The 53,835-nt window shown below is 63.1% G+C and carries 62 protein-coding genes and 1 tRNA gene (1 of these 63 only partly in view); 27 read left to right on the top strand and 36 right to left on the bottom strand.

Features of this window, described 5'->3' with window-relative positions; translation table 11 throughout:
- The 4 genes from IGW04_RS02520 to IGW04_RS02505 form a co-directional block, all read left to right on the top strand.
- On the top strand, positions 1-104 hold the 3' end of the coding sequence (locus IGW04_RS02520) for a PTS sugar transporter subunit IIA (protein ID WP_194711458.1). 370 nt of this gene lie to the left of the window's left edge; 104 of the gene's 474 nt are visible here — the last part of the coding sequence; its start codon lies beyond the left edge, outside the window; the stop codon is at positions 102-104.
- A 49-nt stretch (positions 105-153) separates the two neighbouring features.
- A complete protein-coding gene (gene hprK, locus IGW04_RS02515) occupies positions 154-1,095 on the top strand; it encodes an HPr(Ser) kinase/phosphatase (RefSeq protein ID WP_194711457.1) in 942 nt (313 codons plus the stop codon).
- 61 nt (positions 1,096-1,156) lie between these two features.
- A complete protein-coding gene (gene rapZ, locus IGW04_RS02510) occupies positions 1,157-2,029 on the top strand; it encodes an RNase adapter RapZ (RefSeq protein ID WP_194711456.1) in 873 nt (290 codons plus the stop codon).
- A gap of 26 nt (positions 2,030-2,055) precedes the next feature.
- Complete coding sequence (locus IGW04_RS02505) at positions 2,056-2,694, top strand: LON peptidase substrate-binding domain-containing protein (RefSeq protein WP_194711455.1); 639 nt, start codon at positions 2,056-2,058, stop codon at positions 2,692-2,694.
- 88 nt (positions 2,695-2,782) lie between these two features.
- On the opposite strand, the gene IGW04_RS02500 is transcribed toward IGW04_RS02505, so the two are convergent.
- The 4 genes from IGW04_RS02500 to mutM all read right to left on the bottom strand — a co-directional run bounded on the left by IGW04_RS02500 (position 2,783) and on the right by mutM (position 7,413).
- Positions 2,783-3,391 carry a hypothetical protein gene (locus IGW04_RS02500; protein ID WP_194711454.1) on the bottom strand — a complete coding sequence of 203 codons (609 nt, stop codon included), beginning with the start codon at positions 3,389-3,391 and terminating at the stop codon, positions 2,783-2,785.
- A gap of 117 nt (positions 3,392-3,508) precedes the next feature.
- Positions 3,509-4,606, bottom strand: a complete 1,098-nt coding sequence (mutY, locus tag IGW04_RS02495; protein ID WP_194711453.1) for an A/G-specific adenine glycosylase — start codon at positions 4,604-4,606, stop codon at positions 3,509-3,511.
- The gene (locus tag IGW04_RS02490; protein WP_194711452.1) at positions 4,603-6,543 is read right to left on the bottom strand and encodes a dynamin family protein; all 1,941 of its coding nucleotides are present in this window, start codon (positions 6,541-6,543) and stop codon (positions 4,603-4,605) included. The genes mutY and IGW04_RS02490 overlap by 4 nt, the downstream gene beginning before the upstream one ends.
- Before the next feature lie 48 nt (positions 6,544-6,591).
- Entirely contained in the window at positions 6,592-7,413 is an 822-nt protein-coding gene (mutM, locus tag IGW04_RS02485) for a bifunctional DNA-formamidopyrimidine glycosylase/DNA-(apurinic or apyrimidinic site) lyase (protein ID WP_194711451.1), read from the bottom strand.
- A gap of 204 nt (positions 7,414-7,617) precedes the next feature.
- Here mutM and IGW04_RS02480 point away from each other — a divergent pair, with 204 nt between their 5' ends.
- The 7 genes from IGW04_RS02480 to pth all read left to right on the top strand — a co-directional run bounded on the left by IGW04_RS02480 (position 7,618) and on the right by pth (position 13,646).
- Positions 7,618-9,438 (top strand): tetratricopeptide repeat protein, encoded by a 1,821-nt coding sequence (locus IGW04_RS02480; protein ID WP_228526792.1) that lies wholly within the window; start codon positions 7,618-7,620, stop codon positions 9,436-9,438.
- Positions 9,439-9,503: 65 nt separating this feature from the next.
- On the top strand, positions 9,504-10,112 hold the full coding sequence (lolB, locus tag IGW04_RS02475; RefSeq protein ID WP_194711450.1) for a lipoprotein insertase outer membrane protein LolB: 609 nt from the start codon (positions 9,504-9,506) through the stop codon (positions 10,110-10,112).
- A gap of 8 nt (positions 10,113-10,120) precedes the next feature.
- Positions 10,121-10,981 carry a 4-(cytidine 5'-diphospho)-2-C-methyl-D-erythritol kinase gene (gene ispE, locus IGW04_RS02470; RefSeq protein WP_194711449.1) on the top strand — a complete coding sequence of 287 codons (861 nt, stop codon included), beginning with the start codon at positions 10,121-10,123 and terminating at the stop codon, positions 10,979-10,981.
- Between the two features lie 71 nt (positions 10,982-11,052).
- A tRNA-Gln gene (locus IGW04_RS02465) sits at positions 11,053-11,129 on the top strand.
- A gap of 98 nt (positions 11,130-11,227) precedes the next feature.
- Complete coding sequence (locus IGW04_RS02460) at positions 11,228-12,178, top strand: ribose-phosphate pyrophosphokinase (protein WP_194711448.1); 951 nt, start codon at positions 11,228-11,230, stop codon at positions 12,176-12,178.
- Between the two features lie 117 nt (positions 12,179-12,295).
- Positions 12,296-12,907, top strand: coding sequence for a 50S ribosomal protein L25/general stress protein Ctc (locus tag IGW04_RS02455; protein WP_194711447.1), 612 nt, complete (start codon positions 12,296-12,298; stop codon positions 12,905-12,907).
- Positions 12,908-13,061: 154 nt separating this feature from the next.
- Positions 13,062-13,646: an aminoacyl-tRNA hydrolase gene (pth, locus tag IGW04_RS02450; RefSeq protein ID WP_194711446.1), complete on the top strand. Its 585-nt coding sequence runs from the start codon at positions 13,062-13,064 to the stop codon at positions 13,644-13,646.
- Between the two features lie 54 nt (positions 13,647-13,700).
- On the opposite strand, the gene IGW04_RS26090 is transcribed toward pth, so the two are convergent.
- Positions 13,701-15,407: a methyl-accepting chemotaxis protein gene (locus tag IGW04_RS26090; protein ID WP_194711445.1), complete on the bottom strand. Its 1,707-nt coding sequence runs from the start codon at positions 15,405-15,407 to the stop codon at positions 13,701-13,703.
- Between the two features lie 285 nt (positions 15,408-15,692).
- On the opposite strand from IGW04_RS26090, the gene ychF reads away from it, so the two are divergent.
- Together ychF and IGW04_RS02435 are read left to right on the top strand one after the other, a co-directional pair.
- Positions 15,693-16,784, top strand: a complete 1,092-nt coding sequence (ychF, locus tag IGW04_RS02440; protein WP_194711444.1) for a redox-regulated ATPase YchF — start codon at positions 15,693-15,695, stop codon at positions 16,782-16,784.
- 492 nt (positions 16,785-17,276) lie between these two features.
- Positions 17,277-18,770, top strand: coding sequence for a right-handed parallel beta-helix repeat-containing protein (locus IGW04_RS02435; protein WP_194711443.1), 1,494 nt, complete (start codon positions 17,277-17,279; stop codon positions 18,768-18,770).
- 27 nt (positions 18,771-18,797) lie between these two features.
- On the opposite strand, the gene IGW04_RS02430 is transcribed toward IGW04_RS02435, so the two are convergent.
- Positions 18,798-18,977, bottom strand: coding sequence for a hypothetical protein (locus IGW04_RS02430; RefSeq protein WP_194711442.1), 180 nt, complete (start codon positions 18,975-18,977; stop codon positions 18,798-18,800).
- Between the two features lie 137 nt (positions 18,978-19,114).
- On the opposite strand from IGW04_RS02430, the gene IGW04_RS02425 reads away from it, so the two are divergent.
- The gene (locus IGW04_RS02425; RefSeq protein ID WP_194711441.1) at positions 19,115-19,573 is read left to right on the top strand and encodes a hypothetical protein; all 459 of its coding nucleotides are present in this window, start codon (positions 19,115-19,117) and stop codon (positions 19,571-19,573) included.
- On the opposite strand, the gene IGW04_RS02420 is transcribed toward IGW04_RS02425, so the two are convergent.
- From IGW04_RS02420 to IGW04_RS02395, 6 genes are all read right to left on the bottom strand, one after another.
- Positions 19,574-20,521: a LysR family transcriptional regulator gene (locus IGW04_RS02420; protein WP_194711440.1), complete on the bottom strand. Its 948-nt coding sequence runs from the start codon at positions 20,519-20,521 to the stop codon at positions 19,574-19,576.
- Between the two features lie 24 nt (positions 20,522-20,545).
- Complete coding sequence (locus IGW04_RS02415; protein WP_194711439.1) at positions 20,546-21,280, bottom strand: sensor histidine kinase; 735 nt, start codon at positions 21,278-21,280, stop codon at positions 20,546-20,548.
- Positions 21,277-21,657, bottom strand: a complete 381-nt coding sequence (locus tag IGW04_RS02410) for a response regulator (protein WP_194711438.1) — start codon at positions 21,655-21,657, stop codon at positions 21,277-21,279. Before IGW04_RS02410 ends, IGW04_RS02415 begins: the two co-directional genes overlap by 4 nt.
- An 88-nt stretch (positions 21,658-21,745) precedes the next feature.
- Positions 21,746-23,083 (bottom strand): PAS domain-containing sensor histidine kinase, encoded by a 1,338-nt coding sequence (locus tag IGW04_RS02405; protein WP_194711437.1) that lies wholly within the window; start codon positions 23,081-23,083, stop codon positions 21,746-21,748.
- Between the two features lie 83 nt (positions 23,084-23,166).
- Entirely contained in the window at positions 23,167-23,706 is a 540-nt protein-coding gene (locus tag IGW04_RS02400; RefSeq protein ID WP_228526791.1) for a response regulator, read from the bottom strand.
- A gap of 128 nt (positions 23,707-23,834) precedes the next feature.
- Positions 23,835-24,047 carry a hypothetical protein gene (locus tag IGW04_RS02395; protein WP_194711436.1) on the bottom strand — a complete coding sequence of 71 codons (213 nt, stop codon included), beginning with the start codon at positions 24,045-24,047 and terminating at the stop codon, positions 23,835-23,837.
- Between the two features lie 137 nt (positions 24,048-24,184).
- Here IGW04_RS02395 and IGW04_RS02390 point away from each other — a divergent pair, with 137 nt between their 5' ends.
- The 3 genes from IGW04_RS02390 to IGW04_RS02380 all read left to right on the top strand — a co-directional run bounded on the left by IGW04_RS02390 (position 24,185) and on the right by IGW04_RS02380 (position 26,205).
- Entirely contained in the window at positions 24,185-24,436 is a 252-nt protein-coding gene (locus tag IGW04_RS02390) for a hypothetical protein (protein ID WP_194711435.1), read from the top strand.
- Positions 24,437-24,483: 47 nt separating this feature from the next.
- Entirely contained in the window at positions 24,484-25,119 is a 636-nt protein-coding gene (locus tag IGW04_RS02385) for a response regulator (RefSeq protein WP_194711434.1), read from the top strand.
- Positions 25,120-25,353: 234 nt separating this feature from the next.
- Positions 25,354-26,205, top strand: a complete 852-nt coding sequence (locus IGW04_RS02380; RefSeq protein WP_228526789.1) for a Crp/Fnr family transcriptional regulator — start codon at positions 25,354-25,356, stop codon at positions 26,203-26,205.
- A 61-nt stretch (positions 26,206-26,266) separates the two neighbouring features.
- Here the strand turns inward: IGW04_RS02380 and IGW04_RS02375 are convergent, their stop codons facing one another.
- Positions 26,267-26,965, bottom strand: coding sequence for an oxidoreductase (locus IGW04_RS02375; RefSeq protein WP_194711433.1), 699 nt, complete (start codon positions 26,963-26,965; stop codon positions 26,267-26,269).
- 140 nt (positions 26,966-27,105) lie between these two features.
- Here IGW04_RS02375 and IGW04_RS02370 point away from each other — a divergent pair, with 140 nt between their 5' ends.
- Together IGW04_RS02370 and IGW04_RS02365 are read left to right on the top strand one after the other, a co-directional pair.
- Complete coding sequence (locus IGW04_RS02370) at positions 27,106-27,318, top strand: hypothetical protein (RefSeq protein WP_194711432.1); 213 nt, start codon at positions 27,106-27,108, stop codon at positions 27,316-27,318.
- A gap of 131 nt (positions 27,319-27,449) precedes the next feature.
- The gene (locus tag IGW04_RS02365) at positions 27,450-28,301 is read left to right on the top strand and encodes an MOSC domain-containing protein (protein WP_194711431.1); all 852 of its coding nucleotides are present in this window, start codon (positions 27,450-27,452) and stop codon (positions 28,299-28,301) included.
- Positions 28,302-28,363: 62 nt separating this feature from the next.
- Here the strand turns inward: IGW04_RS02365 and IGW04_RS02360 are convergent, their stop codons facing one another.
- The 5 genes from IGW04_RS02360 to IGW04_RS02340 are packed head-to-tail and all read right to left on the bottom strand — an operon-like array spanning position 28,364 to position 32,546.
- The gene (locus IGW04_RS02360) at positions 28,364-28,633 is read right to left on the bottom strand and encodes a YfhL family 4Fe-4S dicluster ferredoxin (RefSeq protein WP_194711430.1); all 270 of its coding nucleotides are present in this window, start codon (positions 28,631-28,633) and stop codon (positions 28,364-28,366) included.
- A 24-nt stretch (positions 28,634-28,657) separates the two neighbouring features.
- A complete protein-coding gene (coaD, locus tag IGW04_RS02355) occupies positions 28,658-29,146 on the bottom strand; it encodes a pantetheine-phosphate adenylyltransferase (protein WP_194711429.1) in 489 nt (162 codons plus the stop codon).
- A gap of 35 nt (positions 29,147-29,181) precedes the next feature.
- Entirely contained in the window at positions 29,182-29,820 is a 639-nt protein-coding gene (gene rsmD, locus IGW04_RS02350; RefSeq protein ID WP_194711428.1) for a 16S rRNA (guanine(966)-N(2))-methyltransferase RsmD, read from the bottom strand.
- The gene (locus IGW04_RS02345; protein WP_228526787.1) at positions 29,817-31,166 is read right to left on the bottom strand and encodes a M16 family metallopeptidase; all 1,350 of its coding nucleotides are present in this window, start codon (positions 31,164-31,166) and stop codon (positions 29,817-29,819) included. Before IGW04_RS02345 ends, rsmD begins: the two co-directional genes overlap by 4 nt.
- A 12-nt stretch (positions 31,167-31,178) precedes the next feature.
- Positions 31,179-32,546 (bottom strand): M16 family metallopeptidase, encoded by a 1,368-nt coding sequence (locus IGW04_RS02340; protein WP_194711427.1) that lies wholly within the window; start codon positions 32,544-32,546, stop codon positions 31,179-31,181.
- A 140-nt stretch (positions 32,547-32,686) separates the two neighbouring features.
- Here IGW04_RS02340 and ftsY point away from each other — a divergent pair, with 140 nt between their 5' ends.
- The 4 genes from ftsY (at position 32,687) to rpoH (ending at position 36,693) form a co-directional block, all read left to right on the top strand.
- Positions 32,687-33,781 (top strand): signal recognition particle-docking protein FtsY, encoded by a 1,095-nt coding sequence (gene ftsY, locus IGW04_RS02335; protein WP_194711742.1) that lies wholly within the window; start codon positions 32,687-32,689, stop codon positions 33,779-33,781.
- A 31-nt stretch (positions 33,782-33,812) separates the two neighbouring features.
- Positions 33,813-34,499 (top strand): cell division ATP-binding protein FtsE, encoded by a 687-nt coding sequence (locus IGW04_RS02330; RefSeq protein ID WP_194711741.1) that lies wholly within the window; start codon positions 33,813-33,815, stop codon positions 34,497-34,499.
- Complete coding sequence (locus IGW04_RS02325) at positions 34,496-35,422, top strand: cell division protein FtsX (protein ID WP_194711426.1); 927 nt, start codon at positions 34,496-34,498, stop codon at positions 35,420-35,422. The genes IGW04_RS02330 and IGW04_RS02325 overlap by 4 nt, the downstream gene beginning before the upstream one ends.
- Positions 35,423-35,793: 371 nt before the next feature.
- Positions 35,794-36,693 carry an RNA polymerase sigma factor RpoH gene (gene rpoH / locus IGW04_RS02320; RefSeq protein ID WP_194711425.1) on the top strand — a complete coding sequence of 300 codons (900 nt, stop codon included), beginning with the start codon at positions 35,794-35,796 and terminating at the stop codon, positions 36,691-36,693.
- 76 nt (positions 36,694-36,769) lie between these two features.
- On the opposite strand, the gene IGW04_RS02315 is transcribed toward rpoH, so the two are convergent.
- From IGW04_RS02315 to IGW04_RS02295, 5 genes are read right to left on the bottom strand one after another with little or no spacing between them, the layout of a single operon-like run.
- Entirely contained in the window at positions 36,770-37,390 is a 621-nt protein-coding gene (locus IGW04_RS02315; protein ID WP_194711424.1) for an SCO family protein, read from the bottom strand.
- Position 37,391: 1 nt separating this feature from the next.
- Positions 37,392-38,276: a heme o synthase gene (gene cyoE, locus IGW04_RS02310; protein ID WP_194711423.1), complete on the bottom strand. Its 885-nt coding sequence runs from the start codon at positions 38,274-38,276 to the stop codon at positions 37,392-37,394.
- A gap of 46 nt (positions 38,277-38,322) precedes the next feature.
- Complete coding sequence (locus IGW04_RS02305) at positions 38,323-39,432, bottom strand: COX15/CtaA family protein (protein ID WP_194711422.1); 1,110 nt, start codon at positions 39,430-39,432, stop codon at positions 38,323-38,325.
- A 4-nt stretch (positions 39,433-39,436) separates the two neighbouring features.
- Positions 39,437-40,027 (bottom strand): SCO family protein, encoded by a 591-nt coding sequence (locus IGW04_RS02300; RefSeq protein ID WP_194711421.1) that lies wholly within the window; start codon positions 40,025-40,027, stop codon positions 39,437-39,439.
- Positions 40,014-40,736, bottom strand: a complete 723-nt coding sequence (locus IGW04_RS02295; protein WP_194711420.1) for an SURF1 family protein — start codon at positions 40,734-40,736, stop codon at positions 40,014-40,016. Before IGW04_RS02295 ends, IGW04_RS02300 begins: the two co-directional genes overlap by 14 nt.
- 69 nt (positions 40,737-40,805) lie before the next feature.
- Between IGW04_RS02295 and IGW04_RS02290 the strand changes: the two genes are divergently transcribed.
- Positions 40,806-41,012, top strand: a complete 207-nt coding sequence (locus IGW04_RS02290) for a twin transmembrane helix small protein (RefSeq protein ID WP_194711419.1) — start codon at positions 40,806-40,808, stop codon at positions 41,010-41,012.
- Between the two features lie 94 nt (positions 41,013-41,106).
- Here the strand turns inward: IGW04_RS02290 and IGW04_RS02285 are convergent, their stop codons facing one another.
- The 8 genes from IGW04_RS02285 to IGW04_RS02255 all read right to left on the bottom strand — a co-directional run bounded on the left by IGW04_RS02285 (position 41,107) and on the right by IGW04_RS02255 (position 47,362).
- Entirely contained in the window at positions 41,107-41,973 is an 867-nt protein-coding gene (locus IGW04_RS02285) for a cytochrome c oxidase subunit 3 (RefSeq protein ID WP_194711418.1), read from the bottom strand.
- Between the two features lie 50 nt (positions 41,974-42,023).
- The gene (locus IGW04_RS02280) at positions 42,024-42,236 is read right to left on the bottom strand and encodes a DUF2970 domain-containing protein (protein WP_194711417.1); all 213 of its coding nucleotides are present in this window, start codon (positions 42,234-42,236) and stop codon (positions 42,024-42,026) included.
- Positions 42,237-42,251: 15 nt separating this feature from the next.
- On the bottom strand, positions 42,252-42,815 hold the full coding sequence (locus tag IGW04_RS02275) for a cytochrome c oxidase assembly protein (RefSeq protein WP_194711416.1): 564 nt from the start codon (positions 42,813-42,815) through the stop codon (positions 42,252-42,254).
- The gene (locus IGW04_RS25555; protein ID WP_228526785.1) at positions 42,812-42,922 is read right to left on the bottom strand and encodes a cytochrome oxidase small assembly protein; all 111 of its coding nucleotides are present in this window, start codon (positions 42,920-42,922) and stop codon (positions 42,812-42,814) included. The genes IGW04_RS02275 and IGW04_RS25555 overlap by 4 nt, the downstream gene beginning before the upstream one ends.
- Positions 42,923-42,958: 36 nt before the next feature.
- A complete protein-coding gene (gene ctaD / locus IGW04_RS02270; RefSeq protein ID WP_194711415.1) occupies positions 42,959-44,554 on the bottom strand; it encodes a cytochrome c oxidase subunit I in 1,596 nt (531 codons plus the stop codon).
- A 20-nt stretch (positions 44,555-44,574) separates the two neighbouring features.
- Positions 44,575-45,735 (bottom strand): cytochrome c oxidase subunit II, encoded by a 1,161-nt coding sequence (coxB, locus tag IGW04_RS02265; RefSeq protein WP_194711414.1) that lies wholly within the window; start codon positions 45,733-45,735, stop codon positions 44,575-44,577.
- Positions 45,736-45,753: 18 nt separating this feature from the next.
- A complete protein-coding gene (locus IGW04_RS02260; RefSeq protein WP_194711413.1) occupies positions 45,754-46,227 on the bottom strand; it encodes a DUF2244 domain-containing protein in 474 nt (157 codons plus the stop codon).
- Positions 46,228-46,423: 196 nt separating this feature from the next.
- Positions 46,424-47,362 (bottom strand): methyltransferase domain-containing protein, encoded by a 939-nt coding sequence (locus IGW04_RS02255; protein WP_194711412.1) that lies wholly within the window; start codon positions 47,360-47,362, stop codon positions 46,424-46,426.
- A gap of 171 nt (positions 47,363-47,533) precedes the next feature.
- Here IGW04_RS02255 and IGW04_RS02250 point away from each other — a divergent pair, with 171 nt between their 5' ends.
- The 3 genes from IGW04_RS02250 to IGW04_RS02240 all read left to right on the top strand — a co-directional run bounded on the left by IGW04_RS02250 (position 47,534) and on the right by IGW04_RS02240 (position 49,264).
- Positions 47,534-48,166, top strand: a complete 633-nt coding sequence (locus IGW04_RS02250; RefSeq protein ID WP_323744799.1) for a ComF family protein — start codon at positions 47,534-47,536, stop codon at positions 48,164-48,166.
- A 64-nt stretch (positions 48,167-48,230) separates the two neighbouring features.
- A complete protein-coding gene (trmL, locus tag IGW04_RS02245; RefSeq protein WP_194711410.1) occupies positions 48,231-48,701 on the top strand; it encodes a tRNA (uridine(34)/cytosine(34)/5-carboxymethylaminomethyluridine(34)-2'-O)-methyltransferase TrmL in 471 nt (156 codons plus the stop codon).
- An 83-nt stretch (positions 48,702-48,784) separates the two neighbouring features.
- Positions 48,785-49,264, top strand: coding sequence for a copper chaperone PCu(A)C (locus IGW04_RS02240; RefSeq protein WP_194711409.1), 480 nt, complete (start codon positions 48,785-48,787; stop codon positions 49,262-49,264).
- 40 nt (positions 49,265-49,304) lie between these two features.
- Here the strand turns inward: IGW04_RS02240 and IGW04_RS02235 are convergent, their stop codons facing one another.
- From IGW04_RS02235 to IGW04_RS02215, 5 genes are all read right to left on the bottom strand, one after another.
- Complete coding sequence (locus tag IGW04_RS02235) at positions 49,305-51,569, bottom strand: UvrD-helicase domain-containing protein (protein ID WP_194711408.1); 2,265 nt, start codon at positions 51,567-51,569, stop codon at positions 49,305-49,307.
- Positions 51,570-51,800: 231 nt separating this feature from the next.
- Positions 51,801-52,421 (bottom strand): thiamine phosphate synthase, encoded by a 621-nt coding sequence (gene thiE, locus IGW04_RS02230; RefSeq protein ID WP_228526783.1) that lies wholly within the window; start codon positions 52,419-52,421, stop codon positions 51,801-51,803.
- 10 nt (positions 52,422-52,431) lie between these two features.
- Positions 52,432-53,220 (bottom strand): thiazole synthase, encoded by a 789-nt coding sequence (locus tag IGW04_RS02225; protein ID WP_194711407.1) that lies wholly within the window; start codon positions 53,218-53,220, stop codon positions 52,432-52,434.
- Between the two features lie 33 nt (positions 53,221-53,253).
- On the bottom strand, positions 53,254-53,457 hold the full coding sequence (gene thiS / locus IGW04_RS02220; protein WP_194711406.1) for a sulfur carrier protein ThiS: 204 nt from the start codon (positions 53,455-53,457) through the stop codon (positions 53,254-53,256).
- 10 nt (positions 53,458-53,467) lie between these two features.
- Positions 53,468-53,835, bottom strand: a 368-nt coding sequence (locus tag IGW04_RS02215; protein ID WP_194711405.1) for a phosphomethylpyrimidine synthase ThiC, incomplete at its 5' end; no start/stop codon positions are given.

Here is a 53,835-nt window from a genome sequence, read left to right as displayed (position 1 = left end):
TTTCCGACGACGCATTCCGCACGGGCCTGGCCCAGGATCCCGATGCCAAGGCGGTGCATGACCGCATCATCGGCTGGCAATCCAGCATGCAGAATGTCGCCTGAGTTTTATTTCTGGCCGACCTTGTTTTCCCCTTTTCAGGTGTAAGCACCGATGCCGCTTTCCACTCCGCTGTCGATACAGCAGCTCTACGACGATAACCGCGAAGCGCTGCAACTGGGCTGGTTTGCCGGCTTCCCCGGCGGCGAGCGCCTGATTTCCGGCGATGCCGCGTCGGCGGCGGACCAGGTCGGCCACCTGAACCTGATCCATCCGGGACGCATCCAGGTGTTCGGACACCAGGAAACCGAGTACTACAAGCGGCTCTCGCCGCTGTCGCGCCAGCACCAGACCGAAGAACTGGTGGCCGGCGCGCCGCCGGCATTCATCATTGCCCAGGGCCTGGAGACACCGGCCTACATCCTGGCGATCTGCGACGAAAAGAACATTCCCCTGTTCTCGACGCCATTGCCTGCGGCCCAGGTGATCGACTACCTGCGGGTCTATCTGTCCAAGAAGCTGGCGCAGCGCATCACCATGCATGGCGTTTTCATGGACGTGCTGGGCGTGGGCGTGCTCATTACCGGCGAGTCGGGGCTGGGCAAGAGCGAACTGGGTCTCGAACTGATTTCACGCAATCATGGCCTGGTAGCCGACGACGTGGTGGAATTCGCCCGCATCGCGCCGCACATGATCGAGGGCCGCTGCCCCACGCTGCTGCAGAATTTGCTGGAAGTGCGCGGCCTGGGCCTGCTGGACATCCGCACCATCTTCGGCGAAACCGCGGTGCGTCGGAAGATGCGCCTGAAGCTGATCGTGCATCTGGTCAGGCGCAGCACGCTGGAAGAAAACTACGAGCGCCTGCCGCTGCATTCGCAGAGCGAGGAAGTGCTCGGGCTGCCGATCCGCAAGGTGGTGATCCCGGTCGAGGCCGGCCGCAACCTGGCGGTGCTGCTGGAAGCCGCGGTGCGCAATACCATTCTTCAACTGCGCGGCATCGACACCCTGAAGGACTTCATGGAGCGCCAGCAAAAGGCGATGGACGACGAGGCCTGAGGAAGGCTTTCTCAGGGCGGCCCGGCCTTTAAATCCGGGCGGTTTGCGGTATCATCGGGCAATGCGCATCATACTCATTACCGGCATATCCGGCTCCGGCAAATCGATCGGCCTCGCGGCTCTTGAAGATGCCGGCTACTTCTGTGTAGACAACCTTCCCCCCACGCTGCTGCGCGCACTGGTCGAAACCCGGCAGAACGAGGGCGCCACCGCGCTGGCGGTTGCAGTGGATGCCCGAAGCGCGCTGTCCCTGGCTGAATTGCCCGCCGACATACGCTGGCTCAAGCAGCAGGGGCATGACGTCAAGGTGCTGTTCCTCACAGCCAAGACCGAGTCGCTGATCACCCGTTTTTCCGAGACCCGACGCAGCCATCCGCTGTCGCACCGCGAAGCCATCGGCGATGGCGACAAGAGCCCGATCCATCGCCCCACCCTGGTCGAATGCATCCGCCGCGAACGTGAAATGCTGGCCGACGTGGAAGGCCTGGGACAGGTGATCGATACCTCCGGCCTGTCGGCCAACAAGCTGCGCGCCTGGATCAAGGACCTGGTCGGAAGCGACCATTCCCCGCTGACGCTGCTGTTCGAATCGTTCGCCTTCAAGTACGGCGTGCCGCTCGACGCCGACCTGGTCTTCGACGTGCGCATCCTGCCCAATCCGTATTACGACCTGGCGCTGCGCCCGCTGACCGGGCGCGATCAGCCTGTGATCAATTTTCTCGATGCACTGCCGGAGGTGGAACACCTGATGGGCGACATCCGCAATTTCGTCGAGAAATGGCTGCCCTCGTTCAAGAACGACAACCGCAGCTATCTGACCGTGGCCATAGGCTGTACCGGCGGCCAGCATCGTTCGGTGTATTTCGTCGAGCATCTTGCAGTCTATTTTCAGCACGCCGCGCGGGTACTGAAGCGCCACCGCGAACTGGACTGATCCTTTCCTTACCTTCAGGTCTTCCCATGTCCGACGACGCCTGGCTGCCGCTCTTTCCGCTCAATACCGTGCTGTTTCCCGGCGGCGCCCTGCCGCTGAGAGTGTTCGAGACGCGCTATATCGACATGGTGCGCGACTGCATGAAGCGCGATGCGCCGTTTGGCGTGGTCCGCATCAAGTCAGGCAAGGAAGTCGGCGTCGCGGCCCAGCCCGACAGCGTGGGATGCCTGGCGCACATTGTCGAATGGGACATGCCGGAACTGGGTCTGCTGATGCTGCAGACCAGCGGCGGACAGCGCTTCCGTATCCTGGAAACCCGCACACTGCCCGATCAGCGCATCGAAGCCAGGACGGAACTGATCGCCGACGACGCCGACGCGCCGCCCAGTGCCGAACTGGTAGCCTGCGCCACTGCGCTCAAGACCGTAATCAAGGACATCAATGAAGCGGCCCGCGCCAGCGGCGAAGGCGGCTTCAGCCCTTTTCCGGCGGAACTGAAACTGGACAGCACCTGCTGGGTCGCCAATCGCTGGTGCGAGATCCTGCCGATCTCCACGCTGGCGCGGCAGAAGCTGCTGGAACTGACGGATGCGCAAAGCCGGCTGGCCATCGTGCATCAGTATCTGGTGCAGCATGGGATCGTGCCGGGTGACAAGTCGCATTGATGCGTTGACTAGCGCAATGATCAATCAGCCATAGCCATGGCTTGCAAAGCCCAATGCGGCATTCCACGGCCGCCAATGGAAAAGCTCATCACATTTTAGGTTCTACAATAACGGTATGTAGGCCTTTTATTTTGTCATTCCGTACTTCATATTCCACCTTGGCCTGGCTTTCCAAAGCTGGCAGCGCGTCTTTGATTTTGGCGTGACCGACCTTACCGAGTCCGAGGTTTTCATTCTCCGCAAGTAGCTTTAGCACCTCTACCATAAGCCGCGTTGTCTGGAATTCCTTCGATCCGTTGCTTCCCATCACGGATGCCTTGCGGGTATAGGTCTCTACTCGTACCTCTAATATGTCCAATAGGGTATCAACTGCATTTTCCTGGTGGCTTTCATGCATGTGCAGCAAGCTGATAACGGCGCGCTTGAAGGACTCCAGCGTTACGGTGTCATCGTTCTTTCCTCCGGCGGGTGAGTTGTATAACACGCCGTGTAACACTAATTCTCCGAAGTTTTCCTTATACGCGATTTGCTCTGCAGTCGGTCCCAACAGTCGTTCAGAACTTGCTTTTCTTTCAGAAAGGACAGGTTTCTTCTGATGAGATAGCGCGGAACCGCTTGTGATTTCTTTATTACACGACTCAAGCTCGTTTACATGCTCTGGCAAGGTGCGCACTGTCACTTTAGAATTGGGATCCATTTATCGCTCCGCGTCGTGGTCAAAAAATTTGAGTACGCTGCGCTAAATAAAAGATCCGCACGGACGGATGCTTTTAAATGGAATGCCCTTTATGCACGCCTTTACGTGCCAGGCAGGTTAGCTTCCAAACAGATCCCGCGTTCCCAGCAAACCCACCAGCATCTTCTTCACCGGCGCCGGCAGCGGCGCCTGCGCCAGCTTGTCCACCGGATACCAGACATGGCCGGCCTCGGCCGCCATCGCATGGCGCTGCGACAGATGGACGCGATAGGGCGCCACATGCAGTTTGAAATGGGTGAAACCGTGGCTGAAGGGCTGCAGTTTTTCATGCGCCTGCATCACGCCGAAGGGTGCGACCGCGGCCGCCATGCGCCTGTCCCAGTCGTCCAGCGCGACCTCGGGCAATGAGAGCAAGCCGCCCCAGATGCCCGTTCCCGGCCGTTGCTCCAGCAAGACCTGTGCGTTATCGACAATCACCAGCATGCCGACATGCCGCTCGGGCACCGTCTTCTTCGGCTTCCTGACCGGCAGTTCGGCGGTGCGGCCGGTTTCATAAGCCACGCAGCGATGCGCCAGCGGGCAGCGCTGGCAGTCCGGCCGGCTACGGGTGCACAGCGTGGCGCCCAGGTCCATCAGGCCCTGGGTATAGGCCTGCATATCCTCATGCGGCAGCAGTGCCTCGGCCCGCTGCCACAGCTTGTCCTCGACCGGTTTCGCGCCGGGGAAGCCATCGATGCCGAACACCCGGCAGAACACCCGCTTCACATTGCCGTCCAGGATGGCGGCGCGGGTGCCGTAGGCAAAGGCGGAAATCGCGGCGGCGGTGGAGCGGCCTATGCCCGGCAGGTCGGCCAGCAGCGCCGGGTCGGCCGGGAAAACCCCGCCGTATTCCGCCATCACCCGCTGCGCGCAGCGATGCAGGTTGCGGGCGCGCGAGTAGTAGCCCAGGCCGCTCCAGTGCGCCATCACATCCTCGGCCGGGGCCTCGGCCAGAGACCTTACCTCGGGAAAGCGCTCCAGGAAGCGCTGGTAATACGGAATGACCGCGGCCACCTGGGTCTGCTGCAGCATGATCTCTGACAGCCAGATGCGATAGGCGTCGCGCGTATTCTGCCAAGGCAGCGCATGCCGGCCGTGCTGCTTCTGCCAGCGCACCACGTCTGCGGAAAAGGACGGGTCCTGCAGCGGGATATCGTGATCGACGATGCGTTTCATCCGGCAACCATGGATGGCGCCGGCGCATCGGCGGCCAGCGCCGCCTTCAGGCCGGACTCGCCCTCGGCCAGCGCCTGCCTGTGGTTTTCCAGCTCGGCCTGCATCCGTTCCAGCGCGGCGACGCGCACGTCGAGGTCGTCGGCCGCAAGGTGAATGCGCTCGATCGAATTGCGGCGCTGCTTCAGCTGGTTCTTGTGCTCGCGGATCTGGGCTTCCAGCGGCGCCATCACCACCTTCAGCCAGGCTTCGACGTCACGGTTGGCCAGCAGCAGGCTTTGCCTGACCCGTGATGCGATCGAGTCGAAGAACTTCTGCATCAATGCCAGCTGCGGCGTGGTCAGCAGCGCCCCCGCGCCGAACTGCTTGTGATACGCCGCCTCGACCGCCGCGATCTCGTCAGCATAGCGCTTGAGCGAAAACGGCATCGGCGTGGAAAGCGCAAAGCCGTGCTCGGCGGAGAAACGGCGGTACATCACCGCCATCATTTCGCTGATCTCGCCGATCTTGCGGCCCGACAGGATCAGGTTGCCCTCGACTTCGGCAAAGAAGCGCTTGACCGCATCGCGCATGCCGACCGAGAACAGGCTGGACTGCATCGCCTCCCGGGTATCGCGGATATTGTTCTTCAGCACGTCGGTGCCGAGATGGGCGAACAGCTCGGACGACAGGTTGCCGAACACGGTGCGGGTGCCCTGCAGCTTGACCAGGCTGGCATCGAAATCGGCCTTTTCCATGTCGATGCGCTTCATCATGTGCGCCACGATATTCTGATTCTTGCCGCGCAGGCTCTTCAGCTCGACCAGCTGCTCGACCACATTGCGCAGGCGCGACGACAGCAGCGACTGGCGCGAGGCGATCAGCTCCGCCGCCTCGGCATGCAATTGCGCCTGCATCAGCTCGCGCCGCGCCGGTATCAGCTTTTGCGACAGCGCCGATTCCAGCGCCGGCAGCCGGCTCTTTTCCAGCAGCGCGGCGTCGCCGTTGATCTTGGCGACCAGGCCTTTCTGGGCCGACACCGGATAGACCTGGGACGCATCCAGCTCCAGCGTCTGGGCAGCGCCGGCGACCTGGCGCGCGATCTGCGCCTCGACCTCGGCGGGGCCGCGCAGCTCATCCCACATGCTGTCGATCTTGTTCAGCACCACCATGCGGCCGGCGCTGGCGCCGATATGCTCGCGCCAGACATCGATATCGGAGCGGGTCACGCCGGTGTCGGCAGCCAGGATGTAGAGCACCGCGTGCGCGTTCGGAATCAGGTTCAGGGTCAGTTCGGGCTCGGTGCCGATCGCATTCAGGCCGGGCGTGTCGATGATCACCAGGCCCTGCTGCAGCAGCGGATGCGGAAAGTTCACGATCGCATGCCGCCAGCGCGAGATTTCCACCAGGCCGTCGGCGCCGAGCGTCATGCCGCTGTCAGCGTCGTCCGGGTCGTATAGGCCGTAGGCCTGGGCCTGTTCGACCGGCACCCGGCGCGACAGGCTGACCTGGCGGAAGGCTTCCAGCATGCCGTCAGTCGACGCCACATCCAGCGGCATCACGGTCCAGGCATCCGGCTGCGCGCGCAGGTCGCTGGTGGACTGGCTGGTGGCGCGGGTCTCGATCGGCAGCAGGCGGATGGAGGGCGGCAGGCTGGCGTCATACATCAGTTCGGTCGGGCACATGGTGGTGCGGCCCACCGACGAAGGCAGGATGCGCTGGCCATAGCCGGCAAAGAAGATCGCATTGATCAGTTCCGACTTGCCCCGCGAGAATTCGGCAACGAAGGCCACCGTCATCCTGTCCTCGGCCAGGCGGGCCAGGGTGCGCGCGATGCGCTGCTGGCTGCCTTCATCGGCCAGGCCGGCAGCCTGGATTGCGTCGCGATAGCATTCGAGCGCGCGCACCACGCCACTGCGCCAGTGGCTGTACTCACCGAATTTTTCAACCAGATTGCTCACGATATGCCTTATTGCTCTACGGAACTATCCACAGCCTAGCATCGGGCGTCATTTTTGACAATTTACACAGTAGAAGGTGGAACGCTGCCCCTGGCGGATCTGGCGCACCGCGCTGCCGCACTGTCGGCACGGCTCGCCGCCGCGATCATAGACGAAATAGCTCTGCTGGAAATAGCCCGACTGGCCGTCGGCGCCAACGAAATCGCGCAGCGTGCTGCCGCCCCGCTCTATGGAGGCAGCCAGGATGCGGCGTATGGCCTGCGCCAGCTTTTCATAGCGGGCCAGGCTGATCCGGTGCGCCGGCGTTTTTGGATTGATGCCGGCTTCGAACAGGCTTTCCGACGCATAAATATTACCGACCCCGACCACGATGTCGCCGGCAAGCAACACCTGCTTGATCGGCGCGCTGCGGTTACGGGTGGCCTTGTACAGCGTCTGGCCGGAAAACAGGTTTTCCAGTGGCTCCACGCCCAGTCCGCGCAACAGCAGATGGTTGTCCACGCCGCCCTCTTCGTGCGGATGCCACAGCACGGCGCCAAAGCGGCGCGGGTCGGTCAGGCGCATCACCTGGTCTTCCAGCACCAGGTCGAAGTGGTCATGCTTCTGCGGCGGCGTCGACAGCGGAAGTATCCGCAGGTGCCCGGACATGCCGAGGTGGATGATCAGCGTGCCATGGTCGAAGGCAATCAGCAGATATTTGCCGCGCCGGCTAGTGGCGCGCACGGTGCGGTTGAGCAGGCGCTGCTCCAGGTCGGCCGGAAACGGCCAGCGCAGGCCGGTATGACGCAGCTGAACGCCGCGCACAATGCGACCCTCGACATGCGGCGCAATGCCGCGCCGCGTCACTTCCACTTCAGGTAGTTCAGGCATGGGAACGTGCTTGGTAATTTGAACGAACCCGATAGGTGGGGATGAATTGCGCAATTTCGCCGCTTATTTTTGCGCGGCGCATCTTGTGGCTACAATGGCAATCCGGAGTCGATTTGACCACGCCCCACTACCGTGGGCGCATGCCGCACGCAAGCAACATGTTGGGCGTAGAATCGAAATTTGCCTATCAGCCAGGATAAGCTCTTGAAAAACCTTCCAGCTATCGCCTTCCTTTGTGCGGCCCTGTCGGCCTGTGCGGGATTGCCTGCGCGGGCGCCCGCCGAATCAGCTTCTTCCGCCGGAACGCTCGCGCAGAATGCGCCAGAGCAGCAAGCTGCAGCCTCCGCGCCACGCCGGCCCCGGCTGCGCAGCACCAGCACCACCGCCGCGCCGGGCGAGCGTCTGCCGGCGGCCGAGTTGAGCGAGGAAGTGCTGTACCGCTATCTGAGCGCGGAAATCGCCGATCAGCGCGGCGACTGGGAATATGCCTTCGTCAACATGCTGCAGATTGCGCAGTTGACGCGCGATCCGCGCCTGGCGCGGCGCGCCGCCGAGATCGCCATCAATGCCAAGCAAACCGATGAAGCGCTGGCTGCGGTGCGGCTGTGGCGCGAAATTGCACCGGAATCGGAGGAAGCCGCCCAGTTCTACCTGAGCTTCGCCCTGATCGGCGACAACCTGGAAGACGCCCGCCCCATCCTGGAGCAGCGCCTGAAGGCCGCCAGCAAGCCGACGCTGGGAGCGACCATCCTGCAGACACAGCGACTGCTGTCCAGGGCGCGCGACAAGGCCGCCGCATTCCGGCTGCTGGAAGAAGTACTGGCGGACTACAAGGCGCTTCCGGAGATGCATCTGGCGCTGGCGCAGGCGGCGCATGCCGCCGGTGACGCGCCGCGCGCCGCCCAGCAAGCGCGGGAAGCGCTGGCGATTTCTCCGTCATCCGACCTGGCCGCGCTGACCCTGGCGCAGGTGCTCCCGGACAAGGCTGCTGCGCTGAAGTCGCTGGCGGACTATCTGAAAACCAATCCCAAATCACGCGAGGTGCGCCTGGCCCATGCCCGTTTCCTGGTCGAGCAGAAGCAGTACGACGCGGCGCGCGGCGAATTCAACATCCTGCTCAAGGAGGAGCCCAAGGACCTGACCGTGCTGTATGCGCTGGGCCTCCTGAGCGCGCAGCGCAACGACCTGCAGGGCGCGGAAAAATACCTTTCCACCTACCTGGAAGAACTGGCCGCCAAGCCGGACGACGAGCGCGACCCCACGCAGGCGCTGCTGATCCTGGCGCAGATTGCCGAGCAGCGCAACGACATTCCCGCCGCGCTCAAATGGCTGGACCAGGTGCCGGAAGGCACGCCCCAGGCCTATGTCAGCGCGCAGATCAAGCGGGCCCAGCTAGTAGGCAGGAATGGCGATCTCGACAGCGCGCGCAAGGTGCTGCATGACACCAAGGCCAGCGGCCAGGAAGAGGAATTGCAACTGGTCGTGGCGGAAGCGCAGATGCTGCGCACGGCCGAGCGCGGCGAGGAAGGCCTGGCGGTGCTGGAAGACGCGTTGAAGCGCTATCCGGACAATACCGACCTGCTGTACGACCATGCGATGCTGGCCGAAAAGCTGAACCGGCTGGAACTGATGGAAACCTCGCTGCGCAGGATCATCGCGATCGCGCCCAGGAACCAGAATGCCTATAACGCGCTCGGCTATTCGCTGGCGGAACGCAACATCCGGCTGGAGGAGGCCTACCAGCTCATTTCCAAGGCACTGGAACTGGCGCCGGAAGACCCGTTCATCATGGATAGCATGGGCTGGGTGCAGTTCCGTCTGGGCCGCCTGAAGGAAGCCGAGGAACTGCTGCGGCGCGCCTACAGCCTGCGGCCGGACCCGGAAATCGCGGTTCATCTGGGCGAAGTGCTGTGGGCGCTCGGCCAGCGCGACGACGCGCGCAAGCTGTGGCGCGAAGCCAGCGTCAAGGACCCCAAGAACGATACCCTGAAAAGCACGCTGGGCCGGCTGCGCGTGCGGCTCTAGGCTTCTGCCCTTCCAGCGTGCGCCGCGCAATACGGCGCCGCCTCATTTACCTGCTCCCTTTATCGATGACCTTTCCCTACCGCGCCGCCCTGCTGGCGCTGCCTATTTTTCTCGCCGCCTGTGCCGGCGTCCCGCCGGCCGCACCGGTCCTGCCGGAGTCCAGCGTCACACGCGCCTATCAGCAATCGGTCGACATCAACGGCCGCATGTCGGTGCGTTATCAGATCAATGGGCGCGACGAAGCGCTGCATGGCAGTTTCGAATGGCGACAGCGCCCGGACAACACCCAACTGACCTTGCTGTCGCCGCTGGGCCAGACCCTGGCCCAGATCATGGTCACGCCGGACGGCGCCACCCTGACCCAGGCCGGGCAGCCGCCGCTGTCGGCCGCCGATGCCGACGCCCTGGCCAGCCAGGCGCTGGGCTGGCCGCTGCCGGTAGCCGGCCTGCGCGACTGGCTGCAGGGCATGGTTACCGTGCCCGGCGGCAAGCGTGTGGCCCTTGCGCCAGGCAATGACGGCGACATCGTCAGCGCCGATGGCTGGCGCCTGCGCTTTCCTGCCTGGGAAGACGGCGCCCCGGCGCGGCCACGCCGCATCGACCTGGCGCGCAGCACCGAGCAGGCTGGCGACGTCGCGCTGCGGCTGGTGATCGACAGTTTTCAGCCGCGCTGAAGGCCGCCATGCGATCACTGCACGACTGCCCTGCCCCGGCCAAGCTCAACCTGTTCCTGCATGTCACCGGCAGGCGCGCCGATGGCTACCACCTGCTGCAAACGGTTTTCCAGTTGCTGGACCACGGCGACCTGCTGCACTTCGACCTGCGCGACGACGGCCGCATCCGCCGCGTCAACGACGTGCCCGGCGTGCCCGAAGACAGCGACCTGATCGTGCGCGCCGCCCGGCTGCTGCAATCCACCATTGCCGACCAGCCGATGCCAGGCGCCGATATCCGCATCGACAAGCGACTGCCGATGGGCGGTGGCCTGGGCGGCGGCTCATCCGATGCGGCTACCACGCTGATGGCGCTGAACCGCCTCTGGCGGCTGGGCAGGAGCCGCGAGGAACTGATGGCGCTCGGGCTGCAACTGGGCGCGGACGTGCCGTTTTTCCTGTTCGGCCGCAATGCGTTTGCCGAAGGCGTCGGCGAGCAGCTGACCGCCGTTGATGGCCTCGATTGCTGGTTCGTGGTGATCGAACCAGGCGTTTCGGTACCCACCCCTGCAATTTTTTGCTCGCCGGAATTGACAAGGGATTCGAAGCCCGTCAGAATAGCGGACTTTTCAAGGGCACTTCAAAACGCCTTCGGAAAAAACGATTTGCAAGCAGTGGCAGTCCGGCTGTTTCCCGAAGTTGCAGAAGCCATTTCATGGCTGGGCAATTACGGCGCAGCAAGGATGACAGGGTCGGGCGCATGTGTATTCATGCCCTGCACGTCCGAAGCCCAGGCGGATCAGGTGCTGCAAGCGGCATCGGGTCGATGGACAGCCTGGAAAGCGAAAGGCGTGAAACAGCATCCGTTAGCCAGTTTGCTCGATCGTTAGAAAAGAATTCGTTTGACGTTGCAATCATCGCCCAGTTCGGCGACAATGCCGCGGCAAACAGCAGGTTGTGTAGGGGAATCGCCAAGTCGGTTAAGGCACTGGATTTTGATTCCAGCATTCCAAGGTTCGAATCCTTGTTCCCCTGCCATTAAATATCGAAGCTAGAAGACAAGCCGCCAATGTTGAGACGCCCCGTCCACCACATTGCGGCTTTTTAAACTTTTAACGACTGCATTTAGGGATCCCATGGCGCTCGAGAACCTGATGGTTTTTACCGGCAACGCTAATCCGGAGCTGGCGTTGGGAGTGGCCAAACATTTGGGCATCCCTCTCGGCAAGGCTGTTGTCTCCAAATTCTCCGACGGCGAGATCGTCGTCGAGATCAATGAAAACGTCCGCGGCAAGGATGTGTTCGTGCTCCAGTCGACCTGCGCGCCGACCAACGACCACCTGATGGAAATCATGCTGATGGTCGATGCATTGAAGCGCGCGTCGGCCGGCCGCATCACCGCCGCCATTCCCTACTACGGCTATGCCCGCCAGGACCGCCGCCCGCGCTCGGCGCGCGTTGCGATCTCCGCCAAGGTGGTCGCCAACATGCTGCAGGAAGCCGGCGTCGAGCGCGTGCTGATCATGGACCTGCATGCAGACCAGATCCAGGGCTTCTTCGACATTCCGGTCGACAACATCTACGCCTCCCCCATCCTGCTCGGCGACCTGGTCGCCAAGAACTATGACGACCTGCTGGTCGTGTCGCCGGACGTCGGTGGCGTGGTGCGCGCCCGTGCGCTGGCCAAGCGCCTGAACTGCGACTTGGCCATCATCGACAAGCGTCGCCCGAAGGCGAACGTGTCGGAAGTCATGAACATCATCGGCGAGGTCGAAGGCCGCAACTGCGTGATCATGGACGACATGGTCGACACCGCCGGCACCCTGACCAAGGCGGCCGAAGTGCTGAAGGAACGCGGCGCCAAGAAGGTCATCGCCTACTGTACCCACCCGGTGCTGTCCGGCCCGGCGATCGAGCGTATTTCCAGCTCGACGCTGGACGAGCTGGTAGTGGTCGACACGATCCCGCTGTCCGAGGCCGCGCGCGCCTGCAGCAAGATCCGTCAGCTGAGCTGCGCCGAACTGCTGGCCGAGACCTTCAAGCGCATCAGCAAGGGCGACTCGGTGATGTCGCTGTTCATCGACTGATCGCGCCTGACGCAACAATTTCCGAATGCGGCCGCAAAGCCGCATTCTTTTTTGCAGTCCCTGGTCGCGGGGATTGCGCAACGCGGGGCACCGTCCCCGCATACATTGGAGTTCATCATGAAAGTAGTCGCTTTTGTACGCACTGAGCAGGGGTCCGGAGCGAGCCGCCGCCTGCGCAATGCCGGTATGACGCCTGGCATCATCTACGGCGGTTCCGAGGCACCGGTCGCCATTTCGCTCGACCACAACGCGCTGTACCACGCGCTGAAGAAGGAAACCTTCCACTCGTCCATCCTGGACATGGAAATCGACGGCAAGGTGCAGCAGGTTCTGCTGCGCGACTTCCAGGTTCACGCTTACAAGCAACTGGTGATGCATGCCGACTTCCAGCGCGTGAGCTCCTCGGAAAAGATCCACGTGAAGGTGCCGCTGCACTTCATCAACGCCGAGACCTCGCCTGCGGTCAAGCTGTCGGCCGGCATCATCAGCCACGTGCTGACCGAGCTGGACGTGAGCTGCCTGCCGAAGGACCTGCCTGAGTTCATCGAGATCGACCTGGCCAACATGGAAGTCGGCACCTCGCTGCACCTGTCCAGCGTGACCCTGCCGGCTGGCGTGACCGCGATCGTCCACGGCGACGACCCGACCATCGCCACCGCATCGATCCCGGCAGGCAAGGTTGAAGCCGCTGGCGAAGCCGCTGCCGGCGAAGGCGAAGAGAAGAAGTAATGCATGCAGATGCCGGGCAACCGGCATCGCTGCTGCAGACCCGCCGCGCCCGGCGGGTTTTTTTTCGCCTGCCCTTCCCTGGCCGTCGATTGGACGGCATCCCATGCTTCCCGGATAATCCCGGTTTCCCTCTTTCCAGCACAAGCACAAGCACATGCCCATCCGCCTCATCGTTGGCCTCGGCAATCCCGGCGCCGAGTATGAACAAACCCGTCACAATGCCGGCTTCTGGCTGGTGGACAACCTGGCGCAGGCAGAAGGCTGCAGTCTGTCCCGCGAGACCCGCTTCCAGGCGCTGGCCGGCCGGACCCGCATCGCCGGCCAGGAAGTCTGGCTGCTGGAGCCGCAAACCTTCATGAACCGTTCCGGCCAGTCGGTCGGCGCGCTGGCGCGCTTCTACAAGATCGCCGCCGATGAAGTGCTGGTGGTGCATGACGAGCTGGACCTGGCGCCCGGCGTGGCCAGGCTGAAGAAAGGCGGCTCGTCCGGCGGGCACAATGGCCTGAAGGACATCACCGCCGCGCTCGGCACGCCGGATTACTGGCGGCTGCGCATTGGCATCGGTCATCCGCGCCAGCTCAATCTGCAGCAGGCGGTGGTGGACTTCGTGCTGCATCGCCCGCGGCGCGAGGAGCAGTTGCTGATCGACGAAGCCATCGCCCACAGCCTGGACGTGGTGCCCACGCTATGCGAAGGCAAGTTCGAAGCGGCGATGCTGAAGCTGCATACCACCAAATAAAAAGCGGGCACCCGTGCCCGCTTTTCAACGCCGCTCAAACCTCACAGACGCGATTCAGAATTCCTCCCAGTCGCCATCGCGCGGCGCGGGCCGCGACAGCACTGCGCCGACCGGCTCGCGCCTGGGCGCAGCCGGCGCCTGCAGCCGGCCTCGTGCCGCGGCCGCCGTGCCAGGTGCAACCAATGCAACCGCCGCAACCGATGCAGGCGCGGCCTGCGTGCCCTCCAGCCTGAACACGCTGACTTCCTGGGCCAATGTGCGCGCCTGGTCCTGCAGGCTGCCGGCGGCCGCCGCGGCCTGTTCCACCAGCGCCGCATTCTGCTGGGTCACCTGGTCCATCTGGATGATGGCCTGGTTCACATTGCCGATCCCGGCGCTCTGCTCATTGCTGGCCGCGCTGATGTCGGCAACGATATCGGCCACCCGCTGCACGCTGGCCACCACCTGGTCCATCGTGCTGCCAGCCTGTGCCACCAGACGGCCGCCGGTCTCGACCTTTTCCACCGAGTCGTCGATCAGGCCCTTGATCTCGCGCGCCGCCGCCGCCGAGCGCTGCGCCAGGCTGCGCACTTCGGTCGCCACCACCGCAAAGCCCCTGCCCTGCTCGCCGGCGCGCGCCGCTTCCACCGCCGCATTCAGCGCCAGGATATTGGTCTGAAAGGCGATGCCGTCGATGACGCCGATGATGTCGACGATCTTCTTCGATGCGCTGTCGATTGCGCTCATGGTCTCGACCACCTGCCCCACTACCTGGCCGCCCTGGCTTGCGACGCCGGAAGCGGCCATGGCAAGCTGCTTGGCCTGTTGCGCATTATCGGCATTCTGGCGGACGGTTGCGGTCAGCTGCTCCATTGCCGATGCGGTTTCCTCCAGCGAGCCCGCCTGCTGTTCGGTGCGCGCCGACAGGTCCATGTTGCCCGAGGCGATCTCGCCGGACGCAGTGGCGATGGTGTCGCTGGAGCGACGTATGTTGCCGACCGTTCTGGACAGCATCTGCTGCATGGCCTGCATCGCATGCAGCAGGCTGCCCTTGTCGCCGGGACGGGTGGCGACCGTCACGCCGAGATCGCCGGCCGCGATCGCGGCCACTACCTGCGCCGCGTAGGCCGGCTCGCCGCCCAGCTGGCGGTACACCGCGCGCACCAGCAGCGCGCCGGCTGCCGCCGCTGCCGCCAGGCCAAGCAGGATCGCCGCGATCATCACGTTGCGCAGCGTGGCGAAGCGCTGCATGGCTTCCTCGTACTCCCTGCGCGCATTCTCGACCTGCAGCTTGCGCAGCGCAGCCACCGACTGGGTCACGGTCGGCGCCAGCGTGGCGATCTCGCCGGCCACCAGTTGCCTGACCGCGTCCAGCCGGCCCTCGCGCAGCGCCTCGATCGCCGGGCGCATGCCCTGTGCATACAGCCGGCGCTGGGCCTCGACGAACTGGCCGGCCAGCCTGCTTTCCTCCGGATCCAGATTGCCGGCCTGGTACTGCGCCATGGTGTCGGCAATGAGCTTGTCATTGCGGGCGATCAGGTCGAGTTCGGCCTGCACCTTGTCGGGCGCCGGGTTGGCGTAGGCATCGGCCAGCGCCAGGCGGCTGCGCACGATGTTGCGGTCGATGTTGGTGATGCGGTCCAGCGACACGGTGCGGGTCTCGTAGACGGTGCGCAAGCCTTCATTGGACTTGCGCATGCCATACAGGCCCAGCACGCCTATGGCCACCAGCAGCACGGACAGCAGGCCCAGAACCGAAATCAGGCGCAGTTTGAGTGACATGTCGATCTTTCCAGTAGAAACAATTTGCAAAAGCCCATTAACGTCCGGCCCCACGGGCGTCTTGAGGAATTCTTGGTCAAGATCATGGATACAGTTGGTTGTGGCAGGACCTCGTTCCACGGCAAGAGTTTTTGATGCGGGCAGCGGCCAGGGTTACAATTGAGCCCTTTTTAAAGCGGCGCCCGCGGCATGGCGTGTTGCACCAGTCCTGCCAGACCCGGACGTGCCGCCGCCCCTATCGCCCATGCCCGTCTGGCGCCTGCGCATCGATCACAAAGGAATTCCATGAGTCTCAAATGCGGCATCGTCGGCCTGCCCAATGTCGGCAAGTCCACCCTCTTCAATGCCCTGACCAAGGCCGGCATCCCGGCCGAGAACTACCCGTTCTGCACCATCGAGCCCAATGTCGGCGTGGTGGAAGTGCCGGATGCGCGCCTCGATGCGCTGGCCGCCATCGTCAAGCCCGAGCGGGTGCTGCATGCCACGGTCGAATTCGTCGACATTGCCGGCCTGGTGGCTGGCGCGTCCAAGGGCGAAGGCCTGGGCAACCAGTTCCTGGCCCACATCCGCGAAACCGACGCCATCGTCAACGTGGTGCGCTGCTTCGAGGATGAGAACGTGATCCACGTCGCCGGCCGCATCAGCCCGCTGGACGACATTGAAGTCATCCAGACCGAACTGGCGCTGGCCGACATGGGCACGGTGGAGAAAGCCATCCACCGCGAAAACAAGAAAGCCCGTTCCGGCGACAAGGACGCGGCCAAGCTGGTGACGCTGCTGGAACGCATCATGCCCGAGCTGGACAATGCCCGGCCGGTGCGCGCGCTGGGCCTGGACGCCGAGGAAATGGCGCTGATCTACCCGCTGCACCTGATCACCGCCAAGCCGGCGATGTATGTCGCCAACGTAGCCGAGAACGGCTTCACCAACAATCCGCTGCTGGACCAGCTCACCGAATACGCCGCCAGGCAGAATGCGCCCATCGTCGCGATCTGCGCCGCCATCGAGTCCGAGATCGCCGACCTCGACGACGCCGACAAGCAGGAATTCCTGACCGACCTCGGCATGGAAGAGCCCGGCCTGAACCGCCTGATCCGCGCCGCCTTCAAGCTGCTGGGCCTGCAGACCTACTTCACTGCCGGCGTCAAGGAAGTGCGCGCCTGGACCATCCATATCGGCGACACCGCGCCGCAGGCGGCCGGCGTGATCCATACCGATTTCGAGCGCGGCTTCATCCGCGCCCAGACCATCGCCTATGACGACTACATCGCCTGCAAGGGCGAACAGGGCGCCAAGGAAGCCGGCAAGATGCGCGCCGAAGGCAAGGAATATGTGGTCAAGGATGGGGATGTGCTGAATTTCCTGTTCAATGTCTGATCTAGGCTCGCCGCCTGACCACTGCAGGCCGATCCGTTTCGGCTGCATTGATTGAATGAAAAAGCCCTGAGTGTTCAGGGCTTTTTCCCATTCATTTCCGGAGAACTCCGTCTCCGCACAGACTTCAATACCGTACTGGTTTGCGGAGCGCGATCCGCAGGCAAAGGCGCAAGTAGGCGTTTCCAGGCTGTCAGGACGGGCGTTCGCTGCGGACGCCTGTTCCCTTTACTTATTTCGCTTGTGAAAAGCAATCCCGGCGCAGGTCCAATCAAGCCACGTTTCTCAAGCGTCGGGCTTGCCCGCAAGTTGAAAACCTCAATACGTCCAAACAGACGACAGCACACTTCCAACGCAAAAGATGAATCGGATCAACACATCGATGCCGCAATCCAGCAAAGATGCACCAATGACAATGAATACCATTCGGCTTCATCCGGCAATGCCGGCAAATGCCGGGCTTGCTGCCTTCCTGCCCATGCGATTCGGCTTTCCATGACCATTGATACCTCAAAGCCCCACCAGACCAGCGCATATGCAATCGCGCGTGGCGACTCATCAACGCAAGCCCCGCATCGCAGCCCGCATGCAACCCCGGCGGCGATGCACCGCGCTGCCCGCGGCCTGGCAGCCGTGCCCATCCTGCTCGCGCTGCATGCCACCAGCACAGCCGCCGAGCCATCGCTGCCGCCCGATTCCTCATTCAAGGGCGATCTGATCGGCGATGGCCGTGGCGGCGTGGTCGTCAAGCCCTACACGCCGGCGGACGAGGTGCGCGATGGCGGCCGGCTGGAGCCGCGCAGCCTGTCCACCGCCGAGGAAGCCGCTTCCGCCGCACTGCGCAAGTCCTTCCCGCCCGGGCCGATGACGCTGGAAGTCGGCCCAGGCCGCAAGATACGCACCATTGCCGAAGCCGCCAGGCTGGCAAGGGATGGCGATACCATCCTGATCGATCCCGGCGTGTACGGCCGCGATGTCGCGATTTTCACCCAGGACCGGCTGACCATACGCGCCGTCGGCGGCCGCGCCCGGCTCGATGCCGGCGGCGCCAGCGCCGAGGACAAGGCGATCTGGGTGGTGCGCGGCGGCCATATCCAGGTGGAGAACATCGAATTCATTGGTGCACGCTCGTCGGCGCAGAATGGCGCGGGCATTCGTTTCGAGGCGGGCAAGCTGGTGCTGCGCAACTGCCTGTTCCGTGACAACGAGAACGGCATCCTGACCAGTAGCAACCGCAAGGCCGAACTGGAGATCGAAAATTCCGAGTTCGACCACAACGGCACGGTGGAAGGCTATGCGCATCAACTCTATGCCGGCGACATTGCGCGGCTGCGGGTCAGCGGCAGCTACTTCCACCGCACGGTCGGCGGCCATTTGTTGAAGAGCCGCGCCGCCTACAACACCATCATCTATAACCGCCTGACCGATGAGGCCGGCGGCGAAGCCAGTTACGAACTCGAGTTTCCGAACGGCGGCCTGGCCTATGTGGTGGGCAACCTGATCCAGCAGAGCGCCACGTCTCCCAATCCTGCCATCGTTGCGGTGGGCCTGGAAGGCTATCGCTGGCCCAAGAATGCGCTTTACCTGGCCAACAACACCATCGTCGACGACCGCGCCGCGGATGGCGTCTTCCTGCGCGCGGCGCCCGGCCTGCAGGCAATCAAGGCGGTCAACAATCTGCTGGTCGGCGAAGGCAGGCGCGATGCCAGCATCTTTGCCGGCAAGCAGAACCCGCAGCGGCAGCCAGCCGACGGCACCAAAATTGAATCAGGCGGCAACTTCAGCGTCGGCCGCGATGCCTTCGCAGCGCCCGAACGGCTGGACTACCGCATGAGACCGGACTATCCGCTGCCTGGCGCATACCAGCCGCCGGGCACGGCCAACGGCATCGACCTGACGCCGCGCGCGGAATATGCACATCCGGCCGGCACCAGGCGCCTGAATGGCGCGCCTTCGCTTCCAGGCGCCTTCCAGGCCACGGGACGCTGATGCGCGCTGGCAGCGGCCTTGACGGCATCAGCTTGCCTTGCGGCCGCTGCCGGACTTCTTGCCGCCGCCAGACACCTTGTTCTCCGTCGCCCAGGCACGCCGCTCGGCTTCCTTCTCGGGTACGCCCCGCTTCTCGTAGCCTTCTGCAATATGCTCGGCCTGGCGCTTCTGCTTGTCGGTATAGGCCGACTTGTCTCCGGTAGGCATGGTCGTCTCCGTTCATGGGTTGATCGAGATGGAAATTTGGAGAAGTGCTTGACGGCTTTGGTTCCCATGGTGAACCACTTGCCTGCTTTGACACCTAATTGCCATCACCGCATGCACCAACCAGACAAAGGCAAACCATGACCAGCATTCCCGATGACCAGCCGGAGCAGGACATTCCACCTGTCCCGGGGGTTGACCCAGCCGGCGCAGACAGCGCCCCAACATCCGCCGCACCGCAGGCCGACAGCACTGCCGCGTCTGGCGAAACCAGCCTCGCGGATGATGCAATGACGCTGCTGTCGGAGCACAAGGGCAAGCTCGCCATCGGCGTGGCCGCAACGCTGGGCATGATGGTGTATTACGGCTGGCGGGAAAAGCGGCTGGCAAAGACCGATCCGGAGGAATATGCGCGGCTGCAGCGGCTCAAGGCCGTGGTGCGCCATACCGACGACATGCCCAGGACCAGAACCACGCGCAAGGCCGCAGCCCGGCCCGCAGATGCCGCGCAGGCCGGCAATCCCGGCGAATCCGGCGCCGGGCGCCATGACGACGCCGGCAGCGCGCCGGGCAGCGACACTACGCCCGACAAGGCCTGATCAGGCGTGCTGCTCGTTGAGACCGTAATTGATGCTGGCGAAGTGGTTGCGCATCCACTTGTGCGAAGGGTTGCGGGTATCGCGTTCATGCCACAGCATGTCGACGTGCACGATGGGCAGCGCAAACGGCAGTTCCTTGGCCACCCGCGACTCGATCACGCCTGTCGACGCCACCAGATGGCGCGGCACCACCGAGATCAGGTCGGTGCCCGCGACTACCCTGCCCACGGTATAGAACTGATTGACGGTCAGGGCAATGCGGCGCTGCCGGCCCATCGCGGCCAGCGCTTCATCCGCCGGCCCGTGCGCGCGGCCTGAAAAGCTCACCAGCGCATGGTGGGCGGCGCAGTAGCTGTCGATCGTCAGCTCGGTCGACGCCAGTGGATGGTCCTTGCGCATGATGCAGACCGACTCGCTGCTGTACAGGCGCTGGTGGCGGATGGCCGACACCGAACTCTGGCCGCCGCTCAGCTGCGCCACCACGCCCGGAAAATTCCCGATCGCCATGTCGATATCGCTTTGCAGCAGCATGGCGCGCGGGTCGCGCGTGGTCAGCGGCAGCATCCGGATATCCACGCCCGGCGCCTCTTCCTTGATGGCCCGCATCAGCCGCGGCAACAGAAGCGACGCGGTGGAATCCGCCATAGCCAGGCGGAAGGTGGCATGGGTTTCGGAGACATCGAAGTTTTCCGGCGCAATCGCCGCCTCCAGCGACGACAGTGCACTGCGCACCGCAGGCCACAGTTCCTCGGCGCGGGCGGTCGGCTTCATGCCATGCGCGGTGCGCACCAGCAGTTCATCATCCAGTGTTTCGCGCAGGCGCTTCAGGGCATTCGACACGGCTGGCTGGGTAGTGGCCAGGCGCTCGGCGGCACGGGTCAGGTTTTGCTCCGTCATCACGGCGTCGAAGATGCGCAGCAGATTCAGGTCGAAGGTGCGAAAGCTCATGGCAGAGGTGAATGGCTCGGTTATTCAGTTGTCCAGTGGATCCGTGGAGCGGTGGTTCGGCGAAGGGTTTGCAAGCGCAAGCGTGACCGCAACGCGAGTGCCCTGCCCGGCTGCGCTGTCGAGCTGCATGGCGCCGCCGAAAAAGGCGGCGCGCTCGGCGATGCGGCGCAAGCCATGGCTGCGCTGGAGGTCACAGGCAGCCGCGTCGAAGCCAGCGCCATTGTCGGCCACGCTCAGGGTGACCTTCCGTGCCGGACCATCCAGCGCAAGGCTTGCCTGTACCTGGCTGGCGCCGGCATGCAGGCGCACATTCGTGAGCAATTCCTGAAACATGCGAAACAGCGCAACCGCCTGCGCCGGCTCCAGCGCAAGCTCGTCATCGGGCAGCGCAAGCGTTACCCCGATCGCATGACGCTCGCCAAAATCGGCAAGGTATTCTTCCAGCGCCATTTTCAGCCCGACCACATCCAGCGCACCCGGCCGCAACTCGCTCTGGACCTGCCGCGCGGTGCGGGTCAGCCCGGCCAGGATGGCATTGGCCTTTGCCCATTGCTCGGCAGCGCCGGGCGCATCGGCGGGCTGGCGTGCCAGCAGCGCCATGCGCATTGCCAGCGCCGTCAGCGCCGATCCAAACTCATTGTGCAGCGTGCGTGCCAGCTGCAGTTTTTCGAGCTCGCTGACTTCCTCGGCATGGGCCAGCATGGCCCGGAGGCGGGCATTTTCCGTGTCGAGTGCTTCGTTCCTGCCGGATGATGTCATGACATCTCGCCGCACAGGGACGGGCGCTGCTCGTCGATAAACCTGAGCAGCACCTCGGCGGCCAGCGGCTTGACCAGGTGGTGATCAAAGCCGGCGCGCATTGCCCGTTCCCGATCGCTGGACTGGCCATAGCCGGTGACGGCGGCCATCACCATGCGCCGGCCGCCTGCAAGCCGGCGCAGCGCGGGCGCCAGCGCATAGCCATCCATGCCGGGCAGCCCGATATCGGACAACACCAGTTGCGGATGGAACTGCTCTGCAATGTCCAGCGCCGACACACCGTCGGCGGCGGTACGGACCTGGTGGCCGTACAGGCTCAGCAGGTCCGACATGGATGCGCTTGCATCTTCATTGTCATCGACCAGCAGGATGCGCATTGCGGGCTCGTTGTTGGCGCGGATAGTGATTTCTGCTCCTGGAATTCGGTAAGGGAAACGCCGTCGGACGCGCGGCGAACGCCTGCCATTATAGGCTTACCGGATCGACCTGATTGTTTGTCAGCGGCAACTGCACTGACACCACGGTGCCGCCATTGCGTCCCTTGGAGAAGGAGACGGTGCCGCCAAGGAAGGCGGCGCGCTCCTGAAGGCCACGAAGTCCATAGGCGTTGGGCCGGTTGCGGCTTTCGGGCGACAGTCCGATGCCGTTATCGCGCACGGTCAGCGCCACGCGGTCTTCATCCACATCCAGGATGATGTCGACATGGGTGGCCTGCGCATGCTTGACCACATTGTTGAGTATTTCCTGCAGCATGCGGTAGACGGTGATTTCCAGCTTGTGGCCGATGGCGATGTCCTCGTCCGGCAGGCTGAGGTCGTACTCGATGGTGCCGCGCTGCCTGAAGTCATCGATCAACTCATGGATCGCGGCCTTGATGCCGAACAGGTCCAGCATGGTGGGGCGCAATTCGGTCTGCATGCGCCGTGTCGTCGTGACCAGCGAGCGCAGCAGGTTCTGGATCTTGGCCTTGCGCTCGATCCATTGGGTATCGCTGGGAAGCAGCGGGTAAGCGCCTTCCATGTGCATGGACAGGGATGTCAGCGATGCGCCCATGTCGTCATGGAGTTCGCGCGCGATGGCGCGCTTTTCTTCCTCGCGCACCGTTTCCAGATGGTCGGCAAGGCGCCGCAGCGTGGCCGTGCGCCGCGCAACGATCTCTTCCAGCCGCGACTCGCGGGCGCGCAGCGTGTCTTCCGCCTCCTTGCGGCTGCTGATGTCGGTGCTGATGCAGACCATGCCGAGCGCCTCGCCGTCCGGACCCAGCCATGGCGACATGGTTGTCGCAAAGGTTCGTCTCGCCTCCGACGGCCCCACGCCATGCTCCACGGTGAGCGACACCTTTTCCTGGACCACACGCATGTCATCCAGCGCTTCATGGCCCAGGCCGCCAGCGTCGGCCAGCAGGGCGCCCAGCGGCTGGCCGATTGCCTGCTCACGGCTCTTGCCCAGCATGCGCAGGCCCGCAGGATTGGCAAAGACCAGCACGCCATCACGGTTCCTGACGAAGATCGGATCGGCGGTGCTATCACTGACAGCGGCCAGAAGGGACATGGTTTCCGAAAGACCGCTAGTGGCGTGGCGCAGCTCTTGATGCGCGCGGTCGGCAAGGCGGGCAGTCTGCCAGAACATCAGGAGGAGGATGAAGCAGTCTGCCAGCGTCAGCAGGAACACCAGCATCGGCGAGGAATACAGGCTGTGAACCGCGCCCTGATACAGCGCGAAGTTAACGCCAGCCATCGCCAGCAAGGCAAACGGCAAGGCGCGGCGAGGGAGGTGGGCGCCGGCACGGCGTTCGCCTTCCATTCCCGACATCCGGCCGGATAACCCGGTGTCCTTCCCGTCGCGAGCGGATTGATCAGTCACCACGGAAGCATGCGCCTCTCATCTCAACTGTCGATGCCGGTCTGTGAAAGACGCGACAGCAGCGTTTGCAGTTGTGGAAATTCGCTGGTCTTATCGAAAAAAAACTGCACGCCATACTGTTCGCAGATGCGGCGATAGGTACCGCTGACATGGTTGCTCAGCACTATCTTGAGGGTTTTCGCATAAGCCGGATCGGCTGAAAGAACCCGCAACAGATTGATGCCATTGCCCTGGCGCAGCTGAATGTCCAGGATCAGCACGTCGCATGGCTGCTCCTGCAGCATGGACAGGGCCTCGGTTTCGGTCTCTGCGATGCCCAGCAGTCGCAGCTTGGGAATACGCGCAAGGTTTTCACTGATGAGATCGCTGATGATGTGCGAGTCCTCGACCAGCATCACCCGCAACGCCGCCTGCTTCTGTTCAATCAACGATGCATCGCGCTGAGCCGGCATCATGTGCCGGCCTGCGTCGCGTTGAAGCGCTCTCGTTGTATGTTCATGGTCGAGAAGTCTCATCCCGTTTGTATGCCCAGATGTAATTGAGTCAGTTGCGCGGTCATTCATCGCCTGTCCTCCGCGCGTCTCAGTTGAATATTTATAACATTATTCACCGATCGCCCATTGTCTGTATTGAGCAGGTCGCACTCCCGGCCGAAATAGGCCGGCCGCAAAGACCGCCCCTTGCCCCGGCGCTAGCCGATAACGCGCAGCAGCGAAACCAGCAGCGATGCTTCGCCAAGCTCGGCAATGCTGGCGCTGGCTGTCGTGGCCCACGCACCCAGTACTACGCCTGCACTGGCAAGAATACCCCGTGCCAGGCTGGCCTGAGGCTTGCTCGAAAAGATGGCAATGGCGGCCAGCCACGACAGCACAACTGCGATCGCCGAGAAAAGAACCAGTTCCATGATGCGCTCCAAAGGAGGACCACACAGGTTTCCGCACTCTGCGAATAGCATTGGCCCTTGGCAAGAATCGTAGCACCTGGGCAGGTGCGCACATATAGGACAGCCCCCCGACACTTTGTAGGAAAAACGGAAATTTCATGACGCTTACTGTCGAGGTGCATGGAATTTTTGTCCGGCTCTCCGGTCGAACCAGCAAGCCCCTGCAACGCACTGTAACCGAAAGTAAAAAAAGCCACTTTAGGTTTAAAGCATTGAGGCTTGTTGAACTATGGCAGCAATGGTGTACGGTTGGATCGAATGGGATGCAAAAAGATGTTTTGACATGGGATGAAAACGCTACAATCTTCGGCAGAAACTTATGGCTTTTTTCACTACGCGTCGAAGCGTAGTGAACACAAACACTTCGATGCAAACCTGATTTAAAGTCGCAATACCTATGATAAAAATCCTTGTAGTTGACGACCATGCAGTTGTGCGCGCCGGGGTCCACTATTTCATTTCAGAGATTCCCGGCATGGAGATCGCCGCTGAAGCGGGAACGGCCCAGGAAGCCATACGCCTGATCCGGTCCCAGGAATTCGATATCGTCCTGCTCGACATCGCGATGCCTGACAAGAGCGGCGTGGAAGTGCTGAAACAGATCAAGCGCGAAAAACCCGAGTTGCCCGTGCTGATGCTGAGCATGCATCCCGAGAGCCGCTACGCGGTGCAGATTCTGCGCAGCGGCGCCTCGGGTTATGTGCAGAAGGAAGCACTGGCAACGGAACTGGTCAACGCGATCAACACCATTGTTAGAGGCCACAAGTACATCAGCCCTGCGGTGGCTGAACTGCTGACGGCGGACCCGGCCAGCGCGGATACCGAGAAGCCTCTGCATGAAATGCTCTCGGCACGTGAATACCAGATCTTTTACAAGCTGGGCCAGGGTGAGGGCGTAACCAAGATCGCCGACGAGCTATGCCTGAGCGTGAAGACTGTCAGCACCTATCGTTCCCGGGTGCTGGAAAAGATGAACATGACCAATAATGCCGACATCATCTATTACGCGATCAAGCAGAACCTGATCGATTGAGCTTTGCAGGCGAGCGCATGACATTATGCGCTCGCCCGGTTTCTGTCTTATCCCCGCCTGATTTCTTCTCTGCTGCAGAGTCCTACGCCTCCCCCTTCCAGCCTTACACAAATGTCAGCGCAATCCCACAGACAAATGGGATTTACACCGATGCTGCGTTCGCTGACGCTATGCAATGATGCCTTCATGGAAACGTCGAACAAGATCACGGGGGAATCAATCATGGCAAACGTAATGAATGCTTTCGGCACTGCTACGGAACGGGCAGTTGCAAAGCCGGCCATGGCGCCGGTCGCCAGAAAGAAGGCCGAAGGCAAGCCTGCGCAGCCACGCCATCCCGCCGTTGCGCCAGTGCGCATCAGCGCGCTCTATGGCCACAACCCGAAACAGAACCAGCTGCTGAATGCGCTTCCCGAAGAAGACTTCGAACGGCTGCTGCCGCATCTGGAATTCATCTCCATGCCATTCGACATGACGGTATGCGAAGCCGAAACCCAGATGAACCATGTCTACTTCCTGACCAGCAGCGTCGTTTCGCTGCTGTATGAAACCCGCGACGGCGCATCGGCCGAGATTGCCGTGATCGGCAATGAAGGCATCGTCGGCGTGACGCTCTTCATGGGCGGCGGCGCCAGCCCGAACCGGGCAGTGGTCAAGAGCGCCGGCTACGGCTTCCGCCTGAAGGCCAGCGTGTTCATGGAAGAATTCCGCCGCGGCGGCGCATTGCAACAGTCGCTGCTGCGCTATACCAATGCGCTGATTGCGCAGATGTCGCATACCGCCGTCTGCAACCGCCACCATAACGTGATGCAGCAGCTGTGCCGCTGGCTGCTGCTGACGCTGGATCGCCTGCCGTCCAATGAAATGGCCGTGTCCCAGGGACTGATCGCCACCATGCTGGGCGTGCGCCGTGAAAGCGTGACCGAGGCCGCCGGCAAGCTGCAGGATGAAGGCATGATCCAGTACCGTCGCGGACACATCACGGTAATGGACCGCGTGGGCCTAGAAAACCGGGCATGCGAATGCTATGCCGGCGTGAAGAAGGAATACGACCGGCTCAAGTGCAGCCACGCCAAGCAGAAGTAAGCAGGCTACCCTCTGACCGGCTGCGACACTGCCGGCATTGAGAAATGGCGTTGACTTCCCGTCAGGGAGTCAACGCAATTTTTTTGAGCTGCGCATTTTCCAGCAGCCGTACGCCGACGTCAGGCAGTCGGGATGCCTGCACCAGCGCCGCCGCAACCTGCTCAGCATCGATCGGACGCCAGCGCGGCGGCAGCAGCACGCCCAGCCGCTTTCCCAACTCCTCGCCCCAGCGCCACTCGGCACGCTCTCCGAGCAGCAGCGACGGCCTGGCGATGGTCAATGATGGATAGCCCAGTGCCTTCAGGCCATCTTCAAGCTCACCCTTGACCCGGTAATAGAAGTTGGCTGACTGGGCATCCGCGCCCATTGAACTGACCACCAGGAAATGGCTGGCCCCCTGCGTAAGCGCAAGACGCGCCACGTTCAGCACATAATCATGATCCACCCGGCGGAACGCCGCGCCCGAGCCGGCCTGCCGCATCGTGGTGCCGAGCGCGCAGATCACCTGGCTGCAGGCCAGCCAGGCCGGATGGGCTTCCAGGCCATCGAAGTCCACCACCTGCTGCGCCAGCTTGCCCTGTTCATTCCAGGCGGCCGGCACCTGCGCAAGCGGCCGCCGGGTCAGTGTCCTTACCCTGCTCACTGTCGGGTCTGCCATCAGCAGGCGCAGGCATGCGCTGCCAACCAGGCCGGTGGCCCCGACCAGCAGCACGGTCCTGCCACCGGCCGTGCTTGATCCGCTGATTGCTGCGTCATTCATGGGCTGCAACCATACAGGGCTTTGCGGATGAGCGATGGGAGCCGACGCAAAGGAAAGCATGCTTAAGTGGGTTAGCAGACAGAGCGCCGATGGCGCCCCTGCTATAGATGGGCCGTAGCACACGCCACGGAGAATCGAGTATGACCCCGAAACAGCCAATGCCCATCGCCGAGCTGAGCGCGGACGCTTACCGCAAATGCATCATGCGCATCGATGTCGGCATGACCGACACGCACGGCATGACGCCGGAGGAAGAAATGCATCAGGCCATACGCTATGCGGTTGCGAGCGCACGCTGCCTGGAAGCGCGGGTGGTGCTGGAGCGCGCACTCGATGACCTCTCGTTCAACTGACCCCGGGGCAGCCAGCCATATGCCGCCGCGGGCCGGCGTGGCGGCGCCTCATCCCGGCACGCATGCAGGCAGGGAGAAGTCGTAAGCCGGTGATAGAATCCGGCCTTCGCGTCTCTTATGGAACCGCAAGCATGCCCCTGATCAGCCAGCTGGTTTTCTATCCGATCAAGTCCTGCGCAGGCATCAGCCTTTCGAGCGCCACCCTGACTGGCGCCGGCCTGATGCATGAACACATTTACGACAGGGAATGGATGCTGGTGGACGATGCCGGCAACTTCCTCACTCAACGCGAATACCCGAAGATGGCGCTGATCGAGCCGCGCCTGCGCAGCGACACCCTGGAGCTGCGCGCACCCGGCATGCTGCGGCTGGAAATCCCGCTGGACCTTCCCGACCCGGAGCACGCGACAACGCGCGAGGTGAAACTGTGGCAGCACGTGCTGAAAGCCTATGACTGCGACGACCTGACCCGCACCTGGTTCTCCCGCCTGCTCGGCGTATCGTGCCACCTGGTGCGGTTTCATCCGGACGCCCATCATCCTGTCAATCCGGCGCGCACTGGCGGCATGGACATCGGCACCCTGTTTGCCGATGGTTACCCGCTGCTGCTGATTGGCAAGGCCTCGCTGGACGAACTCAACGACCGCCTCCTCGCGCAAGGCCGCGCAGCCCTGACGATGGACAGGTTCCGTCCCAATATCGTGATCGCCGACGCGCCGGCGCATGAGGAAGACCATGCGGCCCGGCTGCTGATTGGAAATAGCGAGATCCGCCCGGTCAAGCCCTGCCCTCGCTGTCCGATTCCCTCGATCAACCAGCAGACCGGCGAACCCGGCCCAGACCCGCTCGACATCCTGCGCACCTACCGGACCGGCGTCGGCGGCATCGATGGCATTGCATTCGGGATGAACTGCATCGTCAGCCGCGGCGAAGGGGAAGTGCTGCGGGTGGGACAGGAAGTGGCACTGGAACTGGCGTTCTGAGGCCAGGCTCGCGTGCCTGCCACCGCAGGCAATGCCAGGGAAAGACGGAACGGCCAGCGGTCCTACTTTCCGGCCTTCTCGTCCTTCTCCGCCTGCAGCCGCTCGTACTTGGCCTGCAATTCCTCGCGGGTCTCGCGCCAGGCAGGATTGAATGGAATGCAGCTGACCGGGCAGACCTGCTGGCACTGCGGCTCGCTGAAATGCCCGACGCACTCGGTGCATTTATGGGGATCGATCTCGTAGATTTCCTCGCCGAGATAGATTGCCTCGTTCGGGCATTCCGGCTCGCAAACGTCGCAGTTGATGCATTCGTCGGTAATCAGCAAGGCCATGACTGGCAACTCCTCATGCCTGGCTCAGGCAGCCTGCTCGGCAATTTTCTGCTTAAGCCATTTTTCCACTGACGGGAAAACGAACTTGGACACGTCGCCGCCCAGCACCGCGATCTCGCGCACGATGGTGCCCGAGATGAACTGGTACTGGTCCGACGGCGTCAGGAACAGCGTTTCCACATCCGGCAGCAGGTAACGGTTCATGCCCGCCATCTGGAATTCATATTCGAAGTCAGACACTGCCCGCAGCCCACGCACGATCACGCGGGCGTCATGGGTGCGCACGAAATCCTTGAGCAGGCCGGAAAAGCTTTCCACCTTCACATTCGGATAGTGACCCAGCACCTCGTTGGCAATGGTCAGTCGCTCTTCCAGCGAAAAGAACGGCCGCTTGGCCTTGCTGTCGGCAACCCCGACCACCAGCGTGTCAAACAGACCCGACGCGCGGCGCACCAGATCTTCATGTCCACGTGTCAGCGGATCGAACGTTCCCGGATAAATGGCTGTGACCATGATGGCTCCCTAAATTGAACGCGCATTATGCCTGATTAAGCAGCAGGTTGAAGAGTGAAAAGATGGTAATGAACCATGCCTGCGCGATCCGACCGCAGCAGTTGCCATCCCTGCAGCCATTCGGGCAGCGGCGCGGTGTCGAGCGCCATCTCGGCTTCGACATAGACCAGCCCGCCTGGCGTCAGCAGGCGTTCGCATAGCGGGAGCATACGCTGCAGCCAATTCTGATGGTAGGGGGGATCCAGGAAAATCAGGCCGAACCGGGTATCGGACTGGGCCATCGCAGCCGCGGTGGCCAGCGCGTCGCCGCGCCGCACTTCCACCTGGTCAGCCTTGAGCTTGTCGCAAATGGCCTGCAACTGGCGCGCCGCCGCCGGCTGCGACTCCACCATCAGCACCCGCGCCGCGCCGCGGCTGGCCGCTTCCAGGCCGAGCCCGCCGCTGCCGGCAAACAGGTCCAGGCACTGCAGGTCGTGCCAGTCGCGGTCCAGCAGATGGTCGAGCCAGTTGAACAGGGTTTCGCGCACGCGGTCGGGCGTGGGCCGCAAGCCCTCGGCATCCATCACCGGCAGCGGCGTGCGCTTCCACTGGCCGCCGATAATGCGCACCTGGCGCGGCGCATGGCGTGGCGCGGCGGTTGCCTGGCGCGATGCGCCGGTACGATGATGCTTCATGGCTTCTGCATGCCGACCACGACAGTGACCAGGCGGTCATCCGCGATCTTGCGGCCGAACGCGGCACGGATGTCGGCGATGGTGACCTTTTCCACGTTGGCGGTCCAGGTGTCGAGATAGTCCAGCGGCAAGCCATAGAAGCCGATGACGGCCAGGTTGTCCAGGATCTTGCGGTTGCTGTCGATGCGCAGGGCAAAGCCGCCGATCAGGTTGTCCTTGGCCGCCTTCAGTTCGGCTGCGGTGGGTCCGTTGCGCAGATAGTCGCCCAGCGTATCGCGCGCCACCTTCAGCGCGGTGGCGGTTTCCGCCTTCTGCGTCTGCAGGCCGATCTGGAACGGGCCGGGTTGGGCCAGCGGGCTGAAATAGCTGTAGACGCTGTAGGCCAGGCCGCGCTTCTCGCGCACTTCGCGCGTCAGGCGCGAGACGAAGCCGCCTCCGCCAAGAATGTAGTTGCCCACGGTCAGCGCAAAGAAATCCGGGTCGCCGCGCTGCAGGGAAGGCGCGCCGATCAGCACATGCGACTGCGAGGCCGGATGCGCAATCCACTCTTCCCTTGCCTGGGCCGGCGGCGTGGCAGGCAGCGGCGGCAGCGCGCTGCCCTGCGGCAAGCGGCGCGTCAGCTGCTGCGCGATCGCATCGGCCTGCTCGCGCGACACGTCGCCTATCAGCGCCACCACCGCATGATTGGCGACATAGTGGGCGGCATGGAATGCCACCAGGTCTTCACGGTTGATGGACTCGATCGATTCCACCGTTTCCTCGCGGCCATAGGGATGCTCGCCGTAGGCGGTCCGGGAAAAGGTGCGCTGTGCAATCACTTCCGGCCGGGTCAATCCTTCGCGGATCGACGCCGCCACGCGCGCCTTGTCGCGCTCCAGCAGGTCGGCCGGATAGCTGGGCTGGGCCAGCAGGCGCCCGAGCAGCTGCACCGCTTCATCGCGTTCTGCCCTGGAAGACAGGGTGCGCAGCGAGGCGCCGGCGCGGTCGCTGCCGCCGCCACCGCCGCGCTGGGCGGCGATATTGGCGAAGGCTTCCGATATCTGCGCCTCCGTCAGCGCCGGCTCGACCGTGCCGTCATCGAGCTTCGCCTCGCGCAGTCCGCGCGCCAGCATCGCATTGGCCAGGCCCGACACGCCGGTCTTGGCCTGCGGGTCGCGGCGCGAGCCGGCATCGAATTCCACGCTCATGTCCACCACCGGAATCGCATGGCTCTCGACGAAGTAGACGCGGGCGCCGTTGGCCAGCGTCCAGTGCTCGATCTTGAGGGCGGCATGGGCGGCGCCAACGGACAGGGTCAGCAGCAATGCGAGGAAAAACTTGTGCATGAAAGAGATCTTGTTTGGCATGAAGTCATGTCCTCAGTGGCGCAGGCCGGCGGGCGGCGCTGCGGGCTTCTTGTCAGCCAGGGGCAATGGCACCAGGGTGGCCACGGTCAGCTGGTCATCGTTGAAATACTTGGCCGCCACCGACTGCACCTGCTGCGCCGTGACCTGGCCCAGCTTTTCAATGATGCGGTCGATCTGCCGGTGGGAAATGCCGGTCATTTCCATCACGCCGATCTCCATCGCCTGGCCGAAGATGGAGTCGCGCTTGTAGATCTGGCTGGCGATCAGCTGGTTCTTCACGCGCCTCAACTCATCCTCGGTCACGCCTTCCTGGGCAATGCGCTGCACTTCAGCGCGCAACAGCTTTTCCAGCTGCTCGGTGCTGGTGCCGGCGGCTGGCACGCCATCGAGCACGAACAGCACCGGGCCGCGCGCATTGGCCGAATAGCTGGCGCCGACCGAGTTGGCGACCCGCTCGGTGCGCACCAGGCGCGCCGGCAGCCGCGCATTGTCGAAGCCGTCCAGCACCGCCGACAGCACGTCGAGCGCATGCACGTCGTCATCCTTTTCCACATCGCGCAGGGTCGGCGCCTTGAATGCCAGCGCCACATAGGGATTTTCCGCGGGCGCCTTGACCGTGATCCGCCGGATGCCTTCCTGCACCGGCTCTTCCTGCGGCTTGGTGACCGGGATGCGCTTGGGCGCGATCTTGCCGAAATGCTTTTCCGCCAGCGCCCTGACCTGCTGCGCATCGACATCGCCGGTGACGACCATGGTGGCGTTATTGGGCGCGTAGAAGCGATCATGCCAGGCGCGGGCATCGTCCACGGTCATGTTCTGCAGGTCATTCATCCAGCCGACGATGGGATGGTGATAGGGATGGGCCTTGAAGGCGGCCGCGTTCAGGGCTTCATTGAGCTTGCCCTGGGGCTGGTCGTCGGTGCGCAGGCGCCGCTCTTCCATCACCACCCGGATTTCACGCGAGAATTCTTCCTTGTCGAACACCAGGTTGGCCATGCGGTCCGCTTCCAGCGCCATCACCGCCTCCAGCCGCGACTTCTCGATCTGCTGGTAATAGCCGGTGTAATCCTTGCTGGTGAAGGCATTTTCGCGCCCGCCCAGCGCGGCCACCCGCGCGCTGAACTCGCCGGGCTTCAGGCTCTTGGTGCCCTTGAACATCATGTGCTCCAGCGCATGGGCCACGCCGGTGGTGCCGTTCAATTCATCCATGGAACCGATGCGGTACCAGATCATGTGGGCCGCGGTCGGGGCGCGATGATCCTCCTTGACGATGATCTTCATGCCATTGTCCAGCATGAATTCCTGCGCCGGCTCGGCTGCGGCCAGCGAGCAGATGGCCAGCATGCAGGCCGAGGCGATTGCCTTGATACGAAATTTCATAGTCTCGCTCTGCTAGAATAGAGAACCCGATTTTCCACGCCGCATGCGGCTCTGGCGTTCCGAAAAACAAGGCACTGATTGTATCCGCTTGCAGCCATCCCGGTTGCCTGGCGCCATTGACCGCAACGACTCCCGATCCGATGTTCAGTTTCTTCAAGCGCAAACCCAAAGACACGCCCACCGATACCGAGACTGCGCCGCCAGCGACCGCACCGGCCCCGGCGCCTGCCCCGCCAGCTGCGCCCACTGCGCCAGCCCTGGCCCCGCAAGCCATTCCCGAGCCCGCCGCCGCTGCGCCGCAGGCAGTCGTGGTGCCGGTGGAAACGCCTGCCGAAACGCGGCAATCGTGGATGAGGCGCCTGAAGGCCGGCCTGTCCAAGACCTCGACCAATCTGACCACCCTGTTCGTCGGCGCCCGCATCGACGACGAACTCTATGAAGAGCTGGAAGCGGCGCTGCTGATGGCCGATGCCGGCGTGGAGGCGACCCAGTTCCTGCTCAATGGCCTCAAGCGCCGGGTCAAGGAACAGAAGCTGACCGACGCTGCCCAGGTCAAGACCGCGCTGCGGGCATTGATGGTGGAACTGCTCACGCCGCTGCAGAAGCCGCTGGTGCTGGGACGCGAGCAGCCGCTGGTGCTGATGATTGCCGGCGTCAACGGCGCCGGCAAGACCACCACCATCGGCAAGCTGGCCAAGCACATGCAGGCGCATGGCCAGTCGGTGCTGCTGGCCGCCGGCGACACCTTCCGCGCGGCGGCGCGCGAGCAGCTCACGGTCTGGGGCGAGCGCAACAACGTCACCGTCATTTCCCAGCAGTCGGGCGACCCGGCCGCGGTGGCCTTCGACGCGGTGCATTCGGCGCAGGCCAGAAAGACCGACGTGGTGATGGTCGACACCGCAGGCCGCCTGCCGACCCAGTTGCACCTGATGGATGAACTGAAGAAGATCAAGCGCGTGATCGGCAAGGGCATGGCTTCGGCCCCGCATGAAGTGCTGCTGGTCATCGATGGCAACACCGGCCAGAACGCGCTGGCCCAGGTGCAGGCGTTCGACGATGCGCTCGGCCTGACCGGCCTGGTCATCACCAAGCTCGACGGCACCGCCAAGGGTGGCGTGCTGGCGGCGATCGCCAAGGTGCGGCCGGTGCCGGTCTATTTCATCGGCGTAGGCGAGAAGATCGAGGATTTGCAGCCCTTCAATGCCGAAGACTTTGTCGACGCGCTGCTGAGCTGACGCGCATCCGGGGAAGCGATTACACATGGCCATGATCGAATTTCACGATGTCTCCAAGCTGTATCCGGGCGGATCGGCTGCCCTGTCGGAGGTGTCGCTGTCCATTGCCAGCGGTGAACTGGTGTTCCTGGCCGGCCCGTCCGGCGCCGGCAAGTCCACGCTGCTGAAGATGATTGCCGCCATCGAACGGCCCAGCGCCGGCCGGGTGCTTGTCAATGGCCAGGAAGTCAGCAGCATCAGGCAGCGCGGCCTGCCGTATCTGCGCCGCAAGCTCGGCCTGATCCTGCAGGAACAGCGCCTGCTGATGGATCGCAATGTGCTGGCCAATGTGATGCTGCCGCTGGTGGTCGCCGGCATCGCCGGCGAGGATGCGGAAAAGCGCGCCCGCGCCGCGCTGGGCAAGGTCGGGTTGCTGTCCAAGGCGGCCAGCATGCCGCTGAGCCTGTCGGGCGGCGAGCAGCAGCGGGTAGCGATCGCGCGCGCCATCGTGCACCGGCCGCAGGTCATCATCGCCGACGAGCCGACTGCCAACCTCGACCGCGACAGCGCCAACCTTGTGCTGTCGACGCTGAAGGCATTCCATGGCGCCGGCGTGACCTGCGTGATATCGACCCACGATGAATATTTTCTGGATCGCGCCGACCGCGTGATTTATCTGAGCCAGGGCCGGGTCACCGAAGCCTGGCGGCGTAATCCGGTGGAAGAGGATGTGGCATGAAAGTGTGGTTGCGACAGCATGTGTTTGCCCTGAAGGGCGCGATTCCGCGTCCGGGACGCGGCTTTGGCAGCTTCGCCTTCAATGTGCTGGTGGTGGCGATCGCGCTGGCCCTGCCCTTCGCCGGCCTGACTGTGCTGGAAAACATGCGGCCGGTGTCGGCCCAGTTGGCGGTCGAACCGGAAATCAGTGTTTTCCTCTCGATGGACACGCCGCGTCCGCGCGCCTCGGCGCTGGCGCCGGAAATCCAGCGGGTGCTGCAGGCCAGCCAGACCGGCGGCACCATCGAATTCATCCCCCGGGAAAATGCATTGAGCGCGCTGAAGGAACGCAGCGCCATTGCCGACGCAGTCACCACGCTGGGCAATAATCCGCTGCCGGACAGCTATGTGCTCAAACTGGCCGGCTTCGAGAATGCGCAGGAGGCCCGTCGCGTGGACGACATCGCAGTACAGATCAAGGCATTGCCGGGCGTGGAATATGTGCAGGTGGATTCGGCCTGGGTACAGCGGCTGTCGGCATTGCTCAATGTCCTGAGAATGGCGCTGCTGTTCCTGGCAGCCACGCTGGGCGTGGTGGTGGTGGCGGTGGTGTTCAATACCATAAGGCTGCAGGTAATGACGCAACGCGAGGAAATCGAGGTGTCGCGGCTGGTTGGCGCCACCGACGGCTTCATCTGCCGGCCCTTCTATTACAGTGGCGCGCTGCTCGGGCTGGCTGCCGGTGCGCTTGCGCTAGGCGTGGTGGCCCTGGGCATGCGTCCGCTGAATGCCGCCATTGCGGAATTCGCCCGGCTCTATGCGTCCGAATTCCAGTTGCTGCCGCTGGGCTGGCTGCTGACCGCGGTCTTGCTGCTGCTGAGTGCATTCCTGGGCCTGTGCGGCGCGATGTTATCGGTTCGGCGTCATCTCGGGCGCGCTAACTGAACATTGCCGGGAACAATTGCAGAGCGGGCGGGTCACAGTAAGGCAACTTCTTCAGCGGTTTTCTTTCTTGTCCGTTACCAACGTCTATCTCGTTCATCCAGTGTAAACATTTGCTATGTCGATCAACCTGGTGCGTTGATCGATTCGTCATATCCCCCCATACAGCGGTCGGGCCGGCAAACTTTCGGCTTGGTCTGGGTTCTAAAATTTCAGCAAGACTGTGTATCTTTCGCGGATTGTCGATAGGTTTTTCCCTATCCTTTCGGTTGGAATAGCCGATTAGCAGTCCGGATGCGGGAGTGCTAATATAGAACCTGCAAAAGATTTCGTTTAGTCAAGACAAATTTACGTCTAGTTAGCAAGGAGAAAGCATGAAAGCATCGACCTCGTCGGATGCGATAGTAGCTGCAGGCCAAAATGCACTGGCCCTCGGTTTCTCTGGCAATCTGGGCAATATCGACGCGTATATTTCCGCGGTAAACCGCCTGCCCATGTTGACGCAGGAGGAGGAAGTGTCCCTGGCGCGTCGCTGGCGTGACAGCAATGACCTCGCTGCGGCCCAGGGCCTGGTGCTGTCGCACCTGCGGCTGGTGGTATCGATCGCGCGCGGCTATCTGGGTTACGGCCTGCCGCACGCCGACCTGATCCAGGAAGGCAATATCGGTCTGATGAAGGCAGTCAAGCGTTTCGATCCGGACCAGGGCGTTCGTCTGGTGTCCTATGCGATGCACTGGATCAAGGCCGAAATGCATGAGTACATCCTGAAGAACTGGCGGCTGGTCAAGGTGGCAACCACCAAGGCGCAGCGCAAGCTGTTCTTCAATCTGCGCAGTCACAAGGAAGGCCTGGACTCGATGACGCCGGCGCAGGTGGACGCGCTGGCCAAGACGCTGAATGTGAAGCGCGAGGAAGTGATCGAGATGGAAACCCGGCTGTCCGGCCGCGACATCGCGCTGGAAGCGCCGACGGATGACGAGGACGACAAGTTCTCGCCAATCGCCTACCTGTCTTCCGATAACTCGGAACCCAGCAAGGTGCTGGAAGCGCAGGCGTTCGACCGGCTGCAATCGGAGGGCCTGGCCAGTGCTCTGGAGAAGCTCGATCCGCGTTCCCGCCGCATCGTCGAGGCGCGCTGGCTGGCCAATGACGACGGTTCAGGCGCAACCCTGCATGAACTGGCGGATGAGTTCGGCGTGTCGGCCGAGCGCATCAGGCAGATCGAAGCGGTCGCGCTGAAGAAAATGAAGGGCAGCCTGGCCAGCTACGTCTGACGTCAGGCCGGGCTGGAAACAGCCGCATGAAAAAAACGCCATGTGCCGCAAGGCCATGGCGTTTTTCATTGTCGGCTTACTTGCCCGAGAGCAGCGCCTTCAGATCATGCACGACGGGCTCAGTCCCCTGCCCGTGCCGGACGAACAGCCTGACCCTGCCCTGCGGATCGAACACATAGCTGGCCGCGGTGTGGTCCATGGTGTAGCTGTCGGCCGACTTTCCCGGCACCTTCTGGTAGAACACCTTGAATTCCTTGGCCACCCTGGCAGTGGCTTCCTGATCCCCTGACAAGGCAATGAAGCGTGGATCGAAGGATGACACGTAGGACTTCAGCAGTTCGGGCTTGTCGCGCTCGGGATCGAGCGTGACGAATATTACCTGGACACGATCCGCATCCGGCCCCAGTTCCTTCATCGCCGCCGCCATTTCGGAAAGCGTGGTCGGGCATACATCGGGGCAATGGGTATAGCCGAAGAAGACGACCACCGCACGGCCCTTGAAGTCGGCCAGCGTGCGCGGCTTGCCGTCCTGGTCAGGAAGGGCAAAGTCGCGAGCGTAGCCGAGACCGGTCACGTCGCTGTTCTTGAACGTCTTGCTGGCTGGCGTCAGGCTCATCTGGCCGCCCTCGCTGCCGGGCTTGTCGGAACAGCCGGCCAGCGCCGACAGCAAAAGCAATGCAGGAAGTATCAGTCGCATCTCAGAACGGCAGGTAATGGTCAGCCAGCAGCGCGGCAAACAGCAGTGACAGGTAGATGATGGAATAGGCAAAGGTCTTGCGGGCGACGATGTCGCTGTAGTGGCGGTAGATGCGCCACGCATGCCACAGGAAGATCGCGCCCAGCACGGCGGCGCTGGCCAGATAGAGCAGCCCGCTCATGCGCACCGCATAAGGCAGCATGGTGGTGGCGACCAGCGCAATCGTATACAGCCAGATATGAAACTGCGTCAGCTTCATGCCATGCGTCACCGGCAGCATGGGCAAGCCGGATTTCGCATAGTCGTCACGACGGTAAAGGGCCAGCGCCCAGAAATGCGGCGGCGTCCAGATGAAGATGATCAGCACCAGGATCCAGGCCTGCATCGGCACATCATTGGCGATGGCGGCCCAGCCCAGCGCCGGCGGCATGGCGCCCGACAGGCCGCCGATCACGATGTTCTGCGGCGTGGCTGGTTTCAGGATGATGGTATAGATCACCGCGTAGCCGACGAACGTGGCGAAGGTCAGCCACATGGTCAGCGGATTGACCAGGGTATAGAGCACCCACATGCCGGCGCCGCCGATGATCCCTGAAAACAGCAGGGTTTGCGGCACCGTGATTTCGCCGCGCGCCATCGGCCTGCGCGCAGTGCGCGCCATGCGGGAATCGATTTCGCGCTCGACCAGGCAGTTCACCGCAAATGCGGCGCCGGCCAGCAGCCAGATGCCGGCTGTGGCTGCGACGACCACGCGCCAGTCGGGCAAGCCGGGGGTAGCCAGAAACATGCCGATGACTGCGCAGAACACAGCCAGTTGCGTCACACGCGGCTTGGTCAGCGCCCAGTACTGGGCGACGCGATTGGGAGTTGCGGTCAGCGTAGTCATCCTTGGAATTCGTCCGTGGAACGGAAATCGGGCAGCTTGTTGGCAATCAGGCAGGATAGGCGCTGCTGGCGGTCCTGACAGGCCTGATTCCGGCGGAAAGAGTAGCCTTGTAGTTTAACATGACCGTCAAAACGACGAGCGCCGCCGCGCCGCCGTTGTGCAACACCGCGATTGCCAGCGGCCATTTCAGGAAAACCGTGGCCATGCCGATGCAGAATTGCGCCAGCACGCCAAGGAGCAGCCAGCGCCCGGCACGTTGCAGGCCGTCGATGCGCATCGCCTTGTGGCCCAGCCAGCCGAGATAGGCGACGACGACGAAGGCAAAGCTGCGGTGGGTCCAGTGGATCGCGGTGAGGGCGTCGAACGGCAGGTAGTCGCCGCCGGCAGTCATGCCGAGTTCACGCCACAGCGTGAAGCCATGTTCGAAGTCCATGCGTGGCAGCAGCTTGCCGTGGCACAGCGGAAAATCGGTGCATGCCAGCGCCGCGTAATTGGTGCTGACCCAGCCGCCAAGGCCGATCTGCAAGGTAAGAATCGCCAGCCCGACGACGGCCGCGGCCCGCAGGCCAGGCGCTGCTGCCACCGGCGCATGCGCGCTTTGCCGCGCCGCCAGCCAGGTCAGGAGGCCCAGCAGGGTCATGCCCAGCAGCAGGTGCACGGTCACGATGATGGGCTGCAGCTTCATGGTGACCGTCCATGCGCCGAATGCGCCCTGCAGGCAGACGAAGCCGAACAGCAGCGTTGGCAACAGCGGCGAATAGGTGGCGTCCGTGCGCCGCGATTTCAGCCAGCGCAGCCACGCCACCACCATCATCGCCACGATCAGGACACCCACGCCCATGGCCAGGTAGCGGTGAATCATCTCGATCCAGGCCTTGACCACCGTGACCGGGCCATGCGGCATGGCGGCTTCGGCCGCGCTGATGCTGGAATGGGCCTGCACCGGGTTGGCGTGACCATAGCAGCCGGGCCAGTCCGGGCAGCCCAGGCCGGAATCGGTCAGGCGGGTGAAGGCGCCGAACATGATCAGATCGAAGGTCAGGAACAGCGTGACCCAGGCAAGCTTGCGGAACTTGTTGGCGTCTTTGGAAGCCCACACCACCGCCAGCGGCAACATGGCGGCCAGCAGGCCGAGGATGGCGAGTTGGATCAGCATGTCCTTACCCTATGCTGGAAGCGCGCAGCAGCTTGGAAATATCCTTCTTCATCCTGTTCGGATCGGGATTTTTCGGAAAGCGCATCATCAGGTTGCCCAGTGGGTCGATCATGTAGACATGGTCGGCGATGCCGGCGCCCTGTTCCACCGGCAGCCATTGCTTCAATTTTGCCGGATCGGCGCGCAGCACCCGCGTGCCGTCGAATTCGCGCAGCAGCACGGTATCGACCGGCTTGTCGTCCGTGACCAGCCATACGCGCTCGATGCGGTCCATTTCCTTGCCGGTGGTCAGGCGCAGCTGGCGCTGCTGGAACAGCTTGGTGCGGCAGCTATCGGGGCAATCGCCGCTATCGGCCTGCAGCATGATCCACTTGCCCTTGTAGGCATCGAGTTCCGTCGGCTTGCCGTCCAGGGAAGCCGAGCCCAGGCTGGGCATGGGATGCTTGCGCGGATCGACCAGCTCGCCATAGTTGGTGCGGCTCTGCGGCTTGATCACGAAATAGGTGAGGTAAGACGCGATCATGGGCGAGGCGCAGATCAGTACCACCAGAAACAGCTTCCAGCGGCCGGTGGCTTTCGATTTATTGGCTTCCACGTTTGAATCCTGTGACAACGAAAAAAATAAGGGCGGTGCCGGCCAGCGCGAACCACTGGAAGGCATACCCCCAGTGCTTGTCCACGCCCTGCGACGGCCTGGGCCATGCCCGCACCAGGCCATCGCCGGCGTCGCTGGTCTGCTCGACAATGAACGGCGCGAACGCCAGGCCGCTGGCCTTGGCCATGTCGGCAACATCGAGGTTCTGCACGATGGCGCCGGGCCGGATGGCAGCCGCCTCGCCCAGCTGCAGAAGGCGCCCGGCATGCTGGCGCACGATGCCGGTCAGTTCAACCGTGCCGGCCGGCGTGGCAATGTCGGGAAGACGACTACGGTCGGCGAGATTGCGTTCCACCCAGCCGCGCGCAACCATGATATGGCGGCCGGACCCGGCAATTTTCAATGGCGTCATCACATAAAAGCCGGCCTTTCCTTCATGGGGACGATTATCGAGGTAAATCGTCCAGCCTGCCTCAAACTCGCCTTTCAGCACCACCTTGCGGAACTCGAGCGCATCGACATCGGCCTGCTGCAATGCCTTGTCATCCAGCCGCGCCGGCGGCGCAGCGTCGCGTTCGCTGATCCTGCGCTCGATCGCTTCCTTTTCATGGGCGCGGCGGACCTGCCACTGTCCCAGTGACAAGCCAATGGCAACGACGACCAGCGTCGCGATGAAAGGCAGCAGCCGGAAGCGAAAACTGAATGGCATTACAATGAGCCCTGTTTGACTTTCCCTACCAGGCGCATGCGTCCCATGTGCCGCACTCCCAACGCCGTCATGAAAATCATCGTTGCCATCGGCTTCATCCTCATCATCGGCAGCCTGGGCTCCGCTCTGTTCTTTCTGATGCGGGACAAGGGCTCGACCAATCGTACAGTGCGCGCCCTGGCTTTCAGGGTTGGTTTTTCAATCACGCTGTTTGTGCTGCTGCTGGTGGCGCACTACCTGGGCTATATCCAGCCTACCGGCATCGGCCTGCGCTAGAACCCTTGAGATGCCGCGGCCTGAAATTTGCCATGACCGCAGCCCTCAGTAAAAAAGCCGCACCGAGGTGCGGCTTTTTTTGGCAGAGCGGTATTCAGAGCCAGTACACCACGACATACAGCCCCAGCCACACCACGTCGACGAAGTGCCAGTACCAGGCGGCGCCTTCGAACGCGAAGTGGTGTTCAGGCGTGAAGTGCCCCTTCATCACGCGGTACAGCACGACGGCCAGCATGATGGCGCCCATGGTCACATGGAAACCGTGGAAGCCGGTCAGCATGAAGAAGGTGGAGCCATAGATGCCCGAGGTGAGCTTCAGGTTCAGTTCGCTGTAGGCATGCATGTATTCGTAGACCTGGAAGCCCATGAAGACTGCGCCAAGCAGGATCGTGGCAGCCAGCCAGAAAGCGGTCTTGCTGCGGTGGCCTGCGCGCAGCGCATGGTGGGCAATGGTCAGGGTCACGCCGGAAGTCAGCAGCAGCGCGGTGTTGATGGTCGGAATCGGGAACGGACCCATGGTGCGGAAGCTTTCCACCGTGCCGCCCGGGCCGGCATTGCCCCACTGCGCGGAGAAGTCGGGCCAAAGCACCTTGTGGTCGAGATCGGCCAGCCAGGGCATGGAGATGGTGCGTGCATAGAACAGCGCGCCGAAGAAAGCGGCGAAGAACATCACTTCGGAGAAGATGAACCAGCTCATGCTCCAGCGATAGGAGACGTCGATGCGCTTGCTGTAGAGACCGCCTTCGGACTCGGCGATGGCGTCGCCGAACCAGCCGTACAGCACGGCCAGGAAGGCCAGGATGCCTGCGATGTTGACATAGGGCGCCCAGCTCGCGCCGTTGACCCAGCCGGATGCGCCGATCATGGTGACGAGAAGCGACATGCCTGCCAGCATGGGCCACCGGGATGGACCTGGCACAAAGTAATATGGTGCGCTACCGCCGTGTTGATGAGTACTCATATCCCCCTCCAATATGCAAATTCAATTCTGCTTAGATCGTTATTCAACGCTTACGCCACGACCATTCTGACGATGATGATCAGTATGGCAATGAACAGTGCCGCCCCGATCAGCCCGGCAATGATCACGTGCACCGGATTGAGCTCTGCCGCATCCTGTTCATAGTCCCGCCTCTTGCGCACCCCGAAGAAAGACCAGAAAACGGCTTTCATCGTGGCTGCAAACGATGCCTTGCGTCGCGTTACTTGTTGTTCTTCATTCATGTCAGCACTGTCTCGTCAGCCGGCGGTCTTGGCGCTGCCGCCGATCTCGAAGAAAGTGTAGGACAAGGTAATCGTTTTTACATCCCTCGGCAGCGCCGGATCGATATAGAACAGCACCGGCATCTGCTTTGCCTCATTGGCTTTCAGCGTCTGCTGCTGGAAACAGAAGCACTCGACCTTCTTGAAATGCGCGCTGGCCTGCTGCGGCGCATAACTGGGGATTGCCTGCGCATCTATGCTGCGCGACTGGGTATTGACCACTTCATAGACAACCTGCGCCATTTCGCCGGGATGCACCTGCATGCTCGACACGGTGGGCCGGAAGCGCCATGGACCCTGCGCATTGGCATCGAACTCGATGGTGACGGTACGGGTCTTGTCGACCTGGGTATTGGCCGGCCGCTCGACGGTGCTGTCCTTTTGCGTGAGCAGGTTGACCCCGGTCAGCTCGCAGATCTGCCGGTACACCGGGATCAGCGCATACCCGAAGCCGAACATCATGACGGCCGCCACCACCAGCTTGCTCAGCGTGCTGGCATTGAGCTTCTTGGTGTCACTGTCGTGGGGAGGCTGAGTCATGAGACGAACCAGGCGCGCTTGACGAATACGGCGATAAAGAATCCCAGCGCGACCAGGACCAGGATCAGTGCCGTCCTGAGGTTGTTCGGCTTGTTGGGATTGGGCATGAGCTGAGAAAGGCGGGCTTGCGCCCGCCCTGTTCCTTACTTGACCAGCGGTGGGGTTTCAAAGGTGTGGAACGGCGCCGGGCTGGGCACGGTCCACTCCAGGCCTTCCGCGCCATCCCAGGGCTTGGCAGGCGCCTTCTCGCCGCCACGGATGGACGGCAGCACCACGAACAGCAGGAAATACACCTGGGCCAGACCGAAACCGAAGGCGCCAATCGACGCGATCATGTTGAAGTCGGTGAACTGGGCCGGGTAATCGGCATAACGACGCGGCATGCCGGCCAGTCCCAGGAAGTGCATCGGGAAGAAGGTCACGTTGAACGTCACCAGCGACACCCAGAAATGGATCTTGCCGCGGGTTTCGTTGTACATGTAGCCAGTCCACTTCGGACCCCAGTAGTAGAAGCCGGCAAACAGCGCGAACAGCGAGCCCGCCACCAGCACGTAGTGGAAGTGGGCAACCACGTAGTAGGTGTCATGCACCATGATGTCGATCGGGGTGACGGCCAGGATCAGGCCGGTGAAGCCGCCCATGGTGAACACGAAGATGAAGCCGATGGCAAACAGCATAGGCGTTTCGAAGGTCATCGAACCGCGCCACATGGTGGCAACCCAGTTGAAGATCTTCACGCCGGTCGGGACCGCGATCAGCATCGTGGCATACATGAAGAACAGCTGCGCCGTCACCGGCATGCCGGTGGTAAACATGTGGTGCGCCCAGACGATGAAGGACAGGATCGCGATCGATGCGGTTGCATACACCATCGATGCATAGCCAAACAGGGTCTTGCGGGCAAATGCCGGGATGATGTGCGAGATGATGCCGAAGGCCGGCAGAATCATGATGTACACCTCGGGATGACCGAAGAACCAGAAGATGTGCTGGTACATCACCGGGTCACCGCCGCCGGCGGCGTTGAAGAAGGAGGTGCCGAAGTGACGGTCGGTCAGGGTCATGGTGATGGCGCCCGCCAGAACCGGCATCACGGCGATCAGCAGGTAAGCGGTGATCAGCCAGGTCCAGCAGAACATCGGCATCTTCATCAGGGTCATGCCGGGAGCGCGCATGTTCAGGATGGTGACGATGATGTTGATCGAGCCCATGATGGACGACGCGCCCATGATGTGCATCGCGAAGATGCCCATGTCCATGCCGACGCCCATCTGGGTCGACAGCGGCGCATACAGCGTCCAGCCGGCGGCGGTGGCGCCGCCCGGCATCAGGAAGGACGTTGCCAGCAGGATCGCGGCAGGAGGCAGCAGCCAGAACGAGAAGTTGTTCATCCGGGCGAAGGCCATGTCGGAAGCGCCGATCTGCAGCGGCACCATCCAGTTCGCAAAGCCCACGAAAGCCGGCATGATCGCGCCGAACACCATGATCAGGCCGTGCATCGTGGTCAGCTGGTTGAAGAACTGCGGCTCGAAGAACTGCAGGCCGGGCTGGAACAGCTCGGTGCGGATGCCCAGCGCCAGCACGCCGCCGGACAGCAGCATGATGAACGAGAACCACAGGTAAAGCGTGCCGATGTCCTTGTGGTTGGTTGCGAACAACCAGCGGCGCCAGCCATGCGGATGATCGTGCGCGTGGTCGTGTGAGTGATCGTGTACGTGATCAACAACGGTTGTGCTCATCTCAGACTCCTAGATTTCGATTACTTGCGCGCAGCCACGACTTCGGCCGGTTGTACGATGTTTTCCGACGGCTTGTTGGACCAGCTGTTACGGGTATAGGTGATCACGGCGGCGATGTCGGTGTCGGACAAAACCGATTTCCATGCCGGCATCGCGTTCTTGCCGTTGAGCAGGATCTCGATCTGCGGACCCTTGGGACCGTTCACGATCGCCGAGCCGTCCAGTGCCGGGAAGGCGCCCGGCACGCCCTTGCCGTTGGCCTGGTGGCAGGCCACGCAGTTGGCGGCATAGATCTTTTCGCCGCGGGTCTTCATTTCGTCCACGGTCCAGGTCTTGCTCGGATCATCGGCCAGCGCGGCCATTTCCTTTTTCTTGGTCTCGACCCACTTGGTATAGTCGGCGTCGCTGACGACATTGACCACGATGGGCATGAAGGCATGGTCCTTGCCGCACAGCTCGTAGCACTGGCCGCGATAGACGCCGACCTTTTCGGCGCGGAACCAGGTGTCGCGCACGAAGCCGGGGATCGCGTCCTGCTTGACGCCGAATGAGGGAATGCCCCAGGCATGGATCACGTCATTGGCGGTGGTGACGATGCGCACCTTCTTGTTGACCGGCACGACGACGGGGTTGTCGACTTCGATCAGGTAGTTGTCATTGGTGATGGAGGCGGGCTTGACGGTGTCTTCGCGCGGCGTGGCCAGGTTGGACAGGAAGGAAATGCCCTCGCCTTCGCCCTTCAGGTAGTCATAGCCCCATTTCCACTGCATGCCGGTGGCCTTGATGGTGACGTCGGCGTTGGACGTGTCCTTCATGGCGACCACGGTGCGGGTTGCCGGCAGCGCCATCAGGATGATGATGACGAACGGCACGACGGTCCAGCCGATTTCGACAGCGGTGCTTTCATGGAAACTGGCCGACTTGTGGCCGAGCGACTTGCGGTGCTTCATGATGGAATACAGCATCACGCCGAACACTGCGATGAAGATGGCCAGGCAGATGCCGAGCATCCAGTTGTGCAGCGTATTGATTTCCGCGGCGATCTGGGTGGTGGCTGGCTGGAACGTCATCTGCCGTACCGCCGGTCCGCCCTGGCTGTCGTTCACGGCCCATGCCGGCATACCAGCCGCCACGAACAATGCACCGAGCATCAATGATTGAAGGCGCTTCGCTTGTTTCATGATTTCCTCAAATGCCCTTTAATTAGAATTCTGTACTGCCAGGCCCGCCAGCCTTGTCTCCCGTATCGCAAGCGCCAGTTCCCGCGCAAACTCGCGCCGATGCAAACTGGTCAGGTAGCGTCCGATTTCCACCCTGGTTCCAGGCATTTCCACGGCGATCAGGCCACGGTGCCGGTCTGGCGGGCTGACTCTGACCGCTTGCAGGCTCAGCCGGTGCTGGCTGGCCTGCTCGGCCTGAATCAGTTCTATCAGGAGGATGTCTTGGCTCAATGCGATACGTTCGCGATCCGTTGCATGGCGACCGTAATGCAAGAAAGCCAGACCTACCGCCGCCAGTTCGAGAACCGCAAAACCGAGGATGTACCAGGCGCCGTGCAGCGTAAATATTCCGGCGACCGTCAGCGAAACCAGGCACAGGACTGCGTAGACCCTCATCAACTGTCGCGGCGTGATCGAACAATTGCGTTTCAGGACCCATTCCCGGCTGCTCATTGCTGGCTACCTGCTCTTTAGTCGCACCCAACCCGCACTATGCAAAACCAGCGAAGTATAAGGTGGAATACACAATAGCATCAAGCGAAATAACGGGCGATGAGCGGCCATGAAATTTGGCTTAATCGTGCGCATTCTGCGTTGTGCAAAACGCTTTTCCGTTGTTGCGAAACAAATATCGGCAGGCATTTCCTGCCTACCGTTTAGGCCGGTCGAAATGGATGATGGACTCGCCGCCGGCGGTTTTCCGCGGTGCCGGGCGGAATGCGTGTCCATAGACAACTTCGAAGGTCAGCGGCAGCGTGCCGTCGGCGCGGCGGCCGGATTCCAACGCATCCAGCATGCGCCGGTATGCGGCGCGGCCCAGCAGTGCGCGGCGGCGGGTGGCGAGCGGGTTGCCGCCCCAGGCCTTCACGTCTTCCAGCAGCTTGATCGGGTCGGCATAGGTCACCGTGATGGTTTCCATGTCCATCACGGGCGTGGCGAAGCCGGCGTCGACCAGCATGTCGCCGAAGTCGTGCATGTCGACAAAGGGCAGCGCATGCGGCGTGGCGTCCGCCTGCTGCCAGGCCGTGCGCAGTTCGCGGAAGGTATCCGGCCCGAAGCAGGAAAACATCAGCAGGCCATCGATGCGCAATGCCCTGTGCCACTCGGCGAAGACCCGGTGCGGCTGGGGATGCCAGTGCAGCGCCAGATTGGACCAGATCAGGTCGGCGCTCTGGGCTGCCAGCGGCAGCTGGGCGAAGTCGGCGCAGGCCAGCTCGGCGGCAATGCCGCTGGCCGCCGCTGTCCGGGGCAGCCAGCGCTGCAGCAGCCGATTGACCGACGACTGGGCCGCCTGCTGGCTGGCATGGGCGGCCAGCAGCATGGCATCCGAGGCATCGATACCGAGCAGGCGGGCGGCGCCGAAGCGCTGGCGCAGGACCGGCAGGTCCGCGCCTTCACCGCAGCCGGCATCGACCACCAGCGCCGGCGCCAGCTTGATCAGTTCCAGCCGTTCGAACATGCGGCCGGCCACTTCCCGCCGCAGGAAGCCGGATTCAGCCACTGCGGCCGGACGGGAAAACAGGTTGCGCACACGGCGCAGGTCGATCGGGGCGCTGGCGCGCTCGGCTGGCGGAGAAGGCTGGGACACGGCGGGTAGCAGTCAAATGAGATAATCGCGGCAATCTTACCCTTTCGCCGCACTTGGCGCTCCATGCTACGACATGCCCTGATCCGTTTGCGCACCCAGGCCGCCAGGATGCTGGCGTCAGTGCCATGCTGCTGTGCTTTGTGCGGCCGGGTTGGACGAACCGCGCTTTGCATGGATTGCCGGACGCGCTATCTGGCCGGCCTCCCTGCCCGTTGCGTGCAGTGCGCGATCGACCTGCCGGCCGGGGCCGGCGCGATGCGGTGCGGCAGCTGCCTGCGCCGGCCGCCATCGTTCGATGCCACCGTGGTTGTCAGCGATTATGCGGCGCCGCTCGATCAGCTGGTGCTGGCCCTGAAATTCGGCGGCCAGCTGGCAATGGCCCCGCTGTTTGGCCAGTTGCTGGCCGATGCGCTGCGCCGGCTGCCGCAGCAGCAGTGGCCTGAGTTGCTCGCGCCGGTGCCGCTGGGAAAGCGCCGCCTGGCCGAACGCGGCTACAACCAGGCGCTGGAGATGGCGCGGCCACTGGCCCGCAGCCTCGGCTTGCCGCTGGCGGCCCGCCTGCTGGCACGCGAACGCGAGACCGCGCCGCAAAGCCTGCTGACGCCTGGCGAGCGACGCGCCAACCTGCGCCGCGCATTCAGCCTGCCGCCGGCCGGGCTGGGCCAGGTGCGCGGGCGACACGTCGGCGTAGTCGACGATGTGCTCACCACGGGCGCCACGCTGGAAGAAATTGCCGCCACGCTCAAGCGCGGCGGCGCCGTGCGGGTAACCTGCCTGGCATTTGCCCGCACCGGGCGGCGCTAGTTCGCTGGCTCCGCCCATCCGATCATCCAATCATCCAATCATTCGATCACCCGAGGAGGTTTGCTTGTTTCATGTCGTTCTTGTCGAGCCGGAAATTCCACCCAATACCGGCAACATCATCCGGCTGTGCGCCAATACCGGCGCCCAATTGCATCTGATCGAGCCTCTGGGCTTTCCGCTGGATGACGCCCGCATGCGCCGCGCAGGGCTGGACTATCACGAGTACGCCGCGATGAAAGTGCATGCCAGCTGGGATGCCTGGCTGGCCAGCGAGCAGCCCGATCCGGCGCGGATGTTTGCACTGACCACCCACGGCTCCACGCCATTTGCCAGCGTTGCCTTCCAGCCCGGGGACGTATTCGTGTTCGGCTCGGAAACCCGTGGACTGGCGCCGGAACGGCGCGACAGCTTTCCCGCCAGCCAGCGCATCCGGCTGCCCATGCGCCCAGGCAACCGCAGCGTGAATCTGTCCAATACCGTGGCGGTGGTGGTGTACGAAGCCTGGCGCCAGCATGGCTACGCCGGCGGCGCCTGAAAAATGGCGATGGTTATAATCCGGCTTCACGGCCGGCAAGCGGCCCTACAGCAATGTCCCTACCAGCAGAAAAAGAGAAATCCATGACCTCGCGTTTCGCTTCCGCCCTGCCCGTCTTTTCCGCCGCCCTGCTTTTGGCTGGCGCCGCCCATGGCCATAGCTATGAAGTGGGCGCCATCCGCATCGGCCATCCGCATGCCCGTCCTACCGTGGCCCAGCAACCCAGCGGCGGCGCCTACCTGACGCTGGAAAACCGCGGCAGCGCGGGCGACCGCCTGCTTGAGGTGTCTTCGCCGGTGGCAGCGTCGGCGCAGATCCACACCATGAGCATGGAAGGCGATGTGATGCGGATGCGGGAAGTAGGAGCGCTGGATCTGGCGCCGGCGGCCAGGGTGGAAATGAAGCCGGGCGCCGGCTATCACATCATGCTGATGGGCCTGAAGCAGCCGCTCCGGCCGGGCGACAAGTTTCCGATGACGCTCAATTTTGAAAAGGCCGGCAAGGTCGAGGTGTCGGTCAGCGTGGACAGCAGGGAAGCCAGGCCGTCCGGCCACGGGCACTGACGCCGCAGCGCCGGCCGGGTTTGCCGGCCAGCGCTTCGTCTTATTCCACTTTTTCCAGCTTGGCGATCGTGAGATCAAGCAGCTTCATGCCATTGCGGCCGAAGTTGATGCTGGCGCGCGCGCTGTCGCCGCCGCCTTCGATGTTGACGATCACGCCTTCGCCGAATTTCTGGTGCATCACGCTCTGCCCGATCCGCCAGCCGCAATCCTTTTGCGCAATGGTTGACCGCGACGGCGTCTCGACCCAGGCGGCCTTCTGCTGCTGGTTGGCGAACCAGTGATGCTGCACCTTGGGCGAGAGCCATTTCAGCGACTCTTCGGGCAGTTCATCGAAGAAGCGTGACTTCAGATTGAAGCGGGTCTGGCCATGCAGCATGCGGGTCTGGGAAAAGCTCATGTAGAGCCGGCGCCGGGCACGGGTAATGGCCACATACATCAGCCGCCGTTCTTCCTCGATGCCGCCCTCCTCCTTTTCGCTGTTGTCATGCGGAAACAATCCTTCTTCCAGGCCGGTGATGAACACCGCGTCGAATTCCAGTCCCTTGGCGGAATGCACCGTCATCAGCTGCAGCGCATCCTGGCCGGCCAGCGCCTGATTGTCGCCCGCCTCCAGCGACGCATGCGACAGGAAAGCCGACAGCGGCGACATCACCGCCGCCAGCGGCGCGTCCGCGTCGAGAATCTCGATGCCGTCCTCGTTGACGATGGCCTGGCCGGCCATGGCCTGGGCGCTTGGCCCAAGCAGGGCCGGCGAACTCTTGCCGAAGCCTTCCTCGGACACGAACAGCGTCGCCGCGCTGACCAGCTGCTCCAGGTTCTCGATCCGGTCGGCGCCTTCCTTCTCGCTCTGGTAATGGATGAGCAGTCCGCTCATGTCCAGGACCACCTGCACCAGTTCCGGCAACGGCAGCAGGCTGGTGTCCTGGCGCGCCTTTTCAATCATGCGCACGAAACCGGACAGCAGCGTGCCGGCCTTGCCGGGCACATGCGCGGCGGCATCATGCAGGGACATGTCATGCTGCTTGGCGGCGTCCTGCAGCTGTTCCAGGCTGCGCGCGCCGATGCCGCGGGTCGGGAAATTGACCACGCGCAGGAAGGCCGAGTCATTGTGCGGATTGTCGATCAGCTGCAGGTACGCGATCGCATGCTTGATCTCGGCGCGCTCGAAGAAGCGCTGGCCGCCGTACACCCGGTACGGAATGCCGGCGGTGAACAGCGCATGCTCGATCACCCGCGACTGCGCGTTGGAACGGTACAGCACCGCGATCTCGCTGCGCAGCGAGCCGTCGGCGATCAGGCTCTTGCTTTCCTCGATGATCCAGTTGGCTTCCTGCAGGTCGCTGCTGGCTTCATAGATGCGGATCGGCTCGCCGTGACCGGCGTCGGTGCGCAGGTTCTTGCCCAGGCGCTTGGCGTTGTGGGCAATCAGCGTATTGGCGGCATCCAGGATATGGCCGTGGGAGCGGTAGTTCTGTTCCAGCTTGATCAGGTTCTGCACCTGGAACTCGCGTTCGAAGGCCGCCATGTTGCCGACGTTGGCGCCGCGGAAGGCATAGATGCTCTGGTCGTCGTCGCCGACGGCGAAGACCGCGTTGTCGCGCCCGGCCAGCAGCTTGAGCCAGTTATACTGCAGGTTGTTGGTGTCCTGGAACTCGTCGACCAGGATATGGCGGAAGCGCGCCTGGTAGTGCTCGCGCAGCGCCTGGTTGCGCGACAGCAGTTCATAGGTGCGCAGCAGCAGTTCGGCAAAGTCGACCACGCCTTCGCGCTGGCACTGCTGGTCGTAGAAATCATAGAGTTCGACGAACTTGCGGTGGTAGTCGTCATGGACTTCCACGTCCTTGGCGCGCAGGCCCTCGTCCTTGGCGCCGTTGATGAAATACATCAGGCTGCGCGCCGGGTATTTCTCGTCGTCGATATTCAACGCCTTCAACATGCGCTTGATCATCGACAGCTGGTCCTGGGTATCGAGGATCTGGAAGCTCTGCGGCAGCGCGGCGTCGCGGTAATGGGTGCGCAGCAGCCGGTTGCACAGGCCATGGAAGGTGCCTATCCACATGCCGCGGGTGTTGATCGGCAGCATGGCCGACAGCCGCGTCATCATTTCCTTGGCGGCCTTGTTGGTGAAGGTGACAGCCAGCAGGCCGGCAGGAGAAACCTGCCCGGTCTGGATCAGCCAGGCAATGCGGGTGGTCAGCACGCGCGTCTTGCCGGAACCGGCGCCGGCCAGGATCAGGGCCGATTGCGCCGGCAGTGTCACCGCGGCAAGTTGTTCTGGATTGAGGTTGTGAAGTAGATTTTGCATCCGCAGGATTATAAGCCGGTGTATCGCCGGTCCGTAACAATCCGGCGGCGCCTGGAAGTCAGGGAGGCAGAGGGCGCGACTGCGGGAATGCAAAAGCAAGGCACACGCCGCGTGGGTAGGGTGCCATACCCGAAGGGCATTGCACCATAGGCGCAGACCAGGGTGGTTTTGTCGGCGGGTTTGGCTGATCGACCAGCGCGCAATGCCCCTGCGGGGTATTGCGCCCTACTTTTACCCAAACAGCCCGGCCAGTTCGCGCGCCGCCGCCTCCGGGTCGTCGGCGAAGTAGACGCTGCTGATGACTGCCACCATGTCCGCCCCCGCCGTCACCAGCGGCGCCGAGTTTTCCCGCGTCATGCCGCCGATCACCACGTTCGGTACCGTCAGCGCGTCCCTGGCCCGGGTCACGATGTCGGCCGGCGTGCTGACCTCGTACTTCTTGATGCGCGACGGGTAGAAGCCGCCGAAGGCCACATAGCTGGCGCCGGCCTGCTGTGCCGACTGCGCCAGCTCGAAGCTGCCATAGCAGGAGGCGCCCACGATGCGGTCCGGGCCGACCTGCGCGCGCACCGCTGCCACCGCGGCATCGGTGCCGCCGACATGCACGCCGTCGGCATCCAGTTCCACGCACAGTTCCGGATAGTCGTTGATGATGAAGGGCTTGCCGTGCCGGCGGCACAGCGCCAGCAGCGCGCCGGCCTGCTCGCGCCGCTGCGCTTCGCCGGCCGTCTTGTGCCGGTACTGCAGCAGGACCGCGCCGCCGCGCAGCGCGGCGTCGCTCACTTCCACCAGTTTGGCCGTGTCGTCCCAGTCCGGCGTGACCAGGTACAGCCCTTTCAGCGTTGTCTGCATTGCCTTCTCCTCATGCAATCCGGCCAGCCATCGGCGACGATGGCGAGGCGGCGAAGCGGCGCGCGATGCGGCCCGCCAGGTAGGCTTCGCGGCCGGCCTCGACGGCCAGGCGCATCGCCCGCGCCATGCGCACCGGGTCCTGCGCGCCGGCGATCGCCGTGTTCATCAGCACGCCGTCGCAGCCCAGCTCCATCGCGATCGCCGCGTCGGAAGCGGTGCCGACGCCGGCATCGACCAGCACCGGCACCCTGGCCTGCTCGATGATCAGGGACAGGTTCCACGGATTGAGGATGCCCATGCCCGAGCCGATCAGCGAGGCCAGCGGCATCACCGCCACGCAGCCCAGGTCTTCCAGCATGCGCGCCTGGATCGGGTCGTCGCTGCAATAGACCATCACGTCAAAGCCATCCTTGACCAGCCGCTCGGCGGCCTTCAGGGTCTCGGGCATGTTGGGAAACAGGGTCTTCTCGTCGCCCAGCACTTCCAGCTTCACCAGCTTGTGGCCGTTCAGGAGCTCGCGCGCCAGGTGCAGGGTGTAGACCGCATCCTCGGCGTTGTAGCAGCCGGCCGTGTTGGGCAGGATGGTGTAGCGCGACGGCGGCACCGCGTCCAGCAGGCTGGGCGCGTTCGGGTCCTGGCCGATGTTGACCCGGCGGATCGCCACCGTGATGATGTCCGCGCCGCTGGCCTCGGTGGCCAGGCGGGTCTGCTCCAGATCCTTGTACTTGCCGCTGCCTACCAGGAGGCGCGAGTTGTAGGTGGTGCCGGCGATGGTCAGGCCGTCAGTGTGCTTGCTCATGCTTTCCTTTCGATGTGAGGCGGCGACAGATGCTCAGCCGCCGCCGATGGCGCGCACGATGTCGACCCGGTCGCGCGGCTGCAGCTGGCGCGCTGCCCAGGACTGGCGCGGCACCACCTCGCGGTTCACGGCGATGGCGAGCGCCTTGCCGGCCAGGTCCAGGCTGGCCACCAGGTCGGCGATGCATGCACCCTGCTGCAGTGCATGCGGCGCGCCGTTGAGTTCGATCTCCATCATGCCGGGAGCCTTATTGCTTGCGATAGATTTCGGCGCCGTTTTTGACGAACTCCACCGCCTTGACTTCCATGCCCTGCTTCAAGGCCGCCACTTCGGAGATGCCCTCGCGGCTGGCGTAGTCGCGCACTTCCTGGGTGATCTTCATCGAGCAGAAATGCGGTCCGCACATCGAGCAGAAGTGCGCCACCTTGGCCGAGTCCTTGGGCAGGGTCTCGTCATGGAATTCACGCGCCTTGTCCGGGTCCAGGCCGATGTTGAACTGGTCTTCCCAGCGGAACTCGAAGCGCGCCTTGGACAGCGCGTTGTCGCGGATCTGCGCGCCCGGATGGCCCTTGGCCAGGTCCGCCGCATGGGCCGCGATCTTGTAGGTGATGATGC

The sequence above is a fragment of the Noviherbaspirillum soli genome (assembly GCF_015352955.1).
GTDB lineage: Bacteria > Pseudomonadota > Gammaproteobacteria > Burkholderiales > Burkholderiaceae_D > Noviherbaspirillum_A > Noviherbaspirillum_A soli.
Note: the sequence above shows the minus strand (reverse complement) of the source record. Positions and strands in the feature narration are given on the sequence as shown.

Excerpts from the sequence above, each read along its gene's own strand:
- hprK (WP_194711457.1), top strand. The coding sequence starts at position 154 with ATGCCGCTTTCCACTCCGCTGTCGATACAGCAGCTCTACGACGATAAC.
- rapZ (WP_194711456.1), top strand. The coding sequence starts at position 1,157 with ATGCGCATCATACTCATTACCGGCATATCCGGCTCCGGCAAATCGATC.
- IGW04_RS02505 (WP_194711455.1), top strand. The coding sequence starts at position 2,056 with ATGTCCGACGACGCCTGGCTGCCGCTCTTTCCGCTCAATACCGTGCTG.
- IGW04_RS02500 (WP_194711454.1), bottom strand. The coding sequence starts at position 3,391 with ATGGATCCCAATTCTAAAGTGACAGTGCGCACCTTGCCAGAGCATGTA.
- mutY (WP_194711453.1), bottom strand. The coding sequence starts at position 4,606 with ATGAAACGCATCGTCGATCACGATATCCCGCTGCAGGACCCGTCCTTT.
- mutM (WP_194711451.1), bottom strand. The coding sequence starts at position 7,413 with ATGCCTGAACTACCTGAAGTGGAAGTGACGCGGCGCGGCATTGCGCCG.
- lolB (WP_194711450.1), top strand. The coding sequence starts at position 9,504 with ATGACCTTTCCCTACCGCGCCGCCCTGCTGGCGCTGCCTATTTTTCTC.
- ispE (WP_194711449.1), top strand. The coding sequence starts at position 10,121 with ATGCGATCACTGCACGACTGCCCTGCCCCGGCCAAGCTCAACCTGTTC.
- IGW04_RS02460 (WP_194711448.1), top strand. The coding sequence starts at position 11,228 with ATGGCGCTCGAGAACCTGATGGTTTTTACCGGCAACGCTAATCCGGAG.
- IGW04_RS02455 (WP_194711447.1), top strand. The coding sequence starts at position 12,296 with ATGAAAGTAGTCGCTTTTGTACGCACTGAGCAGGGGTCCGGAGCGAGC.
- pth (WP_194711446.1), top strand. The coding sequence starts at position 13,062 with ATGCCCATCCGCCTCATCGTTGGCCTCGGCAATCCCGGCGCCGAGTAT.
- IGW04_RS26090 (WP_194711445.1), bottom strand. The coding sequence starts at position 15,407 with ATGTCACTCAAACTGCGCCTGATTTCGGTTCTGGGCCTGCTGTCCGTG.
- ychF (WP_194711444.1), top strand. The coding sequence starts at position 15,693 with ATGAGTCTCAAATGCGGCATCGTCGGCCTGCCCAATGTCGGCAAGTCC.
- IGW04_RS02435 (WP_194711443.1), top strand. The coding sequence starts at position 17,277 with ATGACCATTGATACCTCAAAGCCCCACCAGACCAGCGCATATGCAATC.
- IGW04_RS02430 (WP_194711442.1), bottom strand. The coding sequence starts at position 18,977 with ATGCCTACCGGAGACAAGTCGGCCTATACCGACAAGCAGAAGCGCCAG.
- IGW04_RS02425 (WP_194711441.1), top strand. The coding sequence starts at position 19,115 with ATGACCAGCATTCCCGATGACCAGCCGGAGCAGGACATTCCACCTGTC.
- IGW04_RS02420 (WP_194711440.1), bottom strand. The coding sequence starts at position 20,521 with ATGAGCTTTCGCACCTTCGACCTGAATCTGCTGCGCATCTTCGACGCC.
- IGW04_RS02415 (WP_194711439.1), bottom strand. The coding sequence starts at position 21,280 with ATGACATCATCCGGCAGGAACGAAGCACTCGACACGGAAAATGCCCGC.
- IGW04_RS02410 (WP_194711438.1), bottom strand. The coding sequence starts at position 21,657 with ATGCGCATCCTGCTGGTCGATGACAATGAAGATGCAAGCGCATCCATG.
- IGW04_RS02405 (WP_194711437.1), bottom strand. The coding sequence starts at position 23,083 with ATGGAAGGCGAACGCCGTGCCGGCGCCCACCTCCCTCGCCGCGCCTTG.
- IGW04_RS02400 (WP_228526791.1), bottom strand. The coding sequence starts at position 23,706 with ATGAATGACCGCGCAACTGACTCAATTACATCTGGGCATACAAACGGG.
- IGW04_RS02395 (WP_194711436.1), bottom strand. The coding sequence starts at position 24,047 with ATGGAACTGGTTCTTTTCTCGGCGATCGCAGTTGTGCTGTCGTGGCTG.
- IGW04_RS02390 (WP_194711435.1), top strand. The coding sequence starts at position 24,185 with ATGACGCTTACTGTCGAGGTGCATGGAATTTTTGTCCGGCTCTCCGGT.
- IGW04_RS02385 (WP_194711434.1), top strand. The coding sequence starts at position 24,484 with ATGATAAAAATCCTTGTAGTTGACGACCATGCAGTTGTGCGCGCCGGG.
- IGW04_RS02380 (WP_228526789.1), top strand. The coding sequence starts at position 25,354 with ATGAATGCTTTCGGCACTGCTACGGAACGGGCAGTTGCAAAGCCGGCC.
- IGW04_RS02375 (WP_194711433.1), bottom strand. The coding sequence starts at position 26,965 with ATGAATGACGCAGCAATCAGCGGATCAAGCACGGCCGGTGGCAGGACC.
- IGW04_RS02370 (WP_194711432.1), top strand. The coding sequence starts at position 27,106 with ATGACCCCGAAACAGCCAATGCCCATCGCCGAGCTGAGCGCGGACGCT.
- IGW04_RS02365 (WP_194711431.1), top strand. The coding sequence starts at position 27,450 with ATGCCCCTGATCAGCCAGCTGGTTTTCTATCCGATCAAGTCCTGCGCA.
- IGW04_RS02360 (WP_194711430.1), bottom strand. The coding sequence starts at position 28,633 with ATGGCCTTGCTGATTACCGACGAATGCATCAACTGCGACGTTTGCGAG.
- coaD (WP_194711429.1), bottom strand. The coding sequence starts at position 29,146 with ATGGTCACAGCCATTTATCCGGGAACGTTCGATCCGCTGACACGTGGA.
- rsmD (WP_194711428.1), bottom strand. The coding sequence starts at position 29,820 with ATGAAGCATCATCGTACCGGCGCATCGCGCCAGGCAACCGCCGCGCCA.
- IGW04_RS02345 (WP_228526787.1), bottom strand. The coding sequence starts at position 31,166 with ATGCCAAACAAGATCTCTTTCATGCACAAGTTTTTCCTCGCATTGCTG.
- IGW04_RS02340 (WP_194711427.1), bottom strand. The coding sequence starts at position 32,546 with ATGAAATTTCGTATCAAGGCAATCGCCTCGGCCTGCATGCTGGCCATC.
- ftsY (WP_194711742.1), top strand. The coding sequence starts at position 32,687 with ATGTTCAGTTTCTTCAAGCGCAAACCCAAAGACACGCCCACCGATACC.
- IGW04_RS02330 (WP_194711741.1), top strand. The coding sequence starts at position 33,813 with ATGATCGAATTTCACGATGTCTCCAAGCTGTATCCGGGCGGATCGGCT.
- IGW04_RS02325 (WP_194711426.1), top strand. The coding sequence starts at position 34,496 with ATGAAAGTGTGGTTGCGACAGCATGTGTTTGCCCTGAAGGGCGCGATT.
- rpoH (WP_194711425.1), top strand. The coding sequence starts at position 35,794 with ATGAAAGCATCGACCTCGTCGGATGCGATAGTAGCTGCAGGCCAAAAT.
- IGW04_RS02315 (WP_194711424.1), bottom strand. The coding sequence starts at position 37,390 with ATGCGACTGATACTTCCTGCATTGCTTTTGCTGTCGGCGCTGGCCGGC.
- cyoE (WP_194711423.1), bottom strand. The coding sequence starts at position 38,276 with ATGACTACGCTGACCGCAACTCCCAATCGCGTCGCCCAGTACTGGGCG.
- IGW04_RS02305 (WP_194711422.1), bottom strand. The coding sequence starts at position 39,432 with ATGCTGATCCAACTCGCCATCCTCGGCCTGCTGGCCGCCATGTTGCCG.
- IGW04_RS02295 (WP_194711420.1), bottom strand. The coding sequence starts at position 40,736 with ATGCCATTCAGTTTTCGCTTCCGGCTGCTGCCTTTCATCGCGACGCTG.
- IGW04_RS02290 (WP_194711419.1), top strand. The coding sequence starts at position 40,806 with ATGAAAATCATCGTTGCCATCGGCTTCATCCTCATCATCGGCAGCCTG.
- IGW04_RS02285 (WP_194711418.1), bottom strand. The coding sequence starts at position 41,973 with ATGAGTACTCATCAACACGGCGGTAGCGCACCATATTACTTTGTGCCA.
- IGW04_RS02280 (WP_194711417.1), bottom strand. The coding sequence starts at position 42,236 with ATGAATGAAGAACAACAAGTAACGCGACGCAAGGCATCGTTTGCAGCC.
- IGW04_RS02275 (WP_194711416.1), bottom strand. The coding sequence starts at position 42,815 with ATGACTCAGCCTCCCCACGACAGTGACACCAAGAAGCTCAATGCCAGC.
- IGW04_RS25555 (WP_228526785.1), bottom strand. The coding sequence starts at position 42,922 with ATGCCCAATCCCAACAAGCCGAACAACCTCAGGACGGCACTGATCCTG.
- ctaD (WP_194711415.1), bottom strand. The coding sequence starts at position 44,554 with ATGAGCACAACCGTTGTTGATCACGTACACGATCACTCACACGACCAC.
- coxB (WP_194711414.1), bottom strand. The coding sequence starts at position 45,735 with ATGAAACAAGCGAAGCGCCTTCAATCATTGATGCTCGGTGCATTGTTC.
- IGW04_RS02260 (WP_194711413.1), bottom strand. The coding sequence starts at position 46,227 with ATGAGCAGCCGGGAATGGGTCCTGAAACGCAATTGTTCGATCACGCCG.
- IGW04_RS02250 (WP_323744799.1), top strand. The coding sequence starts at position 47,534 with ATGGATTGCCGGACGCGCTATCTGGCCGGCCTCCCTGCCCGTTGCGTG.
- IGW04_RS02240 (WP_194711409.1), top strand. The coding sequence starts at position 48,785 with ATGACCTCGCGTTTCGCTTCCGCCCTGCCCGTCTTTTCCGCCGCCCTG.
- IGW04_RS02235 (WP_194711408.1), bottom strand. The coding sequence starts at position 51,569 with ATGCAAAATCTACTTCACAACCTCAATCCAGAACAACTTGCCGCGGTG.
- thiE (WP_228526783.1), bottom strand. The coding sequence starts at position 52,421 with ATGCAGACAACGCTGAAAGGGCTGTACCTGGTCACGCCGGACTGGGAC.
- IGW04_RS02225 (WP_194711407.1), bottom strand. The coding sequence starts at position 53,220 with ATGAGCAAGCACACTGACGGCCTGACCATCGCCGGCACCACCTACAAC.
- thiS (WP_194711406.1), bottom strand. The coding sequence starts at position 53,457 with ATGATGGAGATCGAACTCAACGGCGCGCCGCATGCACTGCAGCAGGGT.